This is a genomic window from Solibacillus sp. NPDC093137, assembly GCF_050280445.1.
Lineage (GTDB): Bacteria > Bacillota > Bacilli > Bacillales_A > Planococcaceae > Solibacillus > Solibacillus isronensis_B.
This window is the reverse complement of record NZ_JBNNVH010000001.1, coordinates 2,196,765-2,254,435: the sequence shown is the minus strand read 5'-3', so window position 1 is coordinate 2,254,435 and position 57,671 is coordinate 2,196,765. Positions and strand designations below refer to the sequence as shown.

Sequence of the window (57,671 nt, the reverse complement as noted above, 5' to 3'; positions counted from 1 at the left end):
TGATCAGTGGTGTGCTGAAGCCTGAAACAGGGGAAATTTTTATCGAAGAGAAACCGCTTAAAAGCTATGATAACAAGCAATTGGCGAAAAAGATGGCAGTTCTTCCTCAATTAAATGCAAGTGCATTTACAAACAGTGTATATGATGCGGTTTCGTTAGGACGTTACCCCCATCAAAGCGGCTTCTTTTCTTCCTGGACCGAAGAAGATGAAAAGACAGTTCAGCGGGCGATGGAAAGCACAGGTGTGTCGCAATATAATAATCAGTACTTGGAGTTTTTATCGGGAGGCGAGCAGCAACGGGTATTTATTGCCCAGGCACTTGCACAAAATTCGGAACTGCTTCTATTGGATGAACCGACTAATCATTTGGATATCGCTCATCAAAAGCAGATTCTGGATATGATTCGGATGCAAGTTGAATTGCAAGGGCTGACAGTTGTCTCGATTTTTCATGATATTAACTTGGCATCGCTTTATTGTGATGAACTCCTTCTGTTGGAAAATGGTGAAGTACGTGCGTTTGGCGAGCCGCACGAAGTCGTGTTGCAAGAACAGATTGCCGATGTATATCAGGCTAGAATTGCGACATATCCTCACCCGGAGCTGCCAAAGCCGCAAATTACGATGTTGCCAAAGAATGAAATGGGACGAAAAGCTACGACAATCCAAATGGACCAGTTTCAAATAACGGAAGACTATATCGAATATCAGGCCCAGGCACCACTGAAAATAATTTCTTCTGCTGTGCATAATGCCGGCATAGGCTGGTATGACACATTACTCAACCGTTCCATTGCTCCAGAATACGATATTTATAATGTGAAGGAGGAAACGGAGCAATTTTTAATAGAGCGTAAATTTTCTCCAACAAATACAGTCGTGATGCTTACAGCAGTGGAAACAAGCTGCGCAGTAATTCGACATTTCTCGAAAAATAATGTAGAAATCCTTGTCATGGTAACAGCAGGTGTAGGAAATAGTGTCGATGTTACGAAAACATATTTGCGGGAAGATGAGCCACATGTCGGTACGATTAATACATGGGTTATCGTTAATGGTAAGCTGACAGATGAAGCATTTATTCAGGCGATGATTACAGCAACAGAAGCAAAAACGAAAGCATTGGCAGATCAGCAAATAAAAGATTCAGTGACAAATACAATTGCAACTAGTACCGCTACCGACAGTCTATTGATTGCGGCTACCCAACAAGGGGATGAAATGCCGTATGCCGGACCTATTACGGAAATCGGCAAACTAATCGGACGGGCTGTTTTCGAAGTTACAATAGAAGCAATTAAAAAATATAAACAGCATTATAATAAGTAAAGTGGCTGGAAAAACGTCAGCTAAAAAAAGAGTGTCATTATACTAAAAGGGAATTTTTAAAAAACCTAGAAATACTATTAAATCGAAAGGGTGATTATTGATGAAATTATATACAAAGTCAGGCGATACAGGGAAAACGAGCATTATTGGAGGACGTGTCGATAAAGACCATCTGCGCGTTGAAGCATACGGCACAATTGATGAGCTGAATTCATTTATCGGTAAAGCTGTCAGTGAATTGGATCAGGAAAAGTTCAAGGATTTGATTGAAGATTTAACTGCCATTCAACACGAATTGTTTGATGGAGGCGGGGACTTGGCGAATGTGATGAAAGAACGTCATTATAAACTTACGGAAGAACCGATCACTGTTTTGGAAAACCGAATCGATGCACTTTCTGAAGAAGCACCACCATTAAAACGTTTTATCTTACCGGGTGGGGCGCCTGCAGCTGCTACACTGCATATCGCCCGCACTGTTGCCCGCCGCGCGGAACGGGAAACTGTATCTTTAATGAAAGAAATTGAAAATGTTTCTCCAGTTGTACAGAAATATTTAAACCGATTATCGGATTATTTATTTGCTGCAGCACGTGTCGTAAACTACCGATTATCAATCCAGGATGTCGAATATATCCGTAGTGGTGACGTATTTAAATAAACGAAAAATGCTAGTTAAGACGATATATTTGTCTAACTAGCATTTTTTATATTTTGATTTAATTTTCAGAATTAATGACGAAATCTGTTGACTGAATGCTCATTCATAACTACAATGGGTTTATAGATTCATATAGTTTATCGGGGTGAATTGGATAAACAAAGGGGTAAAAACTTCGTATTCCAGGGGGGAAAACAATGAATACATTTTTAATTATTAACTGGATTGCATTCATCGCCGTGTTACTTTATGCGCTAGGGTTATTCGCATATTTATTAAAAACACGTTATGACTATATTCAACTTGGTCGTAAAGAAGAGTTCAATCATAAATTTTCTGAACGCATAGAAGATATCGTTGAGAAAGTATTTGGTCAATCAAAACTATTAAAAGATAAGAAGATGGGACTTGTACACGTTCTGTTTTTCTACGGATTTTTAATGGTTCAATTTGGGGCTATCGATTTAATCTGGAAAGGGCTCGCACCGGGATCACACCTTCCGCTAGGTGGTCTGTACCCAGTATTTACATTTACACAGGAACTTGTTGTATTAACGATCTTAATCGCGGTAGCGGTTGCATTTTACCGTCGTTATATGGAGAAACTTGCACGTTTAAAGCAAGGTTTTAAAAATGGTTTAGTTTATATGTTTTTAGCTATTTTAATGTTTGCTACATTATTTGGCAATGGATTTTACTTAATTTGGCATGATCATGGTTTAACAGGATCAGAACCAGTAGCTTCTGCAGTTGCCTGGGTATTCCAATGGATGGATCCGACGATTGCTGCTGTTATGTTCTTCGTTATGTGGTGGGCACACTTGTTGGCATTATTAGCATTCCTTGTTTATATCCCGCAAGGCAAGCACTTCCACTTAATTACATCGATTTTCAACGTTTATTACAACCGTCAAGACCGTATTGGCACATTACGTCCAATCGATTTTGCTGCATTGGAAGAAGCGGAAGATGAGGAAAGTATGCCGCCGCTTGGAGTCGGAAAAATTCACGATTTCACGCAAAAGCAAATGCTTGATCTGTATGCATGTGTGGAATGTGGACGTTGTACGAATATGTGTCCGGCAACAGGAACAGGAAAAATGCTGTCACCGATGGACCTGATTGTAAAATTACGTGATCATTTAACATTTACTGGTGCAGTTGAGCTAAAGAAAAAGCCATGGGTGCCATTCTCATTCTTCAATAATACACAAGGTAACCAATTGGCAATGGCTGCTGGTGCTGAAGGTGCAGTAATTGAAGACATTTACAGCCCGTCATTAATCGGCGACGTTATTACAGAAGAAGAAATCTGGGCTTGTACAACATGCCGTAACTGTGAAGATCAATGTCCGGTAATGAATGAACATGTTGACAAAATTATCGATTTACGTCGTTATTTAACGATGACAGAAGGTAAAGTGAATCCGGATGCTCAACGCGCAATGACGAACATTGAGCGACAAGGGAATCCATGGGGATTAAACCGTAAAGAAAAAGAAAACTGGAGAGAGCTTGACGAAACAGTTCACGTCCCAACAGTTAAAGAATTGAAAAAATCGGGCGAAGAAATGGAATATTTATTCTGGGTCGGTTCTATGGGTTCATTTGATAACCGCTCACAAAAAATTGCATTGGCATTCGCTAAACTAATGAACAAAGCAGGCGTGAAGTTTGCCATTTTAGGCAACAAAGAGAAGAACTCAGGGGATACACCGCGTCGTTTAGGTAACGAATTCCTGTTCCAGGAGCTTGCAACAGCCAACATTGATGAATTTGAGAAAAATGGTGTGACGAAAATTGTAACGATTGACCCACACGCATACAATATTTTCAAAAATGAGTATCAGGATTTCGGTTGGAATGGGGAAGTACTTCACCATACAGAATTGCTGTACGATCTGATACAGGAAGGCCGTTTAACAATGGATCACCGTGTCGATGAAACGATTGTATTCCATGATTCATGTTACTTAGGACGCTATAATGATGTTTTCGATCCGCCACGCGAAATTTTAAAAGGTATTGCAGGCGTGAAGCTAGTTGAAATGGAACGTAATCGTGAAGACGGCATGTGCTGTGGTGCCGGCGGTGGATTAATGTGGATGGAAGAGCATGTCGGAAACCGTATTAACGTTGCCCGTACAGAACAGGCAATCGCAACACAGGCATCGGTAATTTCTTCAGGCTGTCCTTACTGTTTAACAATGCTTTCGGATGGAACGAAAGCAAAAGAAGTGGAAGATACAGTCGGTACTTACGATATTGCAGAAATTTTAGAGCGTGCGGTATTCGGAACACCGGAAAAAGCACAAGTTCAAGTTCAACAAGAGCAACAAGAAGTAGTGGAAGAAACAGTTGTAGCACCTGTAGAAACAATTGAAGCTGAGAAACAGGCATCACCTGTTGAATCTTCAACGCTTCCGGAAGAGCAGCAAGTAGCAACAGATGCAGCACCAGTTGATGATGAAAATAACGAACAAAACAAATAATCTATGAATTAACGAGAAATAAATTTATAGTCAGTATATTTGAATAATTGTTGCGAATTCAAAAAGGATTTAATACAATGAAAGTAAGCGAAGAAATGAGAGTAGTAAATACTCTCATTTTTTTCTAAAGAATGATTGAGCGAGCGTTCAGTCGAATTATTAATTACAGCCTGCAAGCAGTGTTTTTATTAGTAAGTGATGGGGATCGTTACTAATAGATTAATAGTCTGCAGCAGAACTTCACAATACGGATGGCGATGTATAAAATTCGGATTAATTCAAACAAAGGGGTGTATGGATTGTCGAGAACAGTCATTTTAGACGGCGCACGAACACCATTCGGAAAATTTGGTGGCGCATTAAGTTCATTAACAGCAAGTGATTTAGGCGGAATTGCAATTAAAGAAGCATTGGTGAAAGCCAATGTATCAGCAGATGAGGTAAATGAAGTCATTATTGGAACCGTATTGCAGGCGGGGCAGGGGCAAATCCCTTCACGGCAAGCTGCGACAAAAGCGGGAATTCCGTGGAATGTGAAAACGGAAACAATTAACAAAGTATGTGCTTCAGGTATGCGCAGTGTTACTCTTGCCGATCAGCTTATTCGATTAGGGGACGAAGAAGTGATCGTGGCAGGTGGAATGGAATCGATGTCAAACGCACCGTACTATATGCCAAAAGGTAGATTTGGTTTGCGTATGGGAGATGCGAGTTTAGTAGACGGCATGATTTATGACGGTTTGTCTTGTGCCTTTCATCCGAAACAAGTGCATATGGGCGTTTACGGTAATGACACAGCGAGCAAGTTTGAGGTTTCCCGTGAACAGCAGGATGCATGGGCAGTTCGCAGTCATGAAAAAGCACTTGCAGCAATTGACTCAGGTAAATTTGCAGAGGAAATCGTAGCAGTGGAAATTCCACAGCGAAAAGGCGACCCACTTCATATTAAGACGGACGAAGCACCACGAGCAGGAACTACTTTGGAAACGCTAACAAAATTAAAATCGGCGTTCAGCAGTGATGGCACAATTACAGCCGGAAATGCTCCAGGTGTGAATGACGGAGCGTGTGCACTTGTTTTAATGAGTGAAGAAAAAGCACAGCAGGAAAACCGTCAGCCGCTCGCAACAATTCTTGCACATGCGGAAGTTGGGGTAGCACCGGAAGATTTCCCTCAAACACCGGGACTTGTAATAAATGAGTTGCTTAAAAAGTCAGGTAAAACATTGGCAGACATTGATCTAATTGAAATTAATGAGGCGTTCGCAGCGGTTGCTCTAGTTAGCAATCAAATTAGCGGACTGGATGAGAGTAAAGTAAATGTTAACGGTGGTGCCGTAGCTTTAGGCCATCCGATTGGAGCAAGTGGTGCCCGAATTATTTTAACGCTCGCTTATGAACTGAAACGTCGTGGAGGCGGTTTGGGAATTGCGGCTATCTGTTCAGGCGGCGGTCAAGGGGACGCGGTATTAATCGAAGTTACAAACTAAGGGGATGAAATAAATGGCGATTCAAAAAGTAATGGTCATCGGAGCTGGGCAAATGGGTTCCGGGATTGCGCAAGTTTGTGCACAGGCAGGCTACGATGTCATTTTAAATGATATGAAGGAAGAGTTTTTCGAACGCGGTTTAAATACAATCACGAAAAACTTGGCACGTGATGTTGAAAAGGGCCGTAAAACAGAAGAAGAAAAAACGGCTGTGTTAGCTCGTATTACTAAATCATTGACGATTGAAGACGCGAAAAACGCGGACATTATCATTGAAGCGGCAGTCGAAAACATGGACATTAAACAATCGATCTTCAAGCAGCTTGATGAAATTGCACCAAAGCATGCGATTTTAGCAACGAATACATCAAGTTTACCGATTACTGAAATTGCGGCAGTGACAAAACGTCCGGAGCAAGTAATTGGTATGCACTTTATGAATCCGGTACCGGTCATGAAACTTGTGGAAATTATCCGTGGTTTGGCAACATCTGATGAAGTGTACGAAAAGGTTGCAGATATGACAAAGCAACTGGGGAAAACAGGTGTGGAAGTGAATGACTTCCCGGGCTTTATTTCAAATCGTATTTTACTGCCGATGATCAATGAAGCAATTTATGCATTGTATGAAGGGGTAGCAACGAAAGAAGCGATTGACGATGTAATGAAAATGGGAATGAATCATCCAATGGGACCATTAACATTGGCTGATTTTATCGGATTGGATACATGCTTGTCGATTATGGAGATTTTACACGAAGGACTTGGTGACAGTAAGTATCGCCCATGTCCGTTATTACGCAAATATGTGGCAGCCGGCTGGTTAGGCAAAAAGAGCGGTCGAGGATTCTACATATACGAAAGCTGAGGGACTTCTATGAATTTACAATTTACTGATGAGCAGTTGATGATGCGTAACATGGTCCGTGATTTTGCCAAAACCGAAATTGAGCCGTTTATCGAGCAGATGGAAGCGGGCGAGTTCCCGAGGCATTTGCTGACGAAAATGGGTGAGCTTGGGCTGATGGGAATTACGGCACCTGCTGAATATGGCGGGGCGGAAATGGATTTTACTTCTTATATTATCGCGATCCATGAACTATCAAAAGTAAGCGCGGTAATGGGCGTTATTTTGTCAGTGCATACTTCTGTCGGCACAAACCCGATTTTATATTTCGGCAATGAAAACCAAAAGAAAAAATATATACCGAAGCTGGCAAGCGGAGAATCGATCGGAGCATTTTGTTTAACGGAGCCTAGTGCCGGTAGTGATGCTGGTTCATTGAAAACGAAGGCAGTACGAGACGGCGATCATTACGTAGTGGACGGTGCGAAAGTGTTCATCACAAATGGCGGGGAAGCAGATGTGTACATCGTTTTTGCATCTACAAATCCGGAAGCCGGTTCACGCGGGATTTCAGCATTCATTGTAGAAAAAAATACACCTGGTTTAATAATCGGGAAAGATGAACGGAAAATGGGACTGCACGGTTCAAGTACGGTTCAGCTAACATTTGAAAACATGCGAGTGCCTGCAGAGAACCTGCTCGGGCAAGAAGGAGACGGCTTTAAAATTGCGTTGGCCAACTTGGATGTAGGTAGAATCGGAATCGCAGCTCAAAGTTTAGGAATTGCCGAAGCTGCATTGGAAGCGGCAACTGCCTATGCAAAAGAGCGTATCCAGTTCGGAAAACCAATCGCCAAGCAGCAAGGGGTTGGCTTTAAGCTTGCCGATATGGCAACAGCAGTGGAAGCTGCGAAACTACTCGTTTACCGGGCTGCAAACATGCGCAGTGAAGGACTGTCATGCGGAAAAGAAGCATCAATGGCAAAACTGTTCGCATCTCAAACAGCAATGGATACAGCAATCGAAGCCGTACAAATTTTCGGCGGCTATGGCTATACCGAAGACTATCCGGTAGAACGGTATTTCCGCGACGCAAAAGTAACACAAATTTACGAAGGCACAAGCGAAATCCAACGCATCGTTATTAGTAAGCATGTGATTGGTTGACGTAAACCTTCTACTATATTTAAAAAAGGGGACATGGGGAAATGAACTTTCAATTATCAGAAGAACACCAACAATTACGCGAAATGATTCGCGATTTTGCAATCAATGAGGTAGCACCAACAGCAGAGCACCGCGACGAGCACGAAGAATTTGACCGCGGTATTTTCGATAAAATGGCCGAGCTTGGCTTAACAGGTATTCCTTGGCCGGAAGAATACGGCGGAGCAGGGTTTGACTACTTGGCATACTGTATCGCAGTTGAAGAATTATCACGTGTTTGTGCATCGACAGGGGTAACACTGTCAGCACACACATCACTTGCAGGCTGGCCGATTTTTAAATTCGGCAACGAAGAGCAAAAGCAAAAATATCTTCGTCCAATGGCAGAAGGTAAAAAAATCGGTGCTTACGGATTAACAGAACCAGCTTCGGGCAGTGATGCAGGCGGAATGAAAACCTATGCAGTAAAAGACGGCGACGACTATATTTTAAATGGTTCGAAAATCTTCATCACAAATGGCGGGGTTGCAGATATTTATGTAGTATTTGCGGTTACTGATCCGGAAGCGAAAAATGGCACGACTGCCTTTATCGTTGAAGCGGACTTCCCGGGATTCTCTGTAGGGAAAAAAGAGAAGAAACTAGGAATTCGTTCATCTCCAACGACAGAAATCATCTTTGACAACTGCCGTGTACCGAAAGAAAACGTATTAGGTGAAGAAGGTCAAGGTTTCGTTATCGCTATGAAAACACTTGATGGTGGACGTAACGGAATTGCAGCTCAAGCAGTAGGTATTGCACAGGGTGCATTGGATGCAGCGGTTGACTATGCAAAAGAGCGTGTTCAATTTGGCAAGCCGATTACAGCAAATCAAGGTATATCATTCAAGTTAGCAGATATGGCAACAGAAATTGAAGCTTCTCGTTTATTGACGTATCAGGCAGCATGGCTGGAATCAAACGACTTACCATACGGAAAAGCATCGGCAATGGCAAAACTGCTTGCAGGTGATACAGCGATGAAAGTAACGACAGAAGCTGTTCAAGTATTCGGCGGCTATGGTTATACGAAGGATTACCCGGTAGAGCGTTATATGCGCGATGCGAAAATCACGCAAATTTATGAAGGTACACAAGAAATTCAACGCCTCGTAATTTCGCGTATGATTACGAAATAGCCTATGGCAAAAAATGATAAGCTGCACGTCCAATCGTCAATAAAAGATGAAAATAAAATTATCGCACGCCGTCAGCAAATTATCGATGCCGGTGTAAAGCTTTTCAAGGAAAAAGGATTTCATCGTGCAACAACAAGAGAACTTGCAAAAGCGGCCGGTTTTTCTATCGGGACTTTATATGAATATATTCGTACGAAAGAAGATGTTTTATTTTTAGTATGTGACAATATTTTCAATGAAGTAACGAAATGCTTAACCGATTTCCCTTCCGATACAGGTACAATCGAAGGTTTGAAACAGGCAATCCGTCAATATTATTTGCTTATTGATCAAATGCCTGAGGAGTTTACGATTATGTATCAGGAAACGAAGTCATTGCAAAAAGCTGCGATGCATTACATTCTCGATAAAGAGCTTGAAATGGTCGCAATCTTTGAACGTATATTAAAAGACTGTGTTGAAGCCGGCAATTTAACGCTGTCTGAAGATGCAATCTACTTAGCGGCAAATCACATCGTCGTACAAGGGCAAAGTTGGGCATTCCGTAAGTGGGCACTACAAAAAAGATATACGATCGATCAATATATAAAATTGCAAACAACAATGTTTTTACAAGGCATTATGCAGTTTGAAAATTAGGAAAGGAGAATCGCCATGTAGAGCAACTAGTTAAACAGTTTGCTTCGCATGGCTATTTTTCATTATTCCAACATAACAAAGGGGTTATTAACATGGGGAAAACTGAAGTATACAATCCAAAAAATCATATTCGCTTTGTCACAGCATCGAGCCTTTTTGATGGGCATGATGCTTCAATAAATATTATGCGCCGAATTTTACAGTCAAGTGGGGCTGAAGTCATTCATTTAGGCCACAACCGTTCTGTAGAGGAAGTGGTTAATGCTGCAATACAGGAAGATGCGCAAGGGGTGGCACTATCTTCATATCAGGGCGGTCATATTGAATATTTCAAATATATGTACGATCTGCTTCGTGAAAAAGGGGCACCACATATTAAAATTTACGGTGGCGGCGGTGGTGTCATATTGCCGCGCGAAATTAAGGAACTGCATGATTACGGCATTGCCGGCATTTTTTCACCGGAAGATGGGCGCCAATTAGGTTTACAAGGGATGATAAACAAAAAGCTTGAAGGTGCGGATTTTTCTACACTAAAAGGTAATTTCAAAGAACTTTTGGAAAAGCTTACGACCGATACACCGGAAATTTTGGCGAATTTAATTACAGCTGCCGAAAATGGCGGGGATCCAGAAATTGAAGAAATGCTGCAGCTTGCACGAACTAAAAGTTTAAACACACCGGTAGTTGGGATTACAGGTACAGGCGGTGCAGGGAAATCTTCGTTGACAGACGAACTGATTCGCCGATTCCTGCAAGAATTCCCGGATAAAAAACTTGCGATTATTTCAGTCGATCCGACAAAACAAAAAACTGGCGGTGCTTTATTAGGCGACCGTATCCGCATGAATGCCATCTTTAACAACCGCGTTTATATGCGCAGTTTGGCAACACGCGGCTCCCATACGGAATTATCAAGTTCAATTGGCGATGTACTCGATGTTGTACGCACAGCAGGATTTGATTTAATCCTTGTTGAAACAAGTGGTATCGGGCAAGGGGATGCTGAAATTACGAAACATACAGACCTTTCGATGTATGTAATGACGAGCGAATTCGGTGCACCGACACAGCTTGAAAAAATCGATATGATCGATTTTGCGGATTTGATTGCGATCAACAAGTTTGAACGAAAAGGCTCTGAAGATGCATTGCGTCAAGTTCAGAAACAATACCAACGTTCACGTGAGCTATGGGAAGAACCGCTTGATCATATGCCTGTATTCGGGACGATCGCTTCACAGTTCAACGATTTAGGTACGAACTCATTATTTGCAGCTCTTGTAGCAAAAATTAATGAAAAGTTCGGTTTAGATTGGGAAACTTCGTATGAGCAATTCGTGAAAACACAAAAGCAAAACATTGTTATTCCGAATGACCGTCGCTATTACTTGCGCGAAATCTCGGAAACGATCAGAAATTATCATAAGCATGCGGAACAGCAGGCATTACTGGCAACGAAGTGGTATCAGCTTGAAGGAACGAAAGCACTGCTTCCGGAAAGTGAAACAGCATTAACTGCATCAATTGATTCTTTACTGGAAGGCGTTCAAAATGAATTAACTGCAGAATCGAAGCGTATACTGAAAAATTGGAATGCATTAAAAGAAGCTTACGCTGGCGACGAACTTATTACGAAAGTGCGTGATAAGGAAATTAAAACAATTTTACGTACCGAATCGCTTTCAGGCTTGAAAATTCCGAAAGTCGCGCTGCCGAACTTTAAAGATTACGGCGAAGTTTTACGCTGGGTGTATAAAGAAAATGTACCAGGTGAATTCCCGTATACAGCAGGGGTTTTCCCGTTCAAACGGGAGGGAGAAGATCCGAAGCGTCAATTTGCTGGTGAAGGAACTCCAGAACGTACAAATAAGCGTTTCCACTACTTATCAAAAGATGATGATGCGAAGCGTTTATCGACGGCATTCGATTCGGTAACATTATACGGGGAAGATCCACATACACGTCCTGATATTTACGGAAAAGTCGGGGAGTCTGGTGTAAGCATCTGTACATTGGATGATATGAAGAAACTTTATGCGGGCTTTGATTTATTTGCACCTTCTACATCTGTATCGATGACGATTAATGGACCTGCGCCGATTATTCTGGCAATGTTTATGAATACAGCAATCGATCAGCAAGTACAAAAGCGTGAACAGGAGCTAGGCCGTACTTTAACGGTGGAAGAATTTACAGAAACACGTGAACAAACATTGCAAGTGGTGCGCGGTACCGTACAGGCAGATATATTAAAAGAGGATCAAGGGCAAAATACTTGTATCTTCTCAACAGAATTTGCGCTGCGTATGATGGGCGATATCCAGCAATATTTCATCGATCATAAAGTAAGAAACTACTACTCGGTATCCATTTCGGGCTACCATATTGCCGAAGCCGGGGCGAATCCGATTTCGCAGCTTGCATTTACATTGGCAAACGGCTTTACGTATGTTGAGTATTATTTAAGCCGCGGTATGAATATCGATGATTTTGCACCGAACTTAAGTTTCTTCTTCTCGAACGGTCTTGACCCTGAATATACAGTTATCGGTCGTGTAGCACGTCGCATCTGGGCTGTTGTCATGCGTGAAAAGTACGGCGCAAATGACCGCTCGCAAAAGCTGAAGTATCATATTCAAACATCGGGCCGCAGTCTGCATGCACAGGAAATCGACTTCAATGATATTCGTACAACACTGCAGGCATTAATGGCATTACAGGATAACTGTAACTCACTGCATACGAATGCGTACGATGAGGCAATTACAACGCCTACAGAAGAATCGGTACGCCGCGCGATGGCGATTCAAATGATTATTACAAAAGAGCACGGCTTATCGAAAAACGAAAACCCGTTACAAGGGGCATTCATTATTGAAGAGCTTACACAGCTGGTGGAAGAGAAGGTGCTGGAAGAGTTTGACCGCATGAATGATCGCGGCGGGGTACTTGGTGCGATGGAAACACAGTATCAGCGCGGAAAAATCCAGGAAGAATCGATGCACTATGAGCATTTAAAACATTCAGGACAACTGCCGATTATTGGCGTGAACACGTATTTAAACCCGAATCCGCCATCTGAAGAAGCAATCGATAACATGGAGATCGCACGTGCTTCTAAAGAAGAAAAAGATTTGCAAATTGCAAACTTGGCAAGCTTTAAAGAATCAAATGCGGACAATAGCCAAAAAGCGCTTGATCGATTAAAAGAAGTAGCTAAAACAGGTGGCAATATTTTTGAAGAATTAATGGAAACGGTTAAAGTAGCGAGCCTTGGCCAAATTACACAGTCCCTCTATGAAGTAGGCGGCCAATACCGCCGAAATATGTAGGGGATAACAGATTTATTGTTTGTAGCATGCAAAAAACAACTTAATAACTAGCCTTATTTACTTAGTTATTAGTAAAAAATGCAAAAAAATGAACTTAGAATACCACGAGTGCGGAAATTTTCGTTATACTAGTAAATACATGGACGATCTGATGAAGGAAGGTGCGCAATAGTGCAACAGTATGTACATTATATTTTAATTTTAGCATGCCTAATCGCAACCTTCTTTTTATATAACCGACAACTAGCAGCAATCCCTTTGCTGCTTTTATCCTTCATTTTATTTTATGTTGCCTATAAAAAAGTAACAAATTTAAAAAACAAGAAATGAAACTAGCATAGTGATAGCATGTTTGTATATAATGGGTATTATGCTTACATCCATCCAGTTGTTGTACAAGCAACGACAAGAGCGGGTATAAGATCTTCGGCAGATGTTAAGGATTTGGAAGACGAATCCAAACGCAATTACGCCGAGTCGTAATTGATAAATAGACATGTAAGAATGGAAAGGACGTGCACGATTTGAACTTTCGTGGTATGACAGATGAACAATTAGCAGAAGAGTCATTAATCGACTTAGCATACGCACTATTAGAAGATAAAAAACAAGCAATGCCGTTAAATGAATTATTAAAAGGTATTCAAGCATTAAATGGTATTTCGGATGAAGATTTAAAATCACGTTTAGTACAATTTTATACTGACTTAAACGTAGAAGGCCGCTTTTTATTAAACCAAGAAAATGGCTGGGGTTTACGTGAGTGGTATAAAGTAGAAACAATCGAAGAAGAAACAGCGCCAACAATTAAGACACGTAAGAAGAAAGCAAAAGCTGTTGACGACGAAGACGAAGATGAAGTTATCGACCTTGAAGAAGAGGATGTATTATTCGAGGAAGATTACGATGAATTCGTTGACGACGAAGAAGAGGAAGAAGTGGATGAGGAAATCGACTTCGTAGAAGAAGATATTGAAGAAATCGATCCTGACATCGATGAAGAAATAATCGATGAAGATGATACATTTATTATCGAGGATGATGAAGAAGAAATAGACGAAGAGTTAGATGAGGAATTAGAAGAAGACGAAGATTTAAAGTAATCAATTTTCACATTGGAAATTGAAAGTGCTTGACTTCTATTTCAGTTCCGTATAATCTTTTACTTGGGCTCCTTTAAAGAGGAGATTGACCGTATAAGTTATACGCTCCCCCTGCAAAATAGTGCAGGAGGAGCGTTTTTTATTTTTTCATGCGTTTTTAATTAGAAAAACATTCCCTTGCATTTAGGAAGCAATAGAGTGTTTTTCTAATTTGTTTTAAAAGAAGGAGGAATTTGTATGACAAAGTATATTTTCGTAACAGGTGGGGTAGTTTCATCACTTGGTAAAGGGATTGTAGCAGCATCTTTAGGTCGTCTATTAAAAAATCGTGGATTGGAAGTAACAATTCAAAAATTTGATCCATATTTAAATATTGATCCAGGTACAATGAGTCCATACCAGCATGGTGAAGTATTCGTTACAGATGATGGTGCAGAAGCGGACTTAGACTTAGGTCACTATGAGCGTTTCATCGATATTAATCTTGGTAAACACTCAACTGTTACTTCAGGTAAAGTATATCAATCGGTACTAAATAAAGAGCGCCGCGGTGACTACAATGGTGGTACAGTTCAAGTAATTCCTCACGTAACAAATGAAATTAAAGAACGTGTACAACGTGCTGGCCGTGAAACTTCTGCTGATGTTGTTATTACGGAAATCGGTGGTACAGTAGGTGACTTTGAATCACTTTCATTCCTAGAAGCGATTCGCCAAATGCGCCGTGATTTAGGCCATGAAAATGTAATGTACATCCACTGTACATTAATGCCTTATATTGCAGCTGCTGGTGAAATGAAAACAAAACCGACACAGCACTCTGTTAAAGAGTTGCGTTCATTAGGTATTCAGCCAAATATTATCGTATTACGTACAGAACAACCAGTTCCACAAGACATGAAAGAAAAAATCGCGTTATTCTGTGACGTAAAACCTTCTGATATTATCGAATCACGTGATGCAGAACATTTATATGAAGTGCCATTAAATCTTCATGCACAAGGTTTTGACCAAATCGTTCTTGATCATTTCGGTATTACAGCGCCAAAAGCGGATATGACAGATTGGAAAGAGCTTGTACATTTAGTGAAAAACCTGGAGCACAAAACACGTATCGCTTTAGTAGGTAAATACGTAGAATTGCAAGATGCTTATATTTCAGTTGTAGAAGCGTTAAAACATGCAGGTTATGTATACAATTCAGATATCGTAATCGACTGGATCAATGCTGAGCACGTTACAGCGGAAAATGTTGATGAATTGCTAGGACAAGCAGACGGTATTTTAGTGCCAGGTGGTTTCGGAGACCGTGGTGTTGAAGGAAAAATCGAATCGATCCGTTATGCACGTGAAAACGATGTACCGTTCTTCGGTATTTGCCTAGGTATGCAAATGGCGACTGTAGAATTTGCACGTAATGTTATGGGCTTGGAAGGTGCACACTCAACAGAACTGGACAAAAACACGAAGTATCCGATTATCGATTTCTTACCGGATCAAACAGAAGATACAGATATCGGCGGAACATTACGTCTTGGTCTATATCCATGTAAATTAAAAGAAGGATCTCGTGCACGCGCGGCTTACAATGGTGAAGAGTTAGTATACGAACGTCACCGTCACCGTTACGAGTTCAACAATGAATTCCGTGAAGCAATGGAAGCGGAAGGTATGGTATTCTCAGGATTATCTCCTAACAATAAATTAGTAGAAATTGTTGAGTTACCGGAAAAGAAATTCTTTGTGGCTGGCCAGTTCCACCCAGAATTAATTTCACGTCCACAACGTCCACAACCATTATTCCGTGAGTTTGTTGGCGCAGCGTTTAATAATAAAAAATAAAGAGTTGGGGCAAAAGTAGCTCCAAAATTAAAAGCAGCTCAATTTTACGATAGTAAAGTTTGAGCTGCTTAATTTGTATACCTACTTTGTATCCGTTGTTCTCCGTTACGGCGGACGCTTTCCTGGGGGCACGAGGCCAACACGATGTTGGTCACAAAAGCGTTGCCACAGGACGTGGCGCTCCTAGCTTTTGTTCCAAGTCTCTCCCACGTGCTTGGCCCCTGGGAGTCGCCGCCTTCACTCCGAACAACTAATTTACCTTCTAATCAAAGAGAGGCACATATAAATATAAAAATATAAAAGACGACCCCCATACCAGTATGGATTAAGAGTCGTCAATAAATTATGCGAATGGAGACGGATGGCTGTCCATTAATTCGTCGTCCTCTTCATCATCGTCCACGAGCATTTCGTCGAATTCCATCTTAATTGCTTCATAAATATATAAAGCTGCAATAAGATGTGGAAATACGATGCGTTCGCCGAGCTTTGTAGGATGCGGCAAAATGCCACCGCGCACTTTCAATGAAATATACGTATAAGCAAGATCGCTTAACGGATTTTCATCGCCGGCCATTTCACTTGCGACAGCCGCAAATGGGATAAACTCTGCATGCAGTTGCTGAGCAAGTTTTAATGCTTGTTCATCTGTTGCGTGTCGAGTAAGAATAATTACACGGTCAGCAGGCAAAAGTTCAACATTTTCTGTATAGCGTGCAAACTTAGCAAATTTACCTTCACCAAGCTCTGCATTTATTGCAACAGCTTTCATTTCACCAAATGCCGCAAAGTAAATTGTTCCTTGCCCAATTGCTGCCTGTGCCAATAATCTTGCAGTTTCTTCAATAGATTCTTCTTCAGATTGCTGAATGCGCTGTAGAAGACCTGTTAATTGCGTAGTTAAAATTTTAGACATATTAACACCTCAAAGTTATTATAAAATTGTGCACATAAAAAAGCAAAAGCACAAACTCTCTCGATAAAAGAGGGGAAATCAATTTAGTAATAGAATGTAACTTATATAAAGTGAAACTTCAATCAGTGGGGGGTTCTTGCCCACTGATTGTTAGTTGAACCAATCGGGCATTTATGGGTAGTTGATCTCCCGCCTATCCTTTTCGCCCTTGATAAGTACAGAGGCGGGAGTCTTACTACCCGTTAATCCGGGATAAATTATTATTATAATGGGGGATCACATTGAAGGGGATACTAATAGTAGATGATCAGCAGGGAATAAGGATGCTTCTAAATGAAGTATTTAAAAAAGAAGGATTCACAACTTATCTAGCGGCAAACGGATTTGACGCAATAAAAATTGCACAGGAAAATGCTCTCGATTGCGTCCTGCTGGATATGAAAATACCCGGAATGGACGGACTGGAGATTTTAGCCCGTTTGAAAGAAGATCACCCGGAGCTACCTGTAATGATGATGACTGCTTATGTGGAACAGCATATGATGGACAGAGCGAACGAATTAGGTGTGATAAAATACTTTACCAAACCTTTTAATATTTTTGAAGTACGTGATGAAGTTAATAAACTAGTAGAAAAGACTGAAAAAATATAAATGAAACAGGCGAGCAGGCAGTAGCGCATACTGTCTGTTTTTGTTATGATTAATCTAAATGTTTTTGTCAATTCATGTGATTTTGCATGGAATAGACGATGAAAAAAATACTTAAAAAAAGCATTTTGCGCAAACTATGTTTTTCTAGCAGCAAACTATTTATGTATCTTCGAGGAGGATTTTAATAATGGCATTAGTTTCAATGAAAGAAATGTTAATTAAAGCAAAAGCAGAAGGTTATGCAGTAGGTCAATTCAATATTAACAACCTGGAATGGACACAAGCCATTTTACAAGCAGCAGAAGAAGAAAAATCACCGGTAATTCTAGGTGTTTCTGAAGGTGCCGGAAAATATATGGGCGGCTTCATTGCTGTAGTAAAAATGGTTGAAGGCTTAATGGAAAGCTACAAAACAACTGTTCCAGTAGCAATTCATTTAGATCATGGTTCAAGCTTCGATAAATGTAAAGAAGCAATCGATGCTGGTTTCTCTTCTGTTATGATTGACGCTTCACACCATCCATTCGAAGAAAATATTCAAACGACTAAACAAGTTGTGGAGTATGCACATGCAAAAGGTGTATCTGTTGAAGCGGAACTTGGTACTGTAGGCGGCGAGGAAGACGGTGTCATTGGCGGCATTATGTACGCAAACCCACAGGAATGTAAAGCACTAGTTGAAGCTACAGGTATTGACTGTTTAGCTCCAGCATTAGGTTCTGTTCACGGTCCTTACAAAGGCGAACCAAACTTAGGATTTGCTGAAATGGAAGAAATCTCAACGTTGACAGATGTTCCGTTAGTATTACATGGTGGAACTGGTATTCCAACAAAAGATATTCAACGTTCAATTTCTTTAGGTACAGCAAAAATTAATGTCAACACAGAAAACCAAATTTCGGCTACGAAAGTAATCCGTGAATTTTTAGAAAATGATAAGAAAACATATGATCCACGTAAATATTTAGGTCCAGCTCGTGAAGCGATTAAAGCGACAGTAATCGGTAAAATGCGCGAATTCGGCAGCTCTGGAAAAGCTTAATTGATAGAGTGAACCTTCTTTCACGGGAGTCTTCATCTGCCGATACGTTTTCAAGGCAGAAATTCTACCTATTAATGCGGAATAATGAATCCACAAAAGAAAAGTGCACAAAATAAGCGTACTTTTCTTTGTGAACACGTGTTTTTCAACATAAGACATCTCGTTCACAAATTGAGCGAGATGTGTTTTTATAATCAAATGTAAATCGGAGGCTATTATAATGAAATTTTTTATCGATACAGCAAACTTTGACGAAATTAAAGAAGCATACTCTTGGGGGATTCTTTCAGGTGTAACGACAAACCCATCATTAGTTGCAAAAGAATCAGGCGTGAATTTCCACGACCGCTTACGTGAAATTGCTGAGCTGGTAAACGGCTCGGTTTCTGGTGAAGTAATTTCTTTAGACGCTGAAGGAATGATTCGTGAAGGGGAAGAATTGGCAGCGATTCACCCGAATATTACAGTAAAACTTCCAATGACACCGGAAGGATTAAAAGCATGTAAACACTTCTCTGAAAAAGGGATTAAAACGAACGTAACATTAATTTTCTCTGCTAACCAAGCATTGATGGCAGCACGTGCAGGCGCTTCTTATGTATCTCCATTCTTAGGACGTCTAGATGATATTGGTCAAGATGGCGTAGAATTAATCCGTGAAATTGCGGAAATGTTTGCTATCCACGAAATTGACACGGAAATTATTGCCGCATCTATTCGTCACCCGCAACATATTACGCAAGCTGCATTAGCTGGCGCACATATTGCAACAACTCCATACAAAGTTTTACAGCAACTGTTTAATCATCCATTAACAGACAAAGGAATTGAAGGATTTTTAGCGGATTGGGCAAAGCGTGAAGGGAAATAATAAGAATACCTCACAGCAGTTGCAGTCTACTTTACTGTGAAATTTGTCCAATGTAAGGGAGAACACAAAATGGATGTTTATAAAATTCAAGGCGGAAATCGTCTAAAAGGTAAAATAACCGTTAGCGGTGCAAAAAATAGCGCAGTTGCTTTAATTCCTGCATCAATTTTGGCTGATTCTTCCGTTACCATTGGAGGAATTCCAGAGATTTCAGATGCATGGACGTTAAAGGCACTACTTGAAGAAATTGGCGGCGAAGTAACATTCGAAAATGGCAAGATGAAGATTGATCCATCAAAAATGGTTGCGATGCCGCTGCCAAACGGCAATGTTAAAAAATTACGTGCTTCCTATTATATGATGGGTGCCATGCTTGGACGTTTTAAACAAGCGGTAATCGGCATGCCAGGCGGATGTTTTTTAGGGCCGCGTCCAATTGATCAACATATTAAAGGTTTTGAAGCTTTAGGAGCAAAAGTAACAAATGAGCACGGTGCCATTTATTTACGCGCAGAAGAACTAATCGGTGCGAAAATTTACCTGGATGTTGCAAGTGTCGGCGCAACAATTAATATTATGCTTGCAGCAGTGCGTGCAAAAGGGAAAACTACAATCGAAAATGCAGCGAAAGAGCCTGAAATTATTGATGTTGCAACACTATTAACCAATATGGGTGCCAACATTAAAGGGGCAGGAACGAGCGTTATTCGTATTGAAGGTGTCGATGAGCTAAAAGGTACAAAACATACAATTATACCGGACCGGATTGAAGCAGCTACATTTATGATTATGGCTGCAGCAATTGGTGATGGTGTACTCATCGATAATGTTATTCCGCTTCACATGGAAGCCGTCACAGCGAAACTTCGCGAAATGGGTGTAACTGTGGAAGAGAATGAGGAAAGCATCTTTATTTCCAAGCAAAAGAAACTGCAGGCAATTGATGTAAAAACACTTGTCTACCCAGGATTCCCGACTGATGTTCAACAGCCTTTATCTGTATTAATGACACAGGCGGAAGGTACTTCGATGATTACAGATACGATTTATTCTGCTCGTTTCAAGCATATAGATGAACTGCGACGTATGAGTGCAAAAGCTCGTGTTGAAGGCAACACTGCCATCATTCAAGGACCTGCATCTTTGGAAGGATCCACGGTAACGGCAACAGATTTACGCGCGGGTGCTGCATTAGTATTGGCTGGACTTATCGCAAAAGGTGAAACAGAAATTCACGATATTTACCATATTGAGCGCGGCTATAGTTCGTTAATCGAAAAGCTGTGTGCAATCGGGGCAAATATTCGTAAAGAGTCCATTGTCATTAATACAAAGAATAATGCATAAATTTGCTATAATTCGTGATCAGAATCGCGCAACGATGAGAGTATGATAATATATATTTGGGTAATGAAAATATGTTAGTTCATAATACAATTCAAAAAAGCAGTTAATTTAGGCTGTTAAAATCGGTTTTAACCGATTACAGGAGGCAAACACAAAATGGAACGTAGTTTATCAATGGAAGTAGTACGTGTAACAGAAGCAGCAGCGATTGCATCAGCGAAATGGATGGGACGCGGACTTAAAAATGAAGCGGACGACGCAGCAACAACAGCGATGCGTGTTATGTTTGATACAATCCCAATGCATGCGACAGTTGTAATTGGTGAAGGAGAAATGGATGAAGCACCGATGCTTTATATCGGTGAAGAATTAGGGCTTCGAAATGGCGGACCTGAAGTTGATATCGCAGTAGATCCATTAGAAGGTACAAATATCGTAGCAAAAGGTACAAATGGCGCGATGACAGTACTGGCAATTGCAGACCGTGGCAATCTATTAAATGCGCCTGATATGTATATGGATAAAATAGCTGTAGGACCGGAAGCAGCAGGAAAAGTTGATATTAACGCTTCTGTTACGTACAACTTATTGCAAGTGGCAAAGGCAAAAAATAAAGATATTTCCGATGTGGTAGCAACACTTTTAGACCGTCCACGTCATCAGCATATTGTCGATGAAATCCGTGAAGCGGGTGCACGTATTAAATTCATCCAAGACGGTGATGTAGGTGCAGCGATTAACACAGCATTCGATGAAACTGGTATCGATATTATGTTCGGTATGGGTGGTGCCCCAGAAGGCGTTATTGCGGCAGTTGCATTAAAATGTTTAGGTGGCGATTTCCAAGCGAAACTAGTGCCTGAAGATGAAGAACAGCTTGCTCGTTGCGTAAAAATGGGAGTCGACGTAGATAAAGTATTAATGATGGAAGACCTAGTTAAAGGCGATGATGCTATTTTTGCAGCAACAGCTGTAACAGATTCTGAGCTTTTACGCGGTGTTCAATATAAAGGTTCCTATGCACTTACACATTCAGTTGTTATGCGTGCAAAAACAGGAACAGTACGTTTTATCGAAGGTCGCCACAGCATTGAAAAAAAACCAAAGTATGACCAAATTTAACTTCCCGTATAATGTAAGTAGCCTCAAATAGAAAATGCCCATTTTCAAATTACTTGCACTATAATATAATAAATGCCCAGTGTAAAAACTGGGCATCTTTCAAATAAAGTGTAGTATACTTCTCTTACACAAATTCCTAAACAATAACTTAATTTTTTCAAATTAAATTTTAATAGACTGGAGAAAACGTATGACAGCATTAACAATTGCTCAATTAGAAAGCATGACATTAAAAGAATTATATGCTTTAGCGAAGCAATACAAATTATCAAATGCTAGTAAGCTAAATAAAAAGGAACTAATTTTTGCAATCTTAAAAACCCGCTCTGAACAAGAAGGCTTCTTCTTCATGGAAGGTGTTTTGGAAATTATTCCTACAGACGGCTTCGGATTCCTGCGCCCGATTAACTACTCTCCTTCAAAAGAGGATATTTACATTTCTGCTTCCCAAATTCGTCGCTTCGATTTACGAAATGGTGATAAAGTTTCAGGGAAAGTTCGTCCACCAAAAGAAAATGAACGTTACTATGGCTTATTGCAAGTTGATGCTGTAAATGGCGAGGACCCTGAAGTTGCAAAAGAACGTGTGCATTTCCCTGCATTAACGCCGCTTTACCCGAATCGCCATATCAAATTGGAAACAGTTCCTACAAAACTTTCGACGCGTATTATGGATTTAGTAGCGCCGGTTGGTTTTGGTCAGCGTGGTTTAATTGTTGCGCCGCCAAAAGCCGGTAAAACATCTTTATTAAAAGAAATTGCCAATGCGATTACGACAAACCATCCGGAAGCGGAACTGATCGTACTACTTATCGATGAGCGTCCGGAAGAAGTAACGGATATCGAACGTTCAGTTAATGCAGACGTAGTATCTTCAACGTTTGATGAAGTGCCTGAAAACCATGTAAAAGTAGCGGAAATCGTTTTGGAACGTGCACGACGTCTAGTAGAACAAAAACGCGATGTTATTATTTTAATGGATTCGATTACACGTTTAGCACGTGCCTATAACTTAGTAATCCCGCCAAGTGGCCGTACACTTTCAGGTGGTATTGACCCTGCTGCATTCCACCGTCCGAAACGTTTCTTCGGTTCTGCCCGCAATATCGAAGAGGGCGGCAGTTTAACAATTTTAGCGACTGCTCTTATTGATACAGGCAGCCGTATGGACGAAGTAATTTATGAAGAATTCAAAGGAACGGGTAACCTTGAACTGCACTTGGATCGTAGCTTGGCAGAACGCCGTATTTTCCCGGCAATCGATATCCGCCGTTCAGGTACACGTAAAGAAGAGCTTCTTATTCCGAAAGACCAGCTTGATAAATTATGGGCAATCCGTAAAACATTCAGCGATTCACATGACTTCGGTGAAAAGTTCTTACGCAAAATACGCACAACAAAAACAAACGAAGAATTCTTTGAAAAGCTTGATACAGATATGAAGAAAGCTACGAACGGTAAAGGGTTGTTATAGAATTTTAGAACATTGCCCGAAATGAAAATCAAGTTCTTGATTTAGTGAGGAACTACATACATTCAATTTCGTAAAATAATATAAAATAGTTGCAACCTTTTTTAAAACTTGCTATACTTCTTTAAGTATGAAACGTGCACATATATAGCTGACCTTAACACATTACGTATGTAGTGACATATTCGGGCTATGTAAGGTGCAGTTCGAAAATACTCTGTTCCGGATGGTTCAGGGCGAGAGGAGAAAACGAATATGAAACAAGGTATCCACCCAGATTACAAAGTAGCAACAGTAACTTGCTCTTGTGGTAATTCTTTTGAAACAGGTTCAGTTAAAGAAAAGATCTCAATCGAGTTCTGTAACGAATGTCACCCATTCTATACAGGTCGTCAAAAGTTCGCTTCTGCAGACGGACGTGTAGATCGCTTCAACAAAAAATATGGTATGAAATAATACCTCTGCCCATTTCCGGATTTCCGGAAATGGGTTTTTAATTTTTGTAGAGCATTAATTTTGTTTTATTAGAAGATATTGCGCAGTTATTAAAAAAATTTTGCGGGTTATTAAAAATCCGAAACGTTTATTTGAAAACCGCAATGCGATATTAGAAAATGTACATATTATATTAGAAGTTCAAACTTTTATTAGAAGAAATAAAAATATATTAGAGGAAATTAGAAGATATTAGAAATCTTTCGCACATGTTTTTCTAAAGAGAAAGATTCTAATAAATAGAGCACCTTTTGCAATAGACGAATGACAAAAAACTAGCTAAGATAAAAGAAGTAAAAGTTGACCTTGAGTTAGATACTCAAGGTTTTTTGTTGGTGAAAAAACGAACTTGCAATTTTAATTAGAAATGAGGAAATAGAAATGGCGCAATTATTTTATAAGCATGGGGCGATGAATAGCGGGAAATCGATTGAAATTTTAAAAGTTGCCCACAATTATGAAGAGCAAAATAAAGCGGTACTGATTTTTACTTCAGGAATTGATACACGCGATGAAGTTGGAACAGTTTCAAGCCGAATCGGTTTAAGACGTCCGGCGATTGCGGTGTTTGAAGATACAAACATATATGAAATAGTAGAAAAACACGAAGAAAGATTATATTGTGTACTTGTAGACGAAGTACAATTTTTATCAAAAGAACATGTATTGCAGCTGACTCAAATTGTCGATGAGCTGAACATTCCTGTTATGGGCTTTGGCTTGAAAAATGACTTCCAGAATGAGCTGTTTGAAGGCAGCCGTTATATGACGATATACGCGGATAAAATTGAGGAAATGAAAACTATTTGCTGGTTCTGTCATAAGAAAGCGACGATGAATCTCCGAGTAGATGAAAATAAAAAACCGGTCCGTACAGGTGATCAGATTCAAATTGGGGGTAATGATAGTTATTACCCTGTTTGCCGCAAATGCCATTCCAAACCGCCACTATAATTTAGAGTGAACGGCACAACCAAATTTAAATATATGAATGCCAATGTGTAAATGATATGAAGAAAGTTCAACATAGATGTAGCAACAACCGTAAAATTTCTTTATACTAGTAAAGGTGCATTTTAACGTGACTCGTGAGAAGACGAGTGAAATACAACTAATAACAAAATAACTTTTAGAGGTGAAATATAGATGTTTGATCGTTTACAGGCGGTTGAAGACCGTTACGAAAGATTAAATGAATTACTAAGCGACCCGGATATCGTCAGCGATTCCAATAAGCTTCGCGAATATTCGAAAGAGCAATCCGATATTCAGGAAATGGTAGAAGTATACCGTGAATACAAATCGGTGAAAGAGCAACTGGCAGATACACGCGAATTAATGGAGATTGAAAAAGATGCAGATATGCTGGAAATGATGAAGGAAGAGTTTAACGATTTAAACAAACAAGTTCCAGAGTTAGAAGATCGTCTGCGTATTTTATTAATCCCTAAAGACCCGAACGATTCGAAAAACGTAATTATGGAGATCCGCGGTGCTGCTGGTGGTGACGAAGCCAATATTTTTGCTGGTGACCTATTCCGTATGTACACACGCTATGCGGAAACGCAAGGCTGGAAAGTGGATGTAATGGAAGCAACACCAAACCCGGCAGGCGGATTTAAAGAAGTAATCTTCATGATCAACGGTCAAGGTGCATATTCAAAATTCAAATATGAAAATGGCGCTCACCGTGTTCAACGTGTACCTGCGACAGAATCACAAGGCCGTATCCATACATCAACTGCTACGGTAGCATGTTTACCGGAAGTACATGTAGAAGATGTAGAAATTCATGAAAAAGATATTCGCGTTGATACATTCGCTTCATCTGGTGCAGGTGGTCAGTCAGTAAATACAACGATGTCTGCTGTTCGTATGACCCACTTACCGACAGGTGTTGTCGTTTCGATGCAAGATGAACGTTCACAAATTAAGAACCGTGAAAAAGCGATGAAAATTTTAGTAGCACGTGTAGCGGATAAACACCGTCAGGAAGCACAGGCTGAAATCGATGCAACACGTAAGACAGCAGTAGGAACAGGCGACCGTTCTGAACGTATCCGTACTTACAACTATCCACAAAACCGCGTAACAGATCACCGAATTGGTTTAACGATTCAAAAACTTGACCAAATCGTTGAAGGTAAGCTGGATGAAATCATCGATGCACTTATTTTAGATGAGCAGGCAACACGCTTATCAAATTTAAATGAAGATGCATAAAACCATTTTTGAGGCCCTGAATGGGGCTTCTTCTTTTTTAGAGGAAAACGGTCGCGAAGGAAATGCCGCACGGATTTTATTACAGCATATTTTACAGACAAGCTATTCAGAATTAATGATGAAGATGCACGATATTCTACCCGAAGAGCAGCAACAGCAGTTTGATGCTTTTATTCAAGAGCATGTGAAAGGGCGTCCTGTACAATATATAACGGGCGTAGAAGAATTTTACGGACGCTCATTTATAGTTGATGAATCGGTACTGATCCCTCGTCCGGAAACGGAAGAACTGATTGTTGGAACGATTGAGCGGATCCGCAAGTTATTCGGAGACAAGCAAAATCTGAAGTTTGCCGACATTGGGACTGGCAGTGGTGCCATTGCCATTACAATGAAGAAGGAATGTCCGCAGCTTGGTGTAACAGCAACGGATCTTTCACCTGCAGCACTTGCAACAGCACAAAAAAACGCTGAGCAGCTGCAAGCGGAAATTGAATTTAAGCTAGGCGATTTAACAGAACCGATTGCAAATGAAAAATGGGATGTTGTCCTTTCTAATCCGCCGTATATCGCATATGAGGAAATGGAGGATATGTCCGATGTTGTCGTAGCGCACGAACCTCATCAGGCATTGTTTGCCGATGAAGAAGGACTCTTGCTTTATCGTAAACTAGCAGAAAATTTACCGGCTCTTATGAAGAGGCCGGCATTAATTGGGCTGGAAATCGGTTATACACAAGGAGAAGCCGTAGCGAATTTTTTCAAAAAAAGCTTTCCAAATGCCCATGTATCAGTCATTCAAGATATAAATAAAAAAGAACGTATTGTTTTTTGTGAGATTAGTGAATAAAAAATAGATTCCTTGTAAACAATGTTTGCAAGGGGGAATGATTATGTTACATGATTACGATATTCAAAATGAATCCAATCTATTTTTAGCGATTGCTAAATTACTAATAAGTGTTCTATTTTTATATTGCGCTGCTACGTTTATACCTACTTTCGTAGATGAGGTACGCATTGATCAGGGAGAAAGCAATGACCAGTTAAAGTTCCGTGTTATTGCAAACAGTTCGACAAATGCCGACCAGCTTATCAAATATGAGGTTGTGGAAACAATTCAAACTTATTTGCAAAATACACCTGAATTTTCAGAAGATATCCACAGTGTGGAAAACATGTATCAGGAAATTCAGAAAACTTACCCACAATTAAAAATCGCCTATAAGTTTGGGGATAACTTAATTCCCCCGAAATGGGTGGCTGGTCAGTTTTATCCGCAAAAAGAGTATTATTCTGTTAATTTCATTATTGGACAAGGTCGAGGCGAAAACTGGTTCTGTGCAGTGTTCCCAACGCTTTGTATAGTTAATGAGCCGGTGGAAAATGAACGGCCGCCATTTTTTATTGCTGAATGGTGGGAAAAACATATGGAAAAAAGTGATCCACAAAACACAGAAGAACTTGTAGAAAATGATCCAACTTACTCACAATTTGTGGATAGTTAACTCAAACATTTACAGAAAGGAGGAAAAAGTAATGCACACTTTCCAATTAAATGTGGATGAATTTGTGGATAATTCAGAAAATTATACACAGGCTGTGGATTTATTAAATAACGGCGAAATAGTCGCATTTCCGACAGAAACCGTATATGGCTTAGGTGCTGTTGCGACAAATGAGCTGGCCGTGAAGAAAATATATGCTGCAAAAGGACGACCTTCGGATAATCCCTTGATTGTACATATAGGAACAGTGGAAGAAGTATCGTTATATACAACAAATATTTCGGAAGTTGCCCAAAAATGTATGGATGCTTTTTGGCCTGGTCCATTGACACTTGTCATGCATGCAAAGCCGAATGTTTTAGCGTCAAGTGTTACGGCAGGATTAGATACGGTTGGTATTCGTATGCCCGATCATCCAGTAGCACTGGAACTTCTTCAAACATTAAAGAAACCGTTAGCAGCGCCTAGTGCAAATCGCAGCGGTAAGCCTAGTCCGACAAAAGCCGAACATGTATTTGAAGATTTGCAAAACATTATTCCTTGTATTTTGGATGGAGGAATGACGGGGATCGGACTTGAATCGACCGTTTTGGATGTCACACTGGATACACCAGTTATTTTGCGTCCGGGCGGGGTAACGAAAGAAATGCTCGAAGCGGTAATCGGACCAGTTATTGAGCCAAGTCTGGAACAGCAGAAAATTGAATCGACACCAAAAGCGCCTGGTATGAAATATACCCACTATGCACCGGAAGCTCCCGTCTATTTAATAGATGCAAATAAAAAAGCGATTGAAATGGCTATTGCCGAATTAAAACCGGTACATAAAGTGGCCTTATTGGCACCGCAAAACTTTGAAGAGATTGAGGCCGATTATTATTTTTCATTCGGAAGTGCACATGATCTTGAACAAATGAGTGCTTCGCTATATGATGCATTGCGTGCATGCGATAAAACGGATGCCACGATTATTCTAGCGACGGCAACATCAAAAACAGGTGTTGGTACAGCTATTATGAACCGTCTGGAAAAGGCGGCAGGCGGCAAATGGTACGCACTATAAGAATAAAACCACATCTTGCAACATCGGGATGTGGTTTTTGTGTATAAACAAAAGGATATTTCCCGGCCTAAAAGCATAAATTACAACAGCGCTTAGTGGAAGAGGGGAATAGATGCAAGAAGTAGTTGCCGGGATCTTAATGTCGTTCGATGTCGTTGCACTGTATTTAATTGCTACAAATGTTAAGGCAAAATGGTTATTAGCTTTATGGACGGCATTTTTACATATGCTTTTTCCATTACTCGGTTACCGCTTTGGGGAATGGCTTGCCGTCTATTTAACAAACTGGGCATCAGGCCTTTCTACACTGTTATTGTTTTTTGTTGGACTGCAATTACTGCTCTCGAAGAAAGATGAAAGTTTTCCGGCAATGTCTTTACCGATAATTGCGATTTTTGCAAGTGTTGACACCTTTTCAGTTAGCCTTTCTTTTGGTATGCTAAATTTACAAAAATATGTTTTTATTATCAGTGCTGGCCTATCAACATTTATATTGTCATATGCGGCATTGATAATAGCGCAAAAATCACCAATTTTTAAAAATAACGCATTAAAAAAAGTAGCAGGAATCCTCCTGATTATTATGAGTGTAATGCTACTAAAATGGTAAACTAGAGGGTGTGAGGAACATTAATATTTATTTTATTTGTACAGGCAACACATGTAGAAGTCCTATGGCAGCAGCAATTTTACAAGCAAAAAACTATGAGAATATTACTGTGCGTTCAGCAGGTATTTATGCGCACGAAGGCAGTGACATGTCCCTGAACGCAAAGGAAATATTACACAGGAAAAATATTGCGCAATCGCACCGTTCATCTCAATTTACAGTAGAAGATGCACAATGGGCGGATTTAATTTTAACGATGACGACCGCTCATAAAGAAATGGTCATCCGTTTAGTAGAAGAAGCGGCACATAAAACGTTTACGTTAAATGAATATGTTGCGATGGAAACAGGACTTGATATTCAAGATCCATTCGGTGGAAACCTGCAAGTATATGAACAAACATATGAGCAATTGAACGAAGCAATTAACAAGCTGGAAACTAAATTGAAGTTGGAGGATAAAATTTAACATGGACTCTCAGAAAAAGATCTTTAGTTTGCGCCGGAAGCTCGTATTGTTTGTCGGGATATTAGCGCTAATTACCTACACTTGCAGTTTTGTATTTATCGAATATTTACACCCAATGTTTTTTGAAACGACTAGCACAAGCGTATTTCAGATTATTACCTATTTATTAGGAATCTTTTGGTCATGTGCATTGGCAGCTGTTTTTGGTTTAGTCATTGTTCGCCCTTTACAGCAATTGGAGCGCAGTGCAAACCATGTAGCGGAAGGTAAAATCGGACAAGATGTTGAAATGCCGAAAACAAATGATGAAATCCGCTCTGTAGCAGAGGCATTCCAAACAATGGTGTTTAATTTGCGTAAAATGGTAAACGGCATCGAAGATAATTACAAGTCAACCGATGAAACGATTTTGAAATTGTCGGAAGAAAGTATCTCTGTTACGAACAATGCCGGGCAAATTACAAGCAATATTAGCCAAATTTCATTAGGGGCTGAATCTTCGGCAGTTGCTATTCAAGAAACAGTAGAAGCAATTGAAGAGGTTCGCACATTAGCCGCGGAAGTGAACAATAAAGCACTACATACGGCAAGTCGCTCAAAAAATCTTTTGACAAACTTAACATCTACAACGGATTCGATTCATGGTGTTGTAAACAGTATTAAAAAAATCGCAACCGATAATGAAAATTCATTAGTAAATATTCGCGAGCTGGAAAAAAATGCTGAGCAGATTGAACGGATTATAGGTTTAGTAGGCGATATCGCAGGACAAACAAATTTACTTGCTTTAAACGCATCGATTGAAGCTGCACGAGCAGGTGAGCATGGGAAAGGCTTTGCAGTTGTTGCAGAGGAAGTCCGTGGTTTGGCGGATGAAAGTGCAAGTGCTGTGCAGGGGATTACAACATTGATCCACACGATGCAGCAAAATGTTTCGGTAGTAGTAAAACAGATGGACGAACAAGTATCATTTGCGGTAAATGAATCATCACGTGTTTCTGAAACAACGTCAGCAGTTGAAGGTATGACAAAATCTGTTTATGAAATGGCCGATGATGTTGTCCAAATTTCAGAATTAGTCGCACAGCAAATGAAAAATATTGAACATACGTCACATCAATCACAGGAAGTGGCGGCAATTGCAGAGCAAACTTCTGCAAGCGCACAGGAAGTAACATCCGCTTCACTGGAACAGGCCGAAGCGATCAAGCAAGTAGAAGAACTGGCGAGCAATTTGAAACAACAGTCTGCAGAGCTGTATCGAATGATTCAACAATTCGACCGCACACAGTAGATCGGAATATAGGTTTAAAATACCTGATGGATAAACGGACATGTTTATCTGTTGGGTATTTTTATTTCGTTCGTGAGTGCATTTCAATGAAGTTTTCTAATATAAAGGGAAGATTGTCTAATAACCGTGTTAAAGTTCTAATAATATGTCGATCTTCTAATATCCGAAGCGAATGTTCTAATAAACAATACCAAGCTTCAAAATCATGTACACGTTTCGAAAACAAAAAGCCTGGGTATGGTACACTATTGTTTACAATAATTAGTCCTGGGGGGATTTATATTGAACAAAATGAAGTACTGGCTACTGATGGGTGTAGTCGTAGCGGGTCTTGCTGGATGTGGAGACGCAGAGGATGCGGATACGACAGATTCAGTTGACTCAACACCGGCCGAATCCACTGAATCATCAGGAGGAACGGATTCAGCTGAAACTACAGATGTCTCAGCGGGTGAAAAAGTGGCAAATGCCAGCTGTGTAGGGTGTCATGGCGGAGATTTAACGGGAGCAATGGGGCCGGACTTAACGAAAACTTCTTTATCAAAAGAGGAAATTGTTGATGTCCTAGTCAATGGTAAAGGTGCAATGCCGTCGGGTACAGCAGATGGGGAAGAAGAAGCGGTAGCCGAATATATTTTATCATTACAATAACTTTTGAAGACCTGCTCTAATCTGAGCGGTCTTTTTTATTGGGGACTAATTGCTCAAAAGCCTTTTTAACTTAACAAACTTACGTAAAGCTGAACATTGAAGTGATTTATAATAGAAAAATAAGAGAATAACATCCAAATGTTAACGATAAGGTACAATTATTCACTTAATATTCGTCTTTATGCATGTATTTTGAAAGTTATTCGGAAAAGACGTGTTATTCTTCCGGAATAAATGGTACACTGATGGTGAATATAATAAGTAATAAAATCGAGGCAGGAGGGATCTTCATGAGAATTGCAATTTCTTCAGATCACGGCGGTAATAATTTACGTAAAGAGATTATGTCACTACTTGATGAAATGTCAATCAGTTATGAAGACTTTGGTCCACAAACGGACGAGTCAGTAGATTACCCGGACTATGCACGTCCAGTAGCTGAGAGAGTAGCTGCAGGGGAATTTGACAGAGGAATTTTAATTTGCGGGACTGGAATTGGGATTTCGATTGCTGCAAACAAATTTAAAGGGATTCGTTGTGCACTTGTACATGACGTGTTCTCGGCAAAAGCGACACGTTGTCACAATGACTCAAACGTTTTAGCAATGGGTGAGCGTGTAATCGGTCCAGGTCTGGCACGTGAGATTGTTGCAACTTGGTTGGATACACAGTTTGAAGGCGGTCGTCATATTCGCCGTGTTGAAAAGATAACTGAAATCGAAGAAGGGTAACAGATGGTGATTCAATGACAAACTTACCCGATTTGCAAAAAGATTTAGCGCAAGCATTATCCGAATTTGAGCAACAAGTGAAGTTTTCTGAAGGTCAGCTATTTGTCATCGGCTGTTCCACATCGGAAGTGATGGGTGAGAAGATTGGAACAGCTGGTGCATTCGATGTAGCGCAAGTTCTATACAAAGAATTTTCAATATTCGCGCAAAGACATAAAATTCACTTAGTTTTCCAAGGCTGCGAGCATATTAACCGAGCGCTGACACTCGAGGCTGCAGCTGCTAAAATGTACCATTTAGAACCTGTTTCGGTCATTCCGGTCCGTACAGCAGGTGGCTCTATGTCTGCATACGCTTTTACACAAATGGATGAGCCTGTAATTGTGGAAACCATCCAAGCACATTACGGGATTGATATCGGTCAAACATTAATCGGCATGCACTTAAAAGCGGTTGCTGTGCCTTTACGAACATCTGTTAAACAATTAGGCGATGCAGTCATTACGTTAGCGACAACACGTCCGAAACTTATCGGTGGAGAACGTGCGCAATATACTGTAACACCTTAACGTTACATATATCATTTTGAATTGGAAACTCCGATCTAATCGGAAGTACATTTAGGGGGATTTGAAAATGGCATTTGAAAAATTAGCAGGACAAGACAAGGCAATTTTAGACGCAATTTTATTAGAGAAAAAACGTCAAAACACAAACATCGAACTAATCGCATCAGAAAACTTCGTATCGGAAGCTGTAATGGAAGCACAAGGTTCATATTTAACAAATAAATATGCGGAAGGTTACCCTGGCAAACGCTATTATGGCGGTTGTGAACATGTAGACGTAGTGGAAAACATTGCGCGTGACCGTGCAAAAGAATTATTCGGTGCAGCATATGTTAACGTTCAGCCACACTCAGGTGCACAAGCGAACATGGCAGTTTACCATACAGTTTTAAAACCTGGTGATACAGTACTTGGTATGAACTTATCACACGGTGGCCACTTAACACATGGTTCACCAGTAAACTTCTCTGGCATTCTTTATAATTTCGTAGAATACGGTGTAACTGAAGATACAAACTTAATAGATTATGAAGATGTTCGCCAAAAAGCATTGGAATCAAAGCCAAAATTAATCGTTGCTGGTGCATCAGCTTATCCTCGTGCAATTGACTTTGCAAAGTTCCGTGAGATCGCGGATGAAGTCGGTGCATATTTCATGGTTGACATGGCACATATTGCCGGCTTAGTAGCAGCAGGCGAGCACCAAAATCCAGTACCATATGCAGATTTCGTAACGACAACAACTCATAAAACGTTACGTGGTCCACGTGGCGGTATGATTTTAACGAAAGATGAAAAATGGGAAAAAGAATTAAATAAATCAGTATTCCCTGGTATTCAAGGCGGTCCATTAATGCATGTCATCGCTGCAAAAGCAGTATCTTTCGGTGAAGCATTACAACCGGAATTTAAAGATTACGCAAAACAAATTAAAGCAAATGCAGCTGCACTTGCAAAATCTTTAGTTGATGAAGGTGTTGAAATCGTTTCAGGCGGTACAGACAACCATTTACTTCTATTAAATGTGAAATCTTTAGGTTTAACAGGTAAAGTTGCTGAGCATGTACTGGATGAAGTAGCAATTACAACAAACAAAAACACTATTCCATTCGATACAGAATCACCATTCGTAACATCAGGTATCCGTGTAGGTACAGCAGCTGTAACTTCTCGCGGTTTCAAAGAAGAAGATGTAATCGAAGTAGGTAAAATTATCGCTTCAGTTCTTAAAAACCATGAAGATGCAGCAGTAAAAGAAGAAGCACGCAAACGTGTTGAAGCTCTTACAGCAAAATATCCTTTATACGCATAATTGAGTTTAAGCCTTCTATTTACAATATGTAGATAGAAGGCTTTTTTATTAGAAGAAATAACGAATAGATAGGCTACTAAAGCAAATCCTAATTGAAGATATATTTGTTCTATTTTTGTATTATAAAATGGGCAATTTTTAAAACATTCCTATCATAGTTTTCGTTAACTTTATTTTCTGTTATACTGTTTTAGATAAACAACAGTTAGGAGATGTCAACGTGAGTAAAGTATACGTATTTGACCACCCATTAATCCAACATAAGTTAACTTATATTCGAGATAAAGAAACAGGAACAAAAGAATTCCGGGAGTTAGTTGATGAAGTAGCAACATTAATGGCTTTTGAGATTACTCGGGATTTACCGCTGGAAGAAATTGAAGTGGAAACACCTGTTACGAAGGCGAAAGCGAAAGTATTATCTGGGAAGAAAATGGCGATTGTCCCAATTCTACGTGCGGGTATCGGAATGGTAGATGGCGTATTAAAATTAATTCCTGCTGCAAAAGTAGGTCATATTGGTCTTTACCGTGATCCGGAAACATTAAAACCGGTAGAATATTATGCGAAACTTCCAGCAGATGTTGAAGAACGTGACTTCATTATTGTTGACCCGATGTTAGCAACGGGTGGTTCAGCTGTAGAAGCGATTAATTCACTGAAAAAGCGTGGCGCTAAAAGCATTAAGTTTATGTGTCTGATCGCAGCTCCAGAAGGTGTAGAAGAAATTCAAAAAAATCACTCAGACGTAGATATTTACATCGCATCTCTAGATGAAAAATTAAATGATCATGGCTATATCGTACCAGGCTTGGGTGATGCCGGGGATCGTTTATTCGGAACAAAATAATAAATAAACGAGACGTCCGTAAGCAGTTGCGGGCGTTTTCTATTAATACGGCAAGTATACTAAACACTTGCAGAAAAAATTAATTATAGATTAGACAAGGAGAAGAATAATGACGAAGAAGTTTAAAGTTATGACGATTTTTGGAACACGTCCGGAAGCAATTAAAATGGCACCACTTGTGCTGGAACTGGAAAAGCATCCGGAACAAATTGAATCGATTGTTACTGTAACGGCCCAGCACCGTCAAATGCTTGACCAAGTGTTGGAAACTTTTGAAATTACACCGGATTATGATTTAAATATTATGAAAGACCGTCAAACATTAGTAGATGTAGCGACGAATGCACTTTTAGGACTTGATCGAGTAATGAAAGAAGCGAAGCCTGATATCGTGTTAGTACATGGTGATACGGCGACAACTTTTGTTGGAAGTCTGGCGGCTTTCTACAATCAAATTGCAATTGGCCATGTGGAAGCAGGACTTCGTACAGGTCAAAAATATTCACCTTACCCTGAAGAGATGAACCGTCAGTTAACAGGTGTAATGGCAGATTTGCATTTTGCGCCAACTGAGCAATCTCGTGCAAACCTGTTAAAGGAAAATAAACCGGCAGAAGCAATTTTCGTAACTGGTAACACGGCAATTGATGCATTAAAAACAACAGTCAGTGATCATTACACACATCCGGTTATTGAAAAAATCGGTTCAGATCGCATGATTTTACTAACAGCACACCGTCGTGAAAATTTAGGTGATCCAATGCGCAATATGTTCCGTGCAATTATGCGTCTATTGAACGAGCATGAGGATGTTCAGGTTGTTTACCCGGTGCATATGAATCCTGCAGTACGCGAAGTTGCAAATGAAATTTTAGGGGACAACCCACGTGTTCATTTAATTGAACCGTTGGAAGTATTTGATTTCCACAATTTCGCTGCCCGCTCTTACATGATTTTAACGGATTCTGGCGGTGTTCAAGAAGAAGCACCATCGTTAGGGAAGCCGGTGCTGGTTTTACGTGATACGACAGAACGTCCTGAAGGGATTGCAGCAGGTACATTAAAACTTGCGGGAACAGATGAAGAAGTTATTTACAAGATGGCAAAAGAATTGCTAGTAAATGATGAAGCTTATGAAGCAATGGCACATGCATCGAATCCGTATGGAGATGGATTTGCTTCAGAGCGTATTGTGGAAGCATTATTGAAATTTGCTCAAAAACAGTTAGTAGAAGAAATTATCGAAAAAGCAGAGACTCGATAATCCAAATAATTACTGAAATTTACTTAAAAATGAAATTGACAACAGGAAATAGCGTTTTCCTCCTGTTGTCAAGTATTAAATTCGCTATTATTGCCAAAAAATTTTTTCTTGGATATAAAAAATGAAACGACATGGAAAAAACGCATGAAATAGCGAATTTTAGCGTTAGTGAAAAAATGCAAAAAATATTTGTGCATAACTATACACAAATTTGTCAACAATTTGACAAGGAATGTATCTATGTGAAGTTTTTCACCATTACTAATTGACATCAAAAACCCCCTATTGTATGCTTACAAAGGGTAAGAATGATAAGAGTTTCGCCTAGTCAAAAGACGTTGAAACGCTTGTTATATCAAGTTTCTACTAGATTGACAGTTGAAACGAAACTCGTCAATTTGCAACGTTCTATGCGCCTGGATGAAGTCCGTTAAGATTAAGAGACATTTAGAAGTATGAAATGAATGTTCACTATGGAATTTTCCTGAGGTGGAAATTATTTACTACTTGTAACGGCCTCTAATTTTGTAGTGCATTTACTACGTTTTAAATTCATTTAATGGTCGATGAACACTTTCTTTACTCGAAAAAAGTTTCAGGAGATTAACTGCCAATGCTAAATTTGCATCACGTTTTTGCAATGCAGAAGAAAGCGTTCTTTTTTTTGCTTGCTGTTTGTACGTTAGGCTGGGGATTTTCGCCATATGATTCGATATTTGCTGGTATAGCCCTAGGTGCGTTCTTTGGTACGTATAATTTTTGGATTTTACTTCGACGTATGGAAAAATTTGACCGTTCCATTAGTGAAGGGACAAAAGTAGCATCTATCGGTACAGCGCTTCGCTTTGGATCAGGTGTTGCCGCAGTCGCAATCGCAATATCGTTGCCACAATATTTTCACTTAATAAGCACGGTCATTGGGCTGATGATTCCGTACATCTTTTTAGTAGTAGAAAGAGTAGTACATCATATAAAAAGCCACTAAGGTGCATTTGAAAGAGAGGTGAATGCAAAAATGGATCATACAGCTCCAGAGCTACATTTGGATTTAGGCTTTATGACGCTTACTTTCAACTTATCTACAGTACTAACTCTCTTAGTAGCTGCAGTCATCGTATTTATTATCGCTTTTGTTTCAACACGTACACTTGCGTTAAAACCGACTGGTATGCAGAACTTCATGGAATGGGTTATGGATTTCGTGAAAAATATTATTAAGAGTAACATGGACTGGAAAACTGGTGGACGCTTCCACATTCTAGGGATTACATTAATCATGTTCATTGCAGTGTCCAACTTACTTGGTTTACCAATGGGTGGTATTGCTTACGGCAGTGATTTATGGTGGAAATCACCAACAGCCGATCCAGTCGTAACAATGACATTAGCTTCGATGGTTCTAGTATTAACACAGTATTACGGCGTGAAAATGCAAGGTACAGGCGGTTATGCTAAAACATTCTTCCAACCAATGTCGTTTATGTTCCCGTTAAAAGTTATTGAAGAGTTTGCAAATACGTTAACTCTAGGTCTACGTCTATACGGTAACATTTATGCCGGCGAGATTTTACTAACGTTACTTACTGGTTTAGCAGTTTCAAGTGCGTTTGGTTTCTTCGGTGCAATCGTACCAATGATGGCGTGGATGGGATTCTCGATTTTCATCGGGTTTATCCAAGCTTTCATTTTCACTATGTTAACGATGGTTTACATGGCTCACAAAGTGAGTACAGACCATTAATTATAAGTTTCCGCATTCAATGTAGTGCGGTAATTTGAACCAAAAAAAATTACAACATCCAAGGAGGATATTATCAAATGGTAGGTTCAGTAGGTTTATTAGCAGCAGCAATCGCAATCGGTTTAGCAGCACTAGGTGCAGGTATTGGTAACGGTTTAATCGTTTCAAAAACAGTAGAAGGTATCGCTCGTCAACCAGAAGCACGTGGCGCACTTCAAACTACAATGTTCATCGGGGTAGCGTTAGTAGAAGCATTACCGATCATCGCAGTAGTAATCGCATTCATCGTAATGAACCAATAGTCTTCATTAAGATTATTAAATCCAGTGGCGAAGTAGACTTCTTTTGAAACCCTTCGCCATTAGTTTTGTGTATAAAAGATATACCCTTTTTATTTAATATTAAATATGAACAAAAAGTATGACAAAATATAGATTTTATTCAAGCTCTTGAAGGGAGTGAAACAATCGTGTTTTTAGACTATCTTGTACTAGGTGCAGGCGCTAGTGGCATTAACTTAGGTGATGCTCTTGCGACTTTAGTGATTTTCTTAGGTTTAATGGCACTTCTTAAAAAGTTCGCTTGGGGTCCTTTAATGGGTATCATGCGCGAGCGTGAAGAGTTAGTTGCGAGCGGTATCGATGCAGCTGAAAAAGCTAAAAAAGAAACACAAGCACTATTAGAAGAACAAAAGAGCCTTCTTAAAGAAGCTCGCACTGAAGCGCAATCAATTATTGAGAACGCTAAAAAGCAAGGCGAAGCAACTCGCGAAGAAATCGTGGTAACTGCACGCGCTGAAGCGAACCGTCTAAAAGAATCTGCTGTTCGTGATATCGAAGCAGAAAGAGAAAAAGCAATCGCTGCTGTACGTGAAGAAGTAGTTTCATTATCAGTACTTGCTGCGTCTAAAGTTCTTGGGAAAGAAATTTCTGAAGCAGACAATAGCGCATTAATTAAAGAAACGATTGCGAAGGCAGGCGAAGCGAAATGAGTCAATCGACTGTAGCAAATCGCTATGCTCAAGCAATTTACGAATTAGCATTAAGCAACAACCTTCTTGCAGAAGTAGGTGCAGATTTACGTGAGATCAAAACAGTATTAGCTACGAACGAAGAGTTTATGGCTTTACTTACTGCTCCGAAAATTTCTACTGATCGTAAGAAAGAGCTTATCGCTCAAATTTTAACGGGTGCACAGCCAATCGTTGTAAATATGGTTCAATTCTTAATTGAAAAGAAACGTTTAAATGAATTAACAGCTGTAGCAGACCAATATCAAGCATTATCAGCTGCCGCTCAAGGCACTGCAGATGCAAAAGTATACTCAACGCGTGAATTAACAGATGGCGAACGTGCAGAAATTTCTGCTGCTTTCGGCAAGTTAGTCGGCAAAGGGCAACTTAACATTACAAACATTATCGATGCGTCATTAATTGGTGGCGTACGCGTTCAAATCGGCAACTATATTTTCGACAGTACTGTAGCGTCTAAGCTAGAGGACTTAAAACGAACATTAGTTGGCTAAATCTTAAGAAATGTGAGAGGTGAACATACATGGGCATCAAAGCTGAAGAAATCAGCAGTCTGATTAAACAGCAGATTGAAGGTTATCAATCGGAATTAAAAGTAAGCGAAGTAGGTACAGTTATCACTGTTGGTGACGGTATCGCTCGTGCTCATGGCCTCGACAACGCCATGGCTGGAGAGCTTTTAGAGTTCTCAAACGGTGTTATGGGTATGGCACAAAACCTAGAAGAAGGTAACGTTGGTATCGTAATTTTAGGAGACTACCTAGGCATCAAAGAAGGCGATGAGGTTCGTCGTACAGGTCGTATTATGGAAGTACCAGTTGGTGAAGCACTAATTGGCCGTGTTGTAAACCCACTTGGTATGCCAGTGGATGGATTAGGTCCAATCAACACAACAAAATCTCGTCCAATCGAAAGTCCAGCTTTCGGTGTAATGGCACGTAAATCAGTACATGAGCCATTACAAACAGGTATCAAAGCGATTGACGCTTTAGTACCAATCGGTCGTGGTCAACGTGAGTTAATCATCGGTGACCGTCAAGTTGGTAAAACATCTGTAGCGATTGATACAATCTTAAACCAACAAGGCGAAGATATGATCTGTATCTACGTTGCAATTGGTCAAAAAGAATCAACTGTACGTAACGTAGTTGAAACTTTCCGTAAGCACGGTGCATTAGATTACACAATCGTTGTAACTGCATCTGCATCACAACCAGCTCCATTACTATACCTTGCTCCTTTCGCAGGTGTATCTATGGCAGAAGAATTCATGTTAGATGGTAAGCACGTATTAATCGTGTATGATGACTTAACTAAACAAGCATCAGCATACCGTGAACTTTCACTTCTTCTACGCCGTCCTCCAGGTCGTGAAGCATACCCTGGTGACGTGTTCTACTTACACAGCCGTCTACTTGAGCGTGCTGCGAAGTTAAACGAAACATACAAAAACGGTTCGATTACAGCGCTTCCATTCGTAGAAACGCAAGCGGGCGATATCTCTGCATATATCCCAACAAACGTAATCTCAATCACAGATGGTCAAATCTTCTTACAATCTGACTTATTCAACTCTGGTGTACGTCCTGCGATCAACGCTGGTTTATCAGTATCACGTGTAGGTGGTTCTGCTCAAATCAAAGCGATGAAAAAAGTAGCGGGTACATTACGTCTTGACTTGGCAGCATTCCGTGAGTTAGAGTCATTCGCTCAGTTCGGATCTGACTTAGACGCAATCACACTTGCTAAATTAGAGCGTGGTAAACGTACAGTTGAAGTTTTAAAACAAGACTTAAACAAACCACTTAAAGTTGAAAAACAAGTTGCGATCCTTTATGCATTAACTAAAGGTCACTTAGATGATATTCCAGTACAAGACATCGTTCGTTTCGAAAACGAATTCTTAAGCTGGTTAGATACAAACCACACAAATGTTTTAGATCATGTTCGTACAACTAAAGAACTTGCTCCAGACGCAGAGTATGTTGAAGCTATCAATGCGTTCAAAAAGACTTTCGCTAAATCTGAGTAAGAATTGAACGGTTTTTCACGCACAATACTGTAGCGTGAAAAACTGGACAACTCTTTTTTAATAAGAGCTTGATAAAAATCTAAAGGTGGTGAAATACCAGTGGTAAACTTACGCGAAATTAAAGGTCGTATTAACTCTACAAAGTCAACGAAGCAAATTACGAAAGCGATGCAGATGGTTTCTTCTTCAAAGTTACGTCGTGCAGAGCAAAACGCTAAGTCTTACGTTCCATACATGGAAAAAATCCAGGACGTAGTAGGCGCAATCGCAACAGGTACAAAAGACAGCGGACATCCAATGTTAACTTCTCGTCCTGTTAAGAAAACAGCTTACTTAGTCATCGGTTCTGACCGTGGTCTGGCAGGTGCTTACAACTCAAGCATCTTACGTCAAGTTCAAAGCACTATTGATAAACGTCACAAGTCTAAAGATGAGTACGTAGTTTTAGTAGTAGGTCGTGTTGTTCGTGATTACTTTGTAAAGCGTGGACACAATGTTATCGCAGATGTCGTTGCTCTACCGGACCAACCGTCATTTGCTGATATTAAAGAAATCGCTCGTAATGCTGTTGGTATGTTCATTGATGGTACGTATGATGAACTTTATATGTACTACAATCACTTCGTATCTGCAATTCAAAACGAAGTGACTATGAAAAAAGTTCTTCCTCTAACTGATATTGCACCTTCTTCAAGCAATGCTTCTTATGAATTTGAGCCATCAGGCGAAGCCATTTTAGAAGTATTACTTCCACAATATGCGGAAAGCTTAATTTACGGCGCGATTTTAGACGGAAAAGCGAGTGAACATTCAGCGCGTATGACAGCAATGAAAAACGCTACAGACAATGCAAACGATCTTATTGCAGACCTTTCTCTACAATATAACCGTGCACGTCAAGCGGCGATTACACAAGAAATTACAGAAATCGTTGGTGGAGCTGCTGCCTTAGAATAGGGCGCACTCACCAATGTCGTATAAGAATACGATAGGAGGGTACAAAGTAATGAACAAAGGACACGTTCTTCAAGTAATGGGTCCAGTAGTAGACGTAAAGTTTGCTAATGGTCAATTACCAGCAATTTATAACGCATTAACAGTTACAATTGAACGTCCTAACGAAGCTCCGACTACTCTTGCATTAGAAGTAGCGCTTCACTTAGGTGACGATTCTGTTCGTACGATTGCCATGTCATCTACTGACGGTTTACAACGTGGAGCAGAAGTAACAAACTCAGGAGCACCAATCTCAGTACCAGTTGGTGAAGCTACATTAGGTCGCGTATTTAACGTACTTGGTGAAGTTATCGACTTAGGTGAAGAAATTCCTGCTGAAGTTCGTCGTGATTCAATTCACCGCGAAGCTCCAACATTCGATGAATTATCAACTACTGTAGAAATCCTAGAAACAGGTATCAAAGTAGTAGACTTATTAGCACCATACATCAAAGGTGGTAAAATCGGTCTATTCGGTGGTGCCGGTGTAGGTAAAACAGTATTAATCCAAGAATTAATCAACAACATCGCACAAGAGCACGCAGGTATTTCTGTATTCGCAGGTGTAGGTGAACGTACTCGTGAGGGTAACGACTTATTCTTCGAAATGACAGATTCAGGCGTAATCAAACAAACAGCGATGGTATTCGGTCAAATGAATGAGCCACCAGGAGCACGTATGCGCGTAGCTTTAACTGGTTTAACAATGGCTGAGTTCTTCCGTGATGAGCAAGGTGCAGACGTACTTTTATTCATCGACAACATTTTCCGTTTCACACAAGCAGGTTCTGAGGTTTCTGCCCTATTAGGTCGTATGCCTTCAGCGGTAGGTTACCAACCAACACTTGCTACAGAAATGGGTAAATTACAAGAGCGTATCACATCTACTACTAAAGGTTCTGTAACTTCAATCCAAGCGATTTACGTACCAGCCGATGACTATACTGACCCGGCTCCGGCTACAACTTTCGCCCACTTAGATGCTACAACTAACCTTGAACGTAAATTATCTGAAATGGGTATCTATCCAGCGGTAGACCCACTAGCTTCAACTTCTCGTGCATTATCACCAGAAATCGTTGGACCAGAACATTACGCAATAGCTACTGGTGTTCAACGTACAATCCAACGTTACCGTGAACTGCAAGATATCATTGCTATCTTAGGTATGGATGAGCTAGGTGACGAAGATAAGAAAACAGTTGAACGTGCTCGTCGTATCCAGTTCTTCTTATCTCAAAACTTCCACGTAGCAGAGCAATTCACTGGTCAAAAAGGTTCTTATGTACCTGTAAAAGAAACTGTTCGTTCATTCAAGGAAATCCTTGATGGCAAATGGGATCACTTACCAGAAGATGCTTTCCGTCTAGTTGGTTCTATTGATGAAGTAGTAGCGAAAGCTAAAGAAATGGGCGTACAAGTCTAATTAGCTGACGAGGAGGAAAAAATATGAAGACAGTTACAGTCAATATTGTCACTCCCGACGGCTCAGTATACGATTCAGAAGTAACGATGGTAATCGCTAAAACGACTTCAGGTGAAATTGGTGTCTTAGCTGGCCATATTCCTATGGTTGCTCCACTTACAATTGGTTCTGTGAAGCTTAAAAAAGCAGACGGCACTACAGATGTCGCAGCGGTTAGCGGTGGTTTCATTGAAGTTCGCCCTGAAAAAATCTCGATTTTAGCTCCTTCTGCAGAAGTTGCTTCTACGATCGATGTTGCCCGTGCTAAAGAAGCTTTAGCTCGTGCTGAAGGTCGCCTTCAAAAGAAACAAGATGACATCGATTTCCAACGCGCGGAATTATCTTTAAAACGTGCGATGAATCGTATCAATGTTCATGAGGGTAATATCTAATGTTTAACAAGCGGGCAGATTCTTTCTGCCTGCTTTTTTTATAGTCATGAAAGAATTATAAGAAGTTAAACAGTTTGGAACACAAATCGCCATCATTTGGGGTAAGGTGTTTAAAAGGAGCGGGGAAATTGGATTTATATGTCGAGGCAGGCCAACAAGCAATCGTTAATGTGTTAGCATATATTATATTTATAGGAATTGCCCTTTATGCATTACAAGGACTAAGAATTGAACAATTATTTAAAAAAGGTAAGACTTTTCAAATTCAGCTCTTTTACATTTTGTCGAGTATTGTTATTGGTTCAATTGTAGCGGATTTCTTTTTAAACTTTTTAAGCTGGTCGCAAACGATTCCCTATATTTTTAATTAGTACAGGAAATAGATGCGGTTTTATTTCTTGTAAAGGGGAATAAACGTTTGTTTTCCACTACAAGAAATAAAAATTTCCTAGGAAATAAGAGGTTTGTAAAGTTACATGATTTGGGTAGTTATTTTTAGGAAAGTACTTTTTTGTGAAAATTTGTCTATTCACACTAAATAGTTGCGCTGCGTATTATAATTTAATAGCCTTTTCAAACAAATTAGATTAAAATAGTAATTTGGGTGCTTGAATTACCGCCCTAATAAATGTAGTATATTTTTGTGTGTAAATTGAGTCAAATGAAGTTTAAAATAATTTAAGTTTAATTGAACTTATTCCTTTATTATATGAGAATTGAATTCGGAGGGACGAATTGTGGAGAGAATTATTGTTACTGGAGGTCAGACACTAAAAGGCACAGTACGCGTTGAAGGCGCAAAAAATGCTGTATTACCGATTTTGGCTGCTTCTCTATTAGCTTCTAAAGATAAAAATATGATTAAAGATGTACCAAACTTAGCAGATGTCGGTACGATTGGTGAAGTGTTAAAAAGTTTAAATGCGATTGTCGAATATGATGTCGAGAAAAACGAAATGATGATTGATGCCTCTATGAAGCTATCTAGTGAAGCACAATTTGAGTTTGTAAGTAAAATGCGTGCATCCATTTTAGTAATGGGTTCATTATTAGCACGTAATGGCTATGCACGTGTAGCATTACCAGGCGGCTGTGCAATTGGATCTCGTCCAATCGAACTTCATTTAAAAGGCTTCGAAGCTATGGGTGCAGAGATTTCCTTTGGACATGGTTATGTCGAAGCAAAAGTAAAAGGTGAACTAAAAGGCGCAGAAATCTATTTAGACTTCCCAAGTGTTGGGGCTACTGAAAATATTATGACAGCAGCATCTTTAGCAAAAGGGACGACTATTATTGAAAATGCAGCGAAAGAACCTGAAATAGTAGATTTGGCAAACTTTATTAACGCAATGGGTGGCCGTGTCATTGGTGCCGGTACTGATACGATTCGTATCGAAGGCGTTAAAGAATTAAAAGGTTGCGAACATTATATTATTCCAGACCGCATTGAAGCTGGAACATTTATGGTAGCGGCAGCAATTACTCGCGGAGACGTATTAATTGAAAACGCTGTACCAGAGCATATGACAGCACTAACTGCAAAAATGCGTGAAATGGGCGTAGAAGTTATTGAAGAAGATGAAGGCATCCGTGTGCGCGCAAATGACCCATTAAAAGCGGTTGATATTAAAACGATGCCACACCCAGGTTTCCCGACAGATATGCAATCACAAATGATGGCATTAATGTTAACGGCAAACGGAACAAGTATCATCACGGAAACAGTTTTCGAAAATCGTTTTATGCATGTTGAAGAATTCCGTCGCATGAATGCAGACGCAAAGATCGAAGGACGTTCTGTATTCATTGAAGGTGGCAAAAAACTTCAAGGTGCCGAAGTATCAGCGACAGATTTACGTGCAGCAGCAGCATTAATTTTAACTGGCCTTGTATCTGAAGGAGTAACTCGTGTTACAAAGTTACATCATTTAGACCGCGGCTATGTGGATTTCCACAAAAAACTAGCTTCTTTAGGTGCAATGATCGAGCGCATCGATTTAGAAGAAGAAGTGTTACAAGAAATCGTTGTGACAGTTTAATAGCTAGATTCATATAAACATATAAAGCATTCAGGAAGCGAGATTTGGGCTTACCGGATGCTTTTTTGTTTATGAAGGATAGGGTTTCCGGGGAATTAGAAGGTTTTGACGAGAAAGTAGAACGGTTAGGGCTGAAAGTAGAACAAAGCGCTTTGAATGTAGAACGTTGACAGGGAAAAGTGGAATGTTTCCGTATGAAATTAGAAAGGCGCCGTGAATTAGAAAGTCCTAGCGCGAAAGTAGAACAACTCCGTTGGAAAGTAGAACTCGCCGCTATTAAAGCAGAACGATTCCTTCCGAAAGTAGAAACCTGCACCGCTCTATCACCCGAGAACCCCTCCTAAAACCCCATTCCTCATAAACTAGAAATTCTCTCTCCAAATGAACTCATATTCTTATTGCAAGCTCATATACTGTCTCATGAAAAAAATTATCATTTATTTTATCATTGGCGTCCTATTGTTTTTAGTCCCTTTCACCTTAAAGTCTAAGAAACAAAACTCCATTACTGAATTAACGGAATCTACTACTTGTCCTTTATTTATTAAAGTGAATAATACTGACGTTCCGATTGAAGATTATTTAATTGGTGTAATTGCAGGGGAAATGCCGGCAAGTTTTCATGTGGAAGCATTAAAAGCTCAGGCGATAGCCTCCCGGACTTATGTATTGAAGCAGACCGATTATGGGAAAAAGCCGATCCTCACAACGACAGCGCATCAAGTCTACAATGATCAAGAACTACGAGAAGAAAAATGGAAAACTACTTTTGCAGAAAATGAAGAGAAAATAACAGAAGCCGTCAATCAAACTGCCAACCAAATTCTTACTTATAATGATGAACTGATTACAGCCATGTTTCATGCATCATCCTATCAATATACCGAGTCTGCGGAAAACTATAGTGGAAATCCGATTCCCTACTTAACAGCAACCACTTCATCTGAACAATTAAATCAAGAACAGATAACGTATACATTTGAAGAAATAAATAAAAAACTCAAACAGAATTTCTCGAGGGCCCAGCTTCAAAATGCGAAGCTGCAGCGAAACGATACGAAACGCATCGAGCAAATTACCATCCATAAAAAAACATGGTCGGGTAGAGAACTGCGCACACTTTTAAACTTACGCTCCACGAATTTCACATGGGAACCGACAGCGACCGGTATAACGATTAAAACTTATGGATACGGGCATGGGGTAGGGATGAGCCAGTATGGAGCAAACGCGATGGCACAGGGGGGATTAACGGCGGAAAATATCCTTTCTCATTACTATCCATCGACAACATTAAAATCGATAAATTATTGTAAAAAATAATGTTTAACTTTCCAATTTCTTGTACACACTTCCATTTGAGGTGATGAATATGAGAGAAGTTAAACAAAAGCCTTCTCAGAAACCAGTTATGCAAAGACGGTGGTTTTGGCCGGCTGTATACGGTGGTATGGCAGTAATGATTGTGGCAGTTATTTTTAGTTTTAATGCATTGTACGAAAGTCAAAATGAGCAGGAACTGATGGAAGAAGTTTCTGCACCAGCCGACCAGTCGATTGTTCCAACAACAGCGACTGTTACGGAAACTTTGAAGTATCCATTCAAAGAAGAATACTTAAATGAAGTAACGGTTTTGCAGGATTTTTATGACGTCTCAAAAGATGAAGCAACACGCGAAAACTCATTGCTTGTATTTAATCAAGTGTTCACAACATCTACAGGGGTCTCTATCGCCATTAACAGCGAGCCTTTTGAAGTTATTGCTGCAATGAGCGGAGAAGTGACAGAAGTAAAAATGGATGCATTTACGGGCAACAGCATTACTCTTACACATCCAAATGGTATGCAAACACGTTATAACTCCGTGGCAGATATTCTTGTAAAACAAGGCGATCAAGTTTCACAAGGCGATCAGCTTGCTACTTCACAAGAAAATGAATGGAATCCAAACATTGGCGTTCATTTACACTTTGAAGTAATGGAAGATGGTGTACTGGTGGATCCGAACAAATATTTATCCTTTTGATTATTTAGCAAAATGGATGAATTCGGATATATTTTTAGTAAGTTAACAACGAATCCTGCAAACTACTCCGAATAATTAAGAGCCTATTCACATAAGGTGAAATATTAAGAAGCAAGGCTCTTTAGATTAGAAGTGGAGAGGGAGAGGACGTGCACGAACATATTCGGCAACGCTGCGTTCGTTTGGGTGAACTGTTGGTAGAGACAGGTGAAACCGTGCGTGCACTCGCGAAAATGACGGGATTCTCTAAAAGTACTGTACACAAAGATTTGACAGAGCGGCTAAAACAAGTGAATGAACCACTTGCGCTACAAGTACAACAAGTTTTAACCTATAACAAATCGATTCGCCATTTACGCGGTGGTGAAGCAACACGTAAAAAGTGGATTACAAAGCAACAAGAAAAAAGCATTTAGTCTGTTTTTATAACAACTAAATGCTTTTTTTAGTGATTATTACTTTATATTTTTACCATTTTAAACCATTATAAAGGAAAATCCTTCCCACAATATTGATGTAATTCAACACTGTATATGATAAAATAACTAAGATAGACATATATAGAATCGTATACATGTTCAAATGGGCGGAAGGAGAATAATGAAACATGTTTTCTAAAGATATTGGGATTGATTTAGGTACTGCGAATGTGCTGATTCATTTAAAAGGCAAAGGGATAGTTTTGAATGAGCCATCTGTAGTAGCAATCGATAAAAAAACAAATAAAGTATTGGCAGTCGGTGAAGAGGCACGTCAAATGGTGGGACGTACACCGGGGAATATTGTCGCAATTCGTCCATTAAAGGATGGCGTAATTGCAGATTTCGATGTAACAGAAGCGATGTTAAAACATTTTATCAATAAATTGGACGTTAAAGGTTTCTTGTCAAAGCCACGCATTTTAATTTGCTGTCCGACAAATATTACATCGGTAGAGCAAAAAGCAATACGTGAAGCTGCTGAAAAATCAGGCGGCAAAAAAGTTTATTTGGAAGAAGAGCCAAAAGTAGCTGCAATCGGCGCAGGTATGGATATTTTCCAGCCAAGCGGTAATATGGTCGTTGATATCGGTGGAGGTACAACGGATGTAGCAGTATTATCAATGGGCGATATCGTAACGAGCGAATCGATTAAAGTTGCTGGAGATGTATTCGATAATGACATATTGCAATACATAAAGAAAGAATACAAGCTGTTGATCGGTGAACGTACAGCAGAAAATATTAAAACAACAATCGGTACAGTATTCCCTGGTGGACGCGATGATACTATGGATATCCGCGGCCGTGATATGGTTACAGGCTTACCGAGAACAATCGAAATCAATTCAGAAGAGATTGAGCACGCATTACGTGAATCAGTTAGTATGATTGTACAGGCAGCCAAAGACGTACTGGAAAAAACACCACCAGAATTATCGGCCGACATCATTGACCGAGGCGTTATTTTAACAGGCGGCGGTGCGTTACTGCATGGGATTGATCAGCTGTTAATCGAAGAGCTGAAAGTACCTGTATTTGTTGCTGAAAACCCAATGGACTGTGTGGCAGTTGGGACTGGAATTATGCTGGATAATATTGATCGCGCGGTAAATAAATAAGTTATATTACTTATAATTATCAGTTTTTTGCCGATAAATGATAAATACGGCATAATTTGAGGTGAATTGAGTGTTTAAAGGTTTTTATACAGTAGCTACAGGAATGGTTGCACAACAACGTAAAACTGAAATTTTAACGAATAATATGGCCAATGCCAATACACCTGGCTTTAAATCAGACCTAACGACAATTCGTTCTTTCCCGGATATGTTGATGTCGGCAGTAAATTCGACAACAATTCCGACTGAAAACGGGTTTACAGTAAAGAATCTTAATCCGGTTGGTGCGGTGAATGCGGGTGTTTATTTACAGGAAACAATGCCAAACCAAACGCAAGGTCAGATTTATTCAACCGGTTTAAATACAGATATCGCGCTTATCAATAGTTCGATGCCCACTGACGAAACATCGGGAAATTCAGGACAAATATTCTTCCGCTTAGAAAATGAATCCGGAACAGAAAGCTATACACGTAACGGGAATTTTACGCTGGACGGGCAGGGGAACTTAGTAAACCCCCAAGGACTATTCGTATTGGATGCGAATGGGGAACGACTGCAATTTGATAACGACAATATTCGCATCAGTTCGGACGGGGCGATTTTTGACGAAAATGATATGCAGATCGGAACATTAGGTGTCGCATTTTCTGGAAACCCTGACGTACTTGTGAAGCGTGACAATGGGTTATTTAATACATTGGATGGTGTCGATCTACCATCTGCCTATGGACAGGCAAATGTACAGTTTTCTATGCAGCAGCAATATTTAGAAGGCTCCAATGTCGATGCTTCTAAAGCAATGACAGATCTATTAACTGCATACCGTGCATTTGAAGCAAACCAAAAAGTGCTGCAGGCCTACGATAAGAGCATGGAAAAAGCAGTTAATGAAATTGGACGAGTTAATTAAACAAGGAATAGCGATTATTTTCATTAGCTGACGAATTTTCGTATAATTAAGGAGGTGCGGGAAATGTTACGTACAATGGTGAGTGCGACAAATACATTATCTCAACTACAGCATCAGTTGGACACAATCAGTACAAATATCGCAAACAGTAATACAACAGGCTATAAAGCACAGCAGGCAAATTTTACGGAAATGCTGTATCAGCAATTTAATAATGATGAATTAGACCGCACTGTCCGAGACACACCTGTAGGCATTCGTTATGGTGTCGGTGCACAGATCGGATTAATCCAATCAAATCAGACACAGGGATCACTGCAAGTAACAGACCGCGATTTAGATTTTGCATTAACAACAAAGAATCAATATTTTAATGTGTTAATGCAAAGTGAAGAAGGCGATGTGCGAACTGCATATACCCGTAACGGTAGCTTCTATGTTACACAGACAGAACCTGGCATTCTTTCACTTGTAAATAGTGACGGATACCAAGTTGCAGACGCAAATGGACAGCCAATTACATTCCCGGATAATGTAACAGGCTTTACGATGGATTCAGACGGTTCGTTAGTGGCAAGCTATGAAAATGGCACACCGCTAAAATTCCAACTTGGAATTTCTGAACTGCAAAAACCAAATGTAATGGAAAAACTGCAAGGCGGGACATATATTGGATTACCGGAAAATCTGGATGCACTTGGCTTCACGCAAGCGCAAGTACTGACAGATCTGCAAGGTGCCAATCGTCAAGTGGGTATTCAAAAAGGTGCACTTGAAATGTCGAATGTAGATGTATCAAAAGAGATGACAAATTTAATTCAAGCACAGCGTTCATATCAATTTAATACACGTGCGATTACAATTGCAGACCAAATGCTTGGGTTAATTAACGGTATTCGCTAAACGTGCGACATTGTTAAGGAGAAGTTTTATGACGAATGAGTTAGAGACACAGATGGAGCAAAAAGAACCTGCAGCCAAAAAGTCGAGACGCCGCGTAAAGAACGTTTCTGAGCCACCAACGGATCAGCCTGTTGGTAAGGTTCGGCTTCGCCTGATTCCGATCTGGCTACGGATAATAATCGTAATTCTATTATTTTTAGTAGCAGTAACTGTAGGACTGGTTATTGGCTATAGCATTATAGGGGACGGCGCAGCATCCGATGTTTTAAAGTGGGAAACATGGCAGCATCTTCTCGATATTATAAATGGTAAAGAGTAGAGGGATTGTCGGGAAAGCCATTTCCGAGCAATCCCTTTACAGCGAAAAAGCAAAAATTTAGTTTACTAAATTGAATTGGAGTAAAAAGCCGACTGAAATTCCAGGTTCTTTCTCCAATAATTGCATCGCTTTACCAGAACATACATAAAAATTAACGATTATCTACATAATATTATAGAGGAAACAAGGGGGATTTTTTAATGTTAAACGCAGAGCAAATTCAAAATATTTTACCACACCGCTATCCATTTTTATTAGTTGATCGCATTCTGGAAATCGAAGAAGGAAAGCGCGCACTTGGATTGAAAAATGTATCGATCAACGAAGAATTTTTTAACGGACATTTCCCTGGCTATCCAGTAATGCCTGGTGTCCTAATTGTCGAGGCACTTGCGCAAGTAGGTGGTGTTGCATTATTAAATGCACCAGAATATAAAGGGCGTCTAGTATTTTTAACAGGGATTGATAGTTGCCGTTTCAAGCGTCAAGTCGTACCGGGCGATCAGTTGAAGCTTGAAGTGGAATTTTTGAAATTGCGCGGGCAAATGGGGAAAGGCCGCGGTACTGCGACAGTAGATGGCGAGCTAGTTTGTGAGTGTGAGATTTTATTTGCAATTGGACCTGTACAGCCAAAATAAGGCGATTTGCAATTGGAACTCAAAGATTATAAAATATAAAGGTTGAAGAAAATCTTTAACTTCTTTAAGCAGAAGTCTCCCAATGAGATAAGATAGGTGTGGGACGATTGCCAGTGTTCACCTTTTATGGGTTTTCATGTGCCTGTAAACAATGAGCGAAGTTTGGCTTTAAACGTAGGAGGTTTTAAAATAGATGTATAAACAACTGTCTTCAGGCGTAAAAATTAGTATTACACGATCAATATCGACGTCGTTTGAAGCTTATTTAGCAAGCATTGGTTGGGATGAAGAAAAATTTTCGATGGAAGACTATATGGCAAGCTGGCAAACGTATTTTAAAGAAAATGCCGCTTGGATTGATAAAATACCGGCAGACATTTTACTTAGCCCTGAATTTCATGAAGAAATTGCTAAGAAAATGGATGAAGTCATTGCTAAAATTTTAAGTGAAGAGCCAACAGAAAAGCAAAAGAAGGAAATTGCTGAATTACAGAAACAATTAGGTACAAATTACAAATTCGACTGTAAAGCAGAAGCCGCTTATGTTGAACAGCTCTTAAAAGATAAATTGAAATAACCGCAATTTTTTGTAGGATAGATCCTTCTTTTCCCGGGCACTATATGTACGATCACACGAAGTGATTGACTCATGATTGCAATGGGAAAGGAGGGAATTTTTTATGCGAAAATCAGCACTACTTGTCGCACTTTCGCTTGGTTCACTGTTATTTCTCTCAGCGTGTAATACAAATGACAACGCTGGAGATGACAATCTAGGAAACGATGTCGAAAACGGTGTTAACGATGTAATGGATGACACACGTGACGTTATTGACGACACGGTTGATACAGTCGATCCAGACACAGATGGGCGTAGCGGTCAAAATGACATGAACGGACAAACAAATGAGAGCACGATTGACAACAATCAGAACTCAAATGTCCCGAATGGTTCAAGCGGACCAAATGGTGATAATGGCGCAACTGCACCAGGAGCTCCATCGGTAAACCAAGAAGATATTATCGAAGACCGTGATGATCGAAAGGATAAAGACCACGTAGATAATCACTAGTCTAAAGAGGGAATCAGTGTTCACTTTATTGTGGGCACTGGTTTTTTTTAATTTGGCGTGGCGAGTTAATCCTCACTTGAGTCAGGTTAATCCTCACTTAAAATTTGGAACACCGCTAATATGAAAAATCGGAAACTTCTCCAAAGATTCATCTAAAATAGCTTGTTGGTTTGCGATGACGACAGCAAAATACACTGGGATAGTGATTTGCCATTTTCGCAAACATTGTTCCAAAAATAGCTGATGCCGGTAAACTTGATCAAGGGGGTTTCGGAAGTTTTCACGTTTTTCGTTGTAGATGCGGTAAAATTCATGCTGCGCGGATTTATAAAATAAAACTCCGGACAGCAGTTTTACTTCAAAAATTACTATAAAATCTGGCGTCATTAAAATAGCGTCTATCTGATGGGAAAAGCCATTATCATTCATACATTCAAAATTGTAGAAGATATGATGGTCTGTTTTAAAGTAATAATCGGATAGAGCCTGCTTCAACTTCATTTCGCCTGCAAATCCAGCCTCCAAGCGATGAAACTCTTGCTGGATCGCACTTGCTTCCATATCATCGGGCAAAATCCTTTTAGCTAATACTTCTATATAGAGATGATGTTTCGATTTCTGCATAAACTTCACCTCCCCTTGAATATACGATACAGGGTGAGGAATGACAAATGCTCCGAAAGCGTTAATACTACAAAGAAAACTGAAGTAAATGACCCTTTATAAATCAATTTAAATATCAAAAAACTACTTTCCGTCCTCTTCATTATTTTTCTGTAATGAAGGGCGATTGCGCATCCCTTGGTCAAATGCCTCTAGCAGCTCATCATTTCTCAAACCATCTTCAAGCAGCTGTGCCAATAATAGTTCGGCATATTTTTTGCGCTGAGCTTTTAAACGGCCTTTAATAAGTACCGAAATTTTATCTCCTACTTGTGTAATCGAATGTACGACAACAGCAAATGGGGCAGGCTCGTTGTCTGGTAGCGAAATGATGGCACGCGCATCCAGCACTTCACCAGATGCAACAAACTTTTGGAAAAAATCGTAATATGTATTTGCTGTAAACAATTCTAAAATCCACATTTTATGGCTATTTTCCTGATTAATAATAATGCCGTCTGTTAATGGAATTTCTTTTATTTCATCGTTTAATAATAAATCAAAAGCAAGCATTTTAAAGGTTTTCACTTCTAAATCCCTCCTCAATTTTCTTATGTAAAAGTATAACATACAAAAAATGTGAAACTGCCAATTTAAGCAAATTGTAATATTATCTACAAGTCCATTTACATCAGCATTATCATTAAAATGAGTGAAATACCATATAGGCGAAAAAGTATTTTTGAATCAATATTTTAGCCGGAAAATTCAAATTCGGGTTTTGCTAAAAAAGGCAGGGTTCGGCTATGCTTTAGTTAATTTTCGAAAGAAAGGAGGTCAATGAATGAATCAAGTTGGGATTGTAGGGCGAACGACGAAAGATTTGGAACTCAGGCACTTATCTGAAGGCAGGGTTCGGGCATACTTTAGCATTGCTACTAACCGTCCTTTCAAAAATAGTGAAGGGAAGGTTGACGCTGACTTTGTGCAATGTGTCGCATGGGGGAGAACTGCTGAGCTGATGGCAAAATATTGCGGGAAAGGCTCGCTCGTCGGCATTAAGGGACGCTTGCAGACAAGGACATATGTGAATCGTGAAAATCAGAAAGTATACACGATGGAAGTCCAAACAGAAGAAGTGCAGTTTTATGCTTTAAAAGCCCCTGGTGAAGCAGGAAAGCTCCAGACAAAGCCCCCGATTGCCGAAGATTTCGTGCTTCCAGAACAAGAAATCAAACTCGTGCACCAACCGTAAACTTTTCCCTCTCCGATAAAATAATAAATACCCAGGAGGTGAAATGCCCAAATCTGCTGTTTGACCGCGCAGTAGTAATCATTCTTTCTCACAATCCTATAACAACTGAATAAAGTAGTGAAGTAAGCATAAAAAAGAGTCTACTTCATGGCGTAAAAGTAGACTCTTTCTAATTTATTTTATATTGCCTGTATCAAGAACAAGTAAATCCATTAGTTCTGAATCATCAAGTTCAGTCAACCATTTGCTTGATTGAATTAATTCTTCAGATAGCGCGGATTTCATTGCAATCATTTTATCAATTTTTTCTTCAATCGTCCCGATCGTCACAAACTTATGCACTTGCACAAATTGTGTTTGTCCGATACGGTATGCCCGGTCTGTTGCCTGATTTTCGACCGCGGGATTCCACCAGCGATCGGCATGGAGCACATGTGTAGCTGCTGTTAAATTAAGACCTGTTCCGCCAGCTTTAAGCGACAGTAAAAATACAGGGAACTCTCCTGCCTGGAATTGGTCGACTAAATTGTCGCGCTGATTTTTTGGCATACTACCTGTTAAAAACGGAACATCAACATTATAAAGCTCTGTTAAACAATGCTGAATTAAATTACCCATTCCGATATACTGTGTAAAAATTAAGCATTGTTCGCCATTATCTATAATTTCCTTTGTCATTTCAATAATGCGCTTTAGCTTTACAGAACGGGAAACCATTGAATTGGCATCTTCAAAAGGTTCTTTTAAAAACAGGGCAGGGTGGTTGCACAGCTGTTTTAATTTGTTGAGCATTTTTAAAATACGTCCCTTTTTCTCAAAGCCAGTGAGCTCTTCAAGAGTAGCTAAAGTATCCTGAATATAGCCTTCATAATGTGCTGCTTGCTCAGGTGTAAGAGCACAAAATTCAAGGGATTCCTGTTTATCAGGTAAATTCAGCTGAAGCTCGGGATCGCGTTTTGAACGACGCAATAGGAACGGACGAATTTTCATCCGCAAAACACGTTTATGGGATTCCGACTCTTCACGTTCAATTGGTGTAATAAAGTTTTCGGTAAATCTTGTGAAGCTTCCTAAATAGCCTTTATGGATAAAATCAAAAATGGCCCACAACTCGGAAAGACGATTCTCAACAGGTGTTCCTGTTAATGCAATATGATGCTCGCCTTTTAATTTCCGTATTGCACGGGATTGCAATGTTTGCATATTTTTTATATTCTGCGCTTCATCCAAAGCGACCGTTGCCCAGTCGATAAGCTGTAAGTCATCTGCATCCTGAGTGACCGTACCATATGTCGAAAGGATAACATGCGGCCGCTGTGTTGCAATATAGCTCGTCAAGTCATCGCCTTTTAAACGACGGGGCCCGTAATGTGTATAAACCTCCAGATCAGGAGCAAAACGAGTAAGTTCCTTTTGCCAGTTGCCGACAACCGATGTCGGGCACACAATTAAAGTCGGTTTATCGATTTGCAGAACTGAAACAGTATGGAGCATATACGTAATAAGCTGAACAGTTTTACCAAGTCCCATATCATCTGCCAGACAGGCACCGAATTTCTGATCACGCATGAAAACAAGCCATTCAAAGCCTTCCTGCTGGTATGGACGCAGCTCAGCATGAAGCTTGGCCGGTACCGCTACTTTCGGCAGACCTTTTTTATTTTGCAGCTGCTCGATATACGTCTGCAGGGATTGCTGCATTTCAAATGCAAATAACGGATCATCACGCTCGGCATCATCTTCCATATCGTCTTCGATGGGCGCTGTTAAAGTTTCAGGCAGCTCACGGAATAGTAAATCACGTACTGTCCAATTTTCTTCCTTTGCCTGATCCATCAGTTCACGCATTTCATTGAGCCATTCTGCATCAATACGGAACCATTCTGTGCCGATACGGACAAATTCACGTTTTTCATCAACGAGTTTCTGGAAGGCTTCAGCGGAAATTTCCTCACCATTCATGGAGAACTGCCATTTGAATGTCAAAATATCGTCCAGTCCTGCAACACTGCGGGCCGACTGGTTATTTGCACTGACACGTACACGCATTTTCGATTGGCGGAGTTCTTTAAGCCAAGCCGGTAAAATCACATCAAAGCC

Annotated in this window: 58 protein-coding genes (2 of these 58 cut by a window edge); 54 read left to right on the top strand and 4 right to left on the bottom strand. The window is 40.0% G+C overall.

The window, feature by feature from the left end; all coding sequences use genetic code 11:
- The 11 genes from ACQKN3_RS11260 to ACQKN3_RS11210 form a co-directional block, all read left to right on the top strand.
- Nucleotides 1-1,331 carry the 3' portion of an adenosylcobinamide amidohydrolase gene (locus tag ACQKN3_RS11260; RefSeq protein ID WP_427711417.1) on the top strand. 136 nt of this gene lie to the left of the window's left edge, so the window shows 1,331 of its 1,467 coding nt (coding positions 137-1,467); its start codon lies beyond the left edge, outside the window; it ends in the stop codon at nt 1,329-1,331.
- A gap of 100 nt (nt 1,332-1,431) precedes the next feature.
- On the top strand, nt 1,432-1,992 hold the full coding sequence (locus tag ACQKN3_RS11255; RefSeq protein WP_427711415.1) for a cob(I)yrinic acid a,c-diamide adenosyltransferase: 561 nt from the start codon (nt 1,432-1,434) through the stop codon (nt 1,990-1,992).
- 197 nt (nt 1,993-2,189) lie between these two features.
- Nucleotides 2,190-4,484 carry a heterodisulfide reductase-related iron-sulfur binding cluster gene (locus tag ACQKN3_RS11250; RefSeq protein ID WP_427711413.1) on the top strand — a complete coding sequence of 765 codons (2,295 nt, stop codon included), beginning with the start codon at nt 2,190-2,192 and terminating at the stop codon, nt 4,482-4,484.
- Nucleotides 4,485-4,783: 299 nt separating this feature from the next.
- The gene (locus ACQKN3_RS11245) at nt 4,784-5,974 is read left to right on the top strand and encodes an acetyl-CoA C-acetyltransferase (protein ID WP_427711411.1); all 1,191 of its coding nucleotides are present in this window, start codon (nt 4,784-4,786) and stop codon (nt 5,972-5,974) included.
- A gap of 13 nt (nt 5,975-5,987) precedes the next feature.
- Nucleotides 5,988-6,842, top strand: coding sequence for a 3-hydroxybutyryl-CoA dehydrogenase (locus ACQKN3_RS11240; protein ID WP_251689878.1), 855 nt, complete (start codon nt 5,988-5,990; stop codon nt 6,840-6,842).
- Between the two features lie 9 nt (nt 6,843-6,851).
- The gene (locus ACQKN3_RS11235) at nt 6,852-7,988 is read left to right on the top strand and encodes an acyl-CoA dehydrogenase (protein WP_427711409.1); all 1,137 of its coding nucleotides are present in this window, start codon (nt 6,852-6,854) and stop codon (nt 7,986-7,988) included.
- Between the two features lie 41 nt (nt 7,989-8,029).
- Complete coding sequence (locus tag ACQKN3_RS11230; RefSeq protein WP_251689876.1) at nt 8,030-9,166, top strand: acyl-CoA dehydrogenase; 1,137 nt, start codon at nt 8,030-8,032, stop codon at nt 9,164-9,166.
- Nucleotides 9,167-9,169: 3 nt separating this feature from the next.
- Nucleotides 9,170-9,805 carry a TetR/AcrR family transcriptional regulator gene (locus ACQKN3_RS11225; protein ID WP_251689875.1) on the top strand — a complete coding sequence of 212 codons (636 nt, stop codon included), beginning with the start codon at nt 9,170-9,172 and terminating at the stop codon, nt 9,803-9,805.
- 92 nt (nt 9,806-9,897) lie between these two features.
- The gene (gene icmF / locus ACQKN3_RS11220; RefSeq protein WP_427711406.1) at nt 9,898-13,140 is read left to right on the top strand and encodes a fused isobutyryl-CoA mutase/GTPase IcmF; all 3,243 of its coding nucleotides are present in this window, start codon (nt 9,898-9,900) and stop codon (nt 13,138-13,140) included.
- 515 nt (nt 13,141-13,655) lie between these two features.
- A complete protein-coding gene (gene rpoE, locus ACQKN3_RS11215; protein ID WP_251689873.1) occupies nt 13,656-14,243 on the top strand; it encodes a DNA-directed RNA polymerase subunit delta in 588 nt (195 codons plus the stop codon).
- Nucleotides 14,244-14,480: 237 nt separating this feature from the next.
- Nucleotides 14,481-16,085 carry a CTP synthase gene (locus tag ACQKN3_RS11210; RefSeq protein ID WP_427711404.1) on the top strand — a complete coding sequence of 535 codons (1,605 nt, stop codon included), beginning with the start codon at nt 14,481-14,483 and terminating at the stop codon, nt 16,083-16,085.
- Between the two features lie 343 nt (nt 16,086-16,428).
- Here the strand turns inward: ACQKN3_RS11210 and ACQKN3_RS11205 are convergent, their stop codons facing one another.
- Complete coding sequence (locus ACQKN3_RS11205; RefSeq protein WP_427711402.1) at nt 16,429-17,001, bottom strand: DUF2529 family protein; 573 nt, start codon at nt 16,999-17,001, stop codon at nt 16,429-16,431.
- A gap of 281 nt (nt 17,002-17,282) precedes the next feature.
- Here ACQKN3_RS11205 and ACQKN3_RS11200 point away from each other — a divergent pair, with 281 nt between their 5' ends.
- The 42 genes from ACQKN3_RS11200 to ACQKN3_RS10995 all read left to right on the top strand — a co-directional run bounded on the left by ACQKN3_RS11200 (nt 17,283) and on the right by ACQKN3_RS10995 (nt 53,713).
- Nucleotides 17,283-17,654: a response regulator gene (locus ACQKN3_RS11200; RefSeq protein WP_251689870.1), complete on the top strand. Its 372-nt coding sequence runs from the start codon at nt 17,283-17,285 to the stop codon at nt 17,652-17,654.
- Between the two features lie 187 nt (nt 17,655-17,841).
- The gene (locus ACQKN3_RS11195) at nt 17,842-18,696 is read left to right on the top strand and encodes a class II fructose-bisphosphate aldolase (protein ID WP_251689869.1); all 855 of its coding nucleotides are present in this window, start codon (nt 17,842-17,844) and stop codon (nt 18,694-18,696) included.
- 220 nt (nt 18,697-18,916) lie between these two features.
- Entirely contained in the window at nt 18,917-19,567 is a 651-nt protein-coding gene (gene fsa / locus ACQKN3_RS11190) for a fructose-6-phosphate aldolase (RefSeq protein ID WP_079524628.1), read from the top strand.
- 69 nt (nt 19,568-19,636) lie between these two features.
- Entirely contained in the window at nt 19,637-20,914 is a 1,278-nt protein-coding gene (locus ACQKN3_RS11185; protein WP_427711399.1) for a UDP-N-acetylglucosamine 1-carboxyvinyltransferase, read from the top strand.
- 156 nt (nt 20,915-21,070) lie between these two features.
- Entirely contained in the window at nt 21,071-22,036 is a 966-nt protein-coding gene (gene glpX, locus ACQKN3_RS11180; protein WP_079524630.1) for a class II fructose-bisphosphatase, read from the top strand.
- Nucleotides 22,037-22,226: 190 nt separating this feature from the next.
- Nucleotides 22,227-23,510, top strand: coding sequence for a transcription termination factor Rho (gene rho / locus ACQKN3_RS11175; protein ID WP_251689867.1), 1,284 nt, complete (start codon nt 22,227-22,229; stop codon nt 23,508-23,510).
- A gap of 252 nt (nt 23,511-23,762) precedes the next feature.
- Complete coding sequence (rpmE, locus tag ACQKN3_RS11170; protein WP_008404481.1) at nt 23,763-23,963, top strand: 50S ribosomal protein L31; 201 nt, start codon at nt 23,763-23,765, stop codon at nt 23,961-23,963.
- Between the two features lie 420 nt (nt 23,964-24,383).
- Nucleotides 24,384-24,956, top strand: coding sequence for a thymidine kinase (locus ACQKN3_RS11165; protein ID WP_427711396.1), 573 nt, complete (start codon nt 24,384-24,386; stop codon nt 24,954-24,956).
- Nucleotides 24,957-25,148: 192 nt separating this feature from the next.
- Nucleotides 25,149-26,225, top strand: a complete 1,077-nt coding sequence (gene prfA / locus ACQKN3_RS11160) for a peptide chain release factor 1 (RefSeq protein WP_251689865.1) — start codon at nt 25,149-25,151, stop codon at nt 26,223-26,225.
- Nucleotides 26,212-27,075: a peptide chain release factor N(5)-glutamine methyltransferase gene (gene prmC, locus ACQKN3_RS11155; protein WP_427711394.1), complete on the top strand. Its 864-nt coding sequence runs from the start codon at nt 26,212-26,214 to the stop codon at nt 27,073-27,075. Before prfA ends, prmC begins: the two co-directional genes overlap by 14 nt.
- A gap of 43 nt (nt 27,076-27,118) precedes the next feature.
- Nucleotides 27,119-27,733: a stage II sporulation protein R gene (locus ACQKN3_RS11150; RefSeq protein ID WP_427711392.1), complete on the top strand. Its 615-nt coding sequence runs from the start codon at nt 27,119-27,121 to the stop codon at nt 27,731-27,733.
- 31 nt (nt 27,734-27,764) lie between these two features.
- Nucleotides 27,765-28,796 (top strand): L-threonylcarbamoyladenylate synthase, encoded by a 1,032-nt coding sequence (locus ACQKN3_RS11145; protein ID WP_427711390.1) that lies wholly within the window; start codon nt 27,765-27,767, stop codon nt 28,794-28,796.
- A gap of 112 nt (nt 28,797-28,908) precedes the next feature.
- Nucleotides 28,909-29,406: a manganese efflux pump gene (locus tag ACQKN3_RS11140; protein ID WP_427711388.1), complete on the top strand. Its 498-nt coding sequence runs from the start codon at nt 28,909-28,911 to the stop codon at nt 29,404-29,406.
- 10 nt (nt 29,407-29,416) lie between these two features.
- Nucleotides 29,417-29,875, top strand: a complete 459-nt coding sequence (locus ACQKN3_RS11135; RefSeq protein ID WP_353056561.1) for a low molecular weight protein arginine phosphatase — start codon at nt 29,417-29,419, stop codon at nt 29,873-29,875.
- A 1-nt stretch (nt 29,876) separates the two neighbouring features.
- Complete coding sequence (locus ACQKN3_RS11130; RefSeq protein WP_427711386.1) at nt 29,877-31,169, top strand: methyl-accepting chemotaxis protein; 1,293 nt, start codon at nt 29,877-29,879, stop codon at nt 31,167-31,169.
- A 291-nt stretch (nt 31,170-31,460) separates the two neighbouring features.
- Nucleotides 31,461-31,820: a c-type cytochrome gene (locus ACQKN3_RS11125; RefSeq protein WP_251690050.1), complete on the top strand. Its 360-nt coding sequence runs from the start codon at nt 31,461-31,463 to the stop codon at nt 31,818-31,820.
- 290 nt (nt 31,821-32,110) lie between these two features.
- Nucleotides 32,111-32,551 (top strand): ribose 5-phosphate isomerase B, encoded by a 441-nt coding sequence (gene rpiB, locus ACQKN3_RS11120; RefSeq protein ID WP_008404461.1) that lies wholly within the window; start codon nt 32,111-32,113, stop codon nt 32,549-32,551.
- A gap of 14 nt (nt 32,552-32,565) precedes the next feature.
- Nucleotides 32,566-33,120 (top strand): TIGR01440 family protein, encoded by a 555-nt coding sequence (locus tag ACQKN3_RS11115; RefSeq protein WP_427711384.1) that lies wholly within the window; start codon nt 32,566-32,568, stop codon nt 33,118-33,120.
- Nucleotides 33,121-33,187: 67 nt separating this feature from the next.
- Nucleotides 33,188-34,432: a serine hydroxymethyltransferase gene (glyA, locus tag ACQKN3_RS11110; protein ID WP_427711382.1), complete on the top strand. Its 1,245-nt coding sequence runs from the start codon at nt 33,188-33,190 to the stop codon at nt 34,430-34,432.
- 220 nt (nt 34,433-34,652) lie between these two features.
- Complete coding sequence (gene upp / locus ACQKN3_RS11105) at nt 34,653-35,282, top strand: uracil phosphoribosyltransferase (RefSeq protein WP_251689856.1); 630 nt, start codon at nt 34,653-34,655, stop codon at nt 35,280-35,282.
- Between the two features lie 109 nt (nt 35,283-35,391).
- On the top strand, nt 35,392-36,546 hold the full coding sequence (gene wecB, locus ACQKN3_RS11100; RefSeq protein ID WP_427711379.1) for a non-hydrolyzing UDP-N-acetylglucosamine 2-epimerase: 1,155 nt from the start codon (nt 35,392-35,394) through the stop codon (nt 36,544-36,546).
- Between the two features lie 613 nt (nt 36,547-37,159).
- A complete protein-coding gene (locus ACQKN3_RS11095; RefSeq protein ID WP_251689854.1) occupies nt 37,160-37,531 on the top strand; it encodes an ATP synthase subunit I in 372 nt (123 codons plus the stop codon).
- A gap of 30 nt (nt 37,532-37,561) precedes the next feature.
- Complete coding sequence (gene atpB / locus ACQKN3_RS11090) at nt 37,562-38,287, top strand: F0F1 ATP synthase subunit A (RefSeq protein ID WP_251689853.1); 726 nt, start codon at nt 37,562-37,564, stop codon at nt 38,285-38,287.
- 77 nt (nt 38,288-38,364) lie between these two features.
- A complete protein-coding gene (atpE, locus tag ACQKN3_RS11085) occupies nt 38,365-38,589 on the top strand; it encodes a F0F1 ATP synthase subunit C (protein ID WP_008404451.1) in 225 nt (74 codons plus the stop codon).
- Nucleotides 38,590-38,756: 167 nt separating this feature from the next.
- Entirely contained in the window at nt 38,757-39,278 is a 522-nt protein-coding gene (atpF, locus tag ACQKN3_RS11080) for a F0F1 ATP synthase subunit B (RefSeq protein WP_251689852.1), read from the top strand.
- Nucleotides 39,275-39,811 (top strand): F0F1 ATP synthase subunit delta, encoded by a 537-nt coding sequence (locus ACQKN3_RS11075; RefSeq protein WP_008404449.1) that lies wholly within the window; start codon nt 39,275-39,277, stop codon nt 39,809-39,811. Before atpF ends, ACQKN3_RS11075 begins: the two co-directional genes overlap by 4 nt.
- A 29-nt stretch (nt 39,812-39,840) precedes the next feature.
- Nucleotides 39,841-41,349: a F0F1 ATP synthase subunit alpha gene (gene atpA, locus ACQKN3_RS11070; protein WP_008404448.1), complete on the top strand. Its 1,509-nt coding sequence runs from the start codon at nt 39,841-39,843 to the stop codon at nt 41,347-41,349.
- A gap of 99 nt (nt 41,350-41,448) precedes the next feature.
- Nucleotides 41,449-42,306: an ATP synthase F1 subunit gamma gene (atpG, locus tag ACQKN3_RS11065; protein WP_251689851.1), complete on the top strand. Its 858-nt coding sequence runs from the start codon at nt 41,449-41,451 to the stop codon at nt 42,304-42,306.
- Nucleotides 42,307-42,355: 49 nt separating this feature from the next.
- Complete coding sequence (atpD, locus tag ACQKN3_RS11060; RefSeq protein WP_008404446.1) at nt 42,356-43,771, top strand: F0F1 ATP synthase subunit beta; 1,416 nt, start codon at nt 42,356-42,358, stop codon at nt 43,769-43,771.
- Nucleotides 43,772-43,794: 23 nt separating this feature from the next.
- Nucleotides 43,795-44,202 (top strand): F0F1 ATP synthase subunit epsilon, encoded by a 408-nt coding sequence (locus ACQKN3_RS11055; RefSeq protein ID WP_079524653.1) that lies wholly within the window; start codon nt 43,795-43,797, stop codon nt 44,200-44,202.
- Between the two features lie 128 nt (nt 44,203-44,330).
- Complete coding sequence (locus ACQKN3_RS11050; protein ID WP_251689850.1) at nt 44,331-44,573, top strand: DUF1146 family protein; 243 nt, start codon at nt 44,331-44,333, stop codon at nt 44,571-44,573.
- Nucleotides 44,574-44,939: 366 nt separating this feature from the next.
- Nucleotides 44,940-46,241: a UDP-N-acetylglucosamine 1-carboxyvinyltransferase gene (gene murA, locus ACQKN3_RS11045; protein ID WP_251689849.1), complete on the top strand. Its 1,302-nt coding sequence runs from the start codon at nt 44,940-44,942 to the stop codon at nt 46,239-46,241.
- A 420-nt stretch (nt 46,242-46,661) separates the two neighbouring features.
- On the top strand, nt 46,662-47,564 hold the full coding sequence (gene spoIID, locus ACQKN3_RS11040; protein ID WP_427711374.1) for a stage II sporulation protein D: 903 nt from the start codon (nt 46,662-46,664) through the stop codon (nt 47,562-47,564).
- Between the two features lie 49 nt (nt 47,565-47,613).
- A complete protein-coding gene (locus tag ACQKN3_RS11035) occupies nt 47,614-48,267 on the top strand; it encodes a peptidoglycan DD-metalloendopeptidase family protein (RefSeq protein ID WP_427711372.1) in 654 nt (217 codons plus the stop codon).
- Nucleotides 48,268-48,416: 149 nt separating this feature from the next.
- The gene (locus ACQKN3_RS11030) at nt 48,417-48,683 is read left to right on the top strand and encodes a sporulation transcriptional regulator SpoIIID (RefSeq protein ID WP_008404436.1); all 267 of its coding nucleotides are present in this window, start codon (nt 48,417-48,419) and stop codon (nt 48,681-48,683) included.
- A 191-nt stretch (nt 48,684-48,874) separates the two neighbouring features.
- Nucleotides 48,875-49,867, top strand: a complete 993-nt coding sequence (locus ACQKN3_RS11025; RefSeq protein ID WP_251689846.1) for a rod shape-determining protein — start codon at nt 48,875-48,877, stop codon at nt 49,865-49,867.
- Nucleotides 49,868-49,937: 70 nt separating this feature from the next.
- Nucleotides 49,938-50,780 carry a flagellar hook-basal body protein gene (locus ACQKN3_RS11020; RefSeq protein ID WP_427711370.1) on the top strand — a complete coding sequence of 281 codons (843 nt, stop codon included), beginning with the start codon at nt 49,938-49,940 and terminating at the stop codon, nt 50,778-50,780.
- 63 nt (nt 50,781-50,843) lie between these two features.
- Nucleotides 50,844-51,683: a flagellar hook-basal body protein gene (locus ACQKN3_RS11015; RefSeq protein ID WP_251689844.1), complete on the top strand. Its 840-nt coding sequence runs from the start codon at nt 50,844-50,846 to the stop codon at nt 51,681-51,683.
- A gap of 28 nt (nt 51,684-51,711) precedes the next feature.
- The gene (locus ACQKN3_RS11010; RefSeq protein ID WP_427711367.1) at nt 51,712-52,002 is read left to right on the top strand and encodes a DNA-directed RNA polymerase subunit beta; all 291 of its coding nucleotides are present in this window, start codon (nt 51,712-51,714) and stop codon (nt 52,000-52,002) included.
- A gap of 200 nt (nt 52,003-52,202) precedes the next feature.
- Nucleotides 52,203-52,640, top strand: a complete 438-nt coding sequence (gene fabZ / locus ACQKN3_RS11005) for a 3-hydroxyacyl-ACP dehydratase FabZ (protein ID WP_079524660.1) — start codon at nt 52,203-52,205, stop codon at nt 52,638-52,640.
- Between the two features lie 193 nt (nt 52,641-52,833).
- Nucleotides 52,834-53,217, top strand: a complete 384-nt coding sequence (locus ACQKN3_RS11000; protein WP_087615657.1) for a hypothetical protein — start codon at nt 52,834-52,836, stop codon at nt 53,215-53,217.
- 103 nt (nt 53,218-53,320) lie between these two features.
- On the top strand, nt 53,321-53,713 hold the full coding sequence (locus ACQKN3_RS10995; protein ID WP_251689842.1) for a hypothetical protein: 393 nt from the start codon (nt 53,321-53,323) through the stop codon (nt 53,711-53,713).
- A 93-nt stretch (nt 53,714-53,806) separates the two neighbouring features.
- Here the strand turns inward: ACQKN3_RS10995 and ACQKN3_RS10990 are convergent, their stop codons facing one another.
- A complete protein-coding gene (locus tag ACQKN3_RS10990) occupies nt 53,807-54,337 on the bottom strand; it encodes a nuclease-related domain-containing protein (protein WP_427711364.1) in 531 nt (176 codons plus the stop codon).
- Nucleotides 54,338-54,460: 123 nt separating this feature from the next.
- Complete coding sequence (locus ACQKN3_RS10985) at nt 54,461-54,904, bottom strand: YwpF family protein (RefSeq protein WP_427711362.1); 444 nt, start codon at nt 54,902-54,904, stop codon at nt 54,461-54,463.
- A gap of 256 nt (nt 54,905-55,160) precedes the next feature.
- On the opposite strand from ACQKN3_RS10985, the gene ACQKN3_RS10980 reads away from it, so the two are divergent.
- Entirely contained in the window at nt 55,161-55,571 is a 411-nt protein-coding gene (locus ACQKN3_RS10980; protein WP_427711360.1) for a single-stranded DNA-binding protein, read from the top strand.
- 174 nt (nt 55,572-55,745) lie between these two features.
- On the opposite strand, the gene ACQKN3_RS10975 is transcribed toward ACQKN3_RS10980, so the two are convergent.
- Nucleotides 55,746-57,671: the 3' portion of a DEAD/DEAH box helicase gene (locus ACQKN3_RS10975; protein WP_427711358.1), read on the bottom strand. Its footprint extends 852 nt past the window's final position; only the last 1,926 of its 2,778 coding nucleotides appear in the window; the start codon falls outside the window, past its right edge; the stop codon is at nt 55,746-55,748.

Bases quoted from the DNA above. Each gene is read 5' to 3' on its own strand.
- ACQKN3_RS11255 (WP_427711415.1), top strand. From the start codon at position 1,432: ATGAAATTATATACAAAGTCAGGCGATACAGGGAAAACGAGCATTATT.
- ACQKN3_RS11250 (WP_427711413.1), top strand. From the start codon at position 2,190: ATGAATACATTTTTAATTATTAACTGGATTGCATTCATCGCCGTGTTA.
- ACQKN3_RS11240 (WP_251689878.1), top strand. From the start codon at position 5,988: ATGGCGATTCAAAAAGTAATGGTCATCGGAGCTGGGCAAATGGGTTCC.
- ACQKN3_RS11235 (WP_427711409.1), top strand. From the start codon at position 6,852: ATGAATTTACAATTTACTGATGAGCAGTTGATGATGCGTAACATGGTC.
- ACQKN3_RS11230 (WP_251689876.1), top strand. From the start codon at position 8,030: ATGAACTTTCAATTATCAGAAGAACACCAACAATTACGCGAAATGATT.
- ACQKN3_RS11225 (WP_251689875.1), top strand. From the start codon at position 9,170: ATGGCAAAAAATGATAAGCTGCACGTCCAATCGTCAATAAAAGATGAA.
- icmF (WP_427711406.1), top strand. From the start codon at position 9,898: ATGGGGAAAACTGAAGTATACAATCCAAAAAATCATATTCGCTTTGTC.
- ACQKN3_RS11210 (WP_427711404.1), top strand. From the start codon at position 14,481: ATGACAAAGTATATTTTCGTAACAGGTGGGGTAGTTTCATCACTTGGT.
- ACQKN3_RS11205 (WP_427711402.1), bottom strand. From the start codon at position 17,001: ATGTCTAAAATTTTAACTACGCAATTAACAGGTCTTCTACAGCGCATT.
- ACQKN3_RS11195 (WP_251689869.1), top strand. From the start codon at position 17,842: ATGGCATTAGTTTCAATGAAAGAAATGTTAATTAAAGCAAAAGCAGAA.
- fsa (WP_079524628.1), top strand. From the start codon at position 18,917: ATGAAATTTTTTATCGATACAGCAAACTTTGACGAAATTAAAGAAGCA.
- ACQKN3_RS11185 (WP_427711399.1), top strand. From the start codon at position 19,637: ATGGATGTTTATAAAATTCAAGGCGGAAATCGTCTAAAAGGTAAAATA.
- glpX (WP_079524630.1), top strand. From the start codon at position 21,071: ATGGAACGTAGTTTATCAATGGAAGTAGTACGTGTAACAGAAGCAGCA.
- rho (WP_251689867.1), top strand. From the start codon at position 22,227: ATGACAGCATTAACAATTGCTCAATTAGAAAGCATGACATTAAAAGAA.
- rpmE (WP_008404481.1), top strand. From the start codon at position 23,763: ATGAAACAAGGTATCCACCCAGATTACAAAGTAGCAACAGTAACTTGC.
- ACQKN3_RS11165 (WP_427711396.1), top strand. From the start codon at position 24,384: ATGGCGCAATTATTTTATAAGCATGGGGCGATGAATAGCGGGAAATCG.
- prfA (WP_251689865.1), top strand. From the start codon at position 25,149: ATGTTTGATCGTTTACAGGCGGTTGAAGACCGTTACGAAAGATTAAAT.
- prmC (WP_427711394.1), top strand. From the start codon at position 26,212: ATGAAGATGCATAAAACCATTTTTGAGGCCCTGAATGGGGCTTCTTCT.
- ACQKN3_RS11150 (WP_427711392.1), top strand. From the start codon at position 27,119: ATGTTACATGATTACGATATTCAAAATGAATCCAATCTATTTTTAGCG.
- ACQKN3_RS11145 (WP_427711390.1), top strand. From the start codon at position 27,765: ATGCACACTTTCCAATTAAATGTGGATGAATTTGTGGATAATTCAGAA.
- ACQKN3_RS11140 (WP_427711388.1), top strand. From the start codon at position 28,909: ATGCAAGAAGTAGTTGCCGGGATCTTAATGTCGTTCGATGTCGTTGCA.
- ACQKN3_RS11130 (WP_427711386.1), top strand. From the start codon at position 29,877: ATGGACTCTCAGAAAAAGATCTTTAGTTTGCGCCGGAAGCTCGTATTG.
- ACQKN3_RS11125 (WP_251690050.1), top strand. From the start codon at position 31,461: ATGAAGTACTGGCTACTGATGGGTGTAGTCGTAGCGGGTCTTGCTGGA.
- rpiB (WP_008404461.1), top strand. From the start codon at position 32,111: ATGAGAATTGCAATTTCTTCAGATCACGGCGGTAATAATTTACGTAAA.
- ACQKN3_RS11115 (WP_427711384.1), top strand. From the start codon at position 32,566: ATGACAAACTTACCCGATTTGCAAAAAGATTTAGCGCAAGCATTATCC.
- glyA (WP_427711382.1), top strand. From the start codon at position 33,188: ATGGCATTTGAAAAATTAGCAGGACAAGACAAGGCAATTTTAGACGCA.
- wecB (WP_427711379.1), top strand. From the start codon at position 35,392: ATGACGAAGAAGTTTAAAGTTATGACGATTTTTGGAACACGTCCGGAA.
- ACQKN3_RS11095 (WP_251689854.1), top strand. From the start codon at position 37,160: ATGCTAAATTTGCATCACGTTTTTGCAATGCAGAAGAAAGCGTTCTTT.
- atpB (WP_251689853.1), top strand. From the start codon at position 37,562: ATGGATCATACAGCTCCAGAGCTACATTTGGATTTAGGCTTTATGACG.
- atpE (WP_008404451.1), top strand. From the start codon at position 38,365: ATGGTAGGTTCAGTAGGTTTATTAGCAGCAGCAATCGCAATCGGTTTA.
- ACQKN3_RS11075 (WP_008404449.1), top strand. From the start codon at position 39,275: ATGAGTCAATCGACTGTAGCAAATCGCTATGCTCAAGCAATTTACGAA.
- atpA (WP_008404448.1), top strand. From the start codon at position 39,841: ATGGGCATCAAAGCTGAAGAAATCAGCAGTCTGATTAAACAGCAGATT.
- atpD (WP_008404446.1), top strand. From the start codon at position 42,356: ATGAACAAAGGACACGTTCTTCAAGTAATGGGTCCAGTAGTAGACGTA.
- ACQKN3_RS11055 (WP_079524653.1), top strand. From the start codon at position 43,795: ATGAAGACAGTTACAGTCAATATTGTCACTCCCGACGGCTCAGTATAC.
- spoIID (WP_427711374.1), top strand. From the start codon at position 46,662: ATGAAAAAAATTATCATTTATTTTATCATTGGCGTCCTATTGTTTTTA.
- ACQKN3_RS11035 (WP_427711372.1), top strand. From the start codon at position 47,614: ATGAGAGAAGTTAAACAAAAGCCTTCTCAGAAACCAGTTATGCAAAGA.
- ACQKN3_RS11025 (WP_251689846.1), top strand. From the start codon at position 48,875: ATGTTTTCTAAAGATATTGGGATTGATTTAGGTACTGCGAATGTGCTG.
- ACQKN3_RS11015 (WP_251689844.1), top strand. From the start codon at position 50,844: ATGTTACGTACAATGGTGAGTGCGACAAATACATTATCTCAACTACAG.
- ACQKN3_RS11010 (WP_427711367.1), top strand. From the start codon at position 51,712: ATGACGAATGAGTTAGAGACACAGATGGAGCAAAAAGAACCTGCAGCC.
- fabZ (WP_079524660.1), top strand. From the start codon at position 52,203: ATGTTAAACGCAGAGCAAATTCAAAATATTTTACCACACCGCTATCCA.
- ACQKN3_RS11000 (WP_087615657.1), top strand. From the start codon at position 52,834: ATGTATAAACAACTGTCTTCAGGCGTAAAAATTAGTATTACACGATCA.
- ACQKN3_RS10995 (WP_251689842.1), top strand. From the start codon at position 53,321: ATGCGAAAATCAGCACTACTTGTCGCACTTTCGCTTGGTTCACTGTTA.
- ACQKN3_RS10990 (WP_427711364.1), bottom strand. From the start codon at position 54,337: ATGCAGAAATCGAAACATCATCTCTATATAGAAGTATTAGCTAAAAGG.
- ACQKN3_RS10980 (WP_427711360.1), top strand. From the start codon at position 55,161: ATGAATCAAGTTGGGATTGTAGGGCGAACGACGAAAGATTTGGAACTC.